Annotated in this window: 71 protein-coding genes and 5 tRNA genes (1 of these 76 only partly in view); 37 read left to right on the top strand and 39 right to left on the bottom strand. The window is 31.4% G+C overall.

Going from position 1 to position 55,587, the window contains the following annotated elements; all coding sequences use genetic code 11:
- The 4 genes in view from Q0941_RS02115 to Q0941_RS02100 are tightly spaced (at most 26 nt apart) and all read right to left on the bottom strand, a layout consistent with a single transcriptional unit that may run on beyond the window.
- Positions 1-29 carry the 5' end (the start) of a gamma-glutamyl-gamma-aminobutyrate hydrolase family protein gene (locus Q0941_RS02115; RefSeq protein WP_299290886.1) on the bottom strand. It extends 610 nt beyond the left edge of the window, so 29 of the gene's 639 nt are visible here — the first part of the coding sequence; it begins with the start codon at positions 27-29; the stop codon falls past the left edge of the window.
- A gap of 26 nt (positions 30-55) precedes the next feature.
- A complete protein-coding gene (locus Q0941_RS02110; RefSeq protein WP_299290885.1) occupies positions 56-2,464 on the bottom strand; it encodes a PEP/pyruvate-binding domain-containing protein in 2,409 nt (802 codons plus the stop codon).
- Between the two features lies 1 nt (position 2,465).
- Positions 2,466-3,566, bottom strand: coding sequence for a GNAT family N-acetyltransferase (locus Q0941_RS02105; RefSeq protein WP_299290884.1), 1,101 nt, complete (start codon positions 3,564-3,566; stop codon positions 2,466-2,468).
- A 15-nt stretch (positions 3,567-3,581) separates the two neighbouring features.
- Positions 3,582-4,616, bottom strand: coding sequence for an N-acetylneuraminate synthase family protein (locus tag Q0941_RS02100; protein WP_299290883.1), 1,035 nt, complete (start codon positions 4,614-4,616; stop codon positions 3,582-3,584).
- 30 nt (positions 4,617-4,646) lie between these two features.
- On the opposite strand from Q0941_RS02100, the gene Q0941_RS02095 reads away from it, so the two are divergent.
- The 5 genes from Q0941_RS02095 to Q0941_RS02075 all read left to right on the top strand — a co-directional run bounded on the left by Q0941_RS02095 (position 4,647) and on the right by Q0941_RS02075 (position 9,097).
- Entirely contained in the window at positions 4,647-5,399 is a 753-nt protein-coding gene (locus Q0941_RS02095) for a WbqC family protein (protein WP_299290882.1), read from the top strand.
- Positions 5,386-6,195 carry a glycosyltransferase family protein gene (locus Q0941_RS02090; protein ID WP_299290881.1) on the top strand — a complete coding sequence of 270 codons (810 nt, stop codon included), beginning with the start codon at positions 5,386-5,388 and terminating at the stop codon, positions 6,193-6,195. Before Q0941_RS02095 ends, Q0941_RS02090 begins: the two co-directional genes overlap by 14 nt.
- A gap of 9 nt (positions 6,196-6,204) precedes the next feature.
- Positions 6,205-7,194: a glycosyltransferase gene (locus Q0941_RS02085; RefSeq protein ID WP_299290880.1), complete on the top strand. Its 990-nt coding sequence runs from the start codon at positions 6,205-6,207 to the stop codon at positions 7,192-7,194.
- Between the two features lie 37 nt (positions 7,195-7,231).
- On the top strand, positions 7,232-7,963 hold the full coding sequence (locus tag Q0941_RS02080) for a PIG-L deacetylase family protein (RefSeq protein ID WP_299290879.1): 732 nt from the start codon (positions 7,232-7,234) through the stop codon (positions 7,961-7,963).
- 75 nt (positions 7,964-8,038) lie between these two features.
- Positions 8,039-9,097 (top strand): radical SAM/SPASM domain-containing protein, encoded by a 1,059-nt coding sequence (locus Q0941_RS02075; RefSeq protein WP_299290877.1) that lies wholly within the window; start codon positions 8,039-8,041, stop codon positions 9,095-9,097.
- Here the strand turns inward: Q0941_RS02075 and Q0941_RS02070 are convergent, their stop codons facing one another.
- Together Q0941_RS02070 and Q0941_RS02065 are read right to left on the bottom strand one after the other, a co-directional pair.
- On the bottom strand, positions 9,098-9,280 hold the full coding sequence (locus Q0941_RS02070) for a hypothetical protein (protein WP_299290875.1): 183 nt from the start codon (positions 9,278-9,280) through the stop codon (positions 9,098-9,100).
- Between the two features lie 48 nt (positions 9,281-9,328).
- Entirely contained in the window at positions 9,329-10,408 is a 1,080-nt protein-coding gene (locus Q0941_RS02065) for a polysaccharide pyruvyl transferase family protein (RefSeq protein ID WP_299290873.1), read from the bottom strand.
- Between the two features lie 121 nt (positions 10,409-10,529).
- On the opposite strand from Q0941_RS02065, the gene Q0941_RS02060 reads away from it, so the two are divergent.
- Positions 10,530-11,453 carry a methyltransferase domain-containing protein gene (locus Q0941_RS02060; RefSeq protein WP_299290871.1) on the top strand — a complete coding sequence of 308 codons (924 nt, stop codon included), beginning with the start codon at positions 10,530-10,532 and terminating at the stop codon, positions 11,451-11,453.
- Here Q0941_RS02060 and Q0941_RS02055 read toward each other — a convergent pair.
- Complete coding sequence (locus tag Q0941_RS02055; protein WP_299290869.1) at positions 11,450-13,291, bottom strand: hypothetical protein; 1,842 nt, start codon at positions 13,289-13,291, stop codon at positions 11,450-11,452. The two genes, Q0941_RS02060 and Q0941_RS02055, sit on opposite strands and share 4 nt — an antisense overlap.
- A 97-nt stretch (positions 13,292-13,388) precedes the next feature.
- On the opposite strand from Q0941_RS02055, the gene Q0941_RS02050 reads away from it, so the two are divergent.
- On the top strand, positions 13,389-14,198 hold the full coding sequence (locus Q0941_RS02050; protein ID WP_299290867.1) for a GDP-mannose dehydrogenase: 810 nt from the start codon (positions 13,389-13,391) through the stop codon (positions 14,196-14,198).
- Here the strand turns inward: Q0941_RS02050 and Q0941_RS02045 are convergent.
- On the bottom strand, positions 14,195-15,211 hold the full coding sequence (locus Q0941_RS02045) for an SIS domain-containing protein (RefSeq protein WP_299290865.1): 1,017 nt from the start codon (positions 15,209-15,211) through the stop codon (positions 14,195-14,197). The genes Q0941_RS02050 and Q0941_RS02045 overlap by 4 nt on opposite strands.
- A gap of 86 nt (positions 15,212-15,297) precedes the next feature.
- On the opposite strand from Q0941_RS02045, the gene mtnA reads away from it, so the two are divergent.
- Both mtnA and Q0941_RS02035 read left to right on the top strand, forming a co-directional pair.
- Positions 15,298-16,359 carry an S-methyl-5-thioribose-1-phosphate isomerase gene (gene mtnA, locus Q0941_RS02040; protein ID WP_299290863.1) on the top strand — a complete coding sequence of 354 codons (1,062 nt, stop codon included), beginning with the start codon at positions 15,298-15,300 and terminating at the stop codon, positions 16,357-16,359.
- A 36-nt stretch (positions 16,360-16,395) separates the two neighbouring features.
- A complete protein-coding gene (locus tag Q0941_RS02035; protein ID WP_299290862.1) occupies positions 16,396-17,034 on the top strand; it encodes a PqqD family peptide modification chaperone in 639 nt (212 codons plus the stop codon).
- On the opposite strand, the gene Q0941_RS02030 is transcribed toward Q0941_RS02035, so the two are convergent.
- Genes Q0941_RS02030 through Q0941_RS02020 form a run of 3 tightly spaced genes read right to left on the bottom strand, consistent with a single transcriptional unit; the run spans position 17,035 to position 18,388 of the window.
- Positions 17,035-17,433 carry a hypothetical protein gene (locus Q0941_RS02030; RefSeq protein ID WP_299290860.1) on the bottom strand — a complete coding sequence of 133 codons (399 nt, stop codon included), beginning with the start codon at positions 17,431-17,433 and terminating at the stop codon, positions 17,035-17,037.
- Positions 17,434-17,476: 43 nt separating this feature from the next.
- The gene (locus Q0941_RS02025; protein ID WP_299290858.1) at positions 17,477-18,124 is read right to left on the bottom strand and encodes an SDR family NAD(P)-dependent oxidoreductase; all 648 of its coding nucleotides are present in this window, start codon (positions 18,122-18,124) and stop codon (positions 17,477-17,479) included.
- Positions 18,125-18,148: 24 nt separating this feature from the next.
- Positions 18,149-18,388 (bottom strand): hypothetical protein, encoded by a 240-nt coding sequence (locus Q0941_RS02020; RefSeq protein WP_299290856.1) that lies wholly within the window; start codon positions 18,386-18,388, stop codon positions 18,149-18,151.
- A gap of 119 nt (positions 18,389-18,507) precedes the next feature.
- Between Q0941_RS02020 and Q0941_RS02015 the strand changes: the two genes are divergently transcribed.
- Positions 18,508-19,101, top strand: coding sequence for a hypothetical protein (locus Q0941_RS02015; protein WP_299290854.1), 594 nt, complete (start codon positions 18,508-18,510; stop codon positions 19,099-19,101).
- On the opposite strand, the gene Q0941_RS02010 is transcribed toward Q0941_RS02015, so the two are convergent.
- Positions 19,065-19,556 (bottom strand): hypothetical protein, encoded by a 492-nt coding sequence (locus tag Q0941_RS02010; protein ID WP_299290852.1) that lies wholly within the window; start codon positions 19,554-19,556, stop codon positions 19,065-19,067. The two genes, Q0941_RS02015 and Q0941_RS02010, sit on opposite strands and share 37 nt — an antisense overlap.
- Positions 19,557-19,598: 42 nt before the next feature.
- Positions 19,599-19,673, bottom strand: a tRNA-Arg gene (locus tag Q0941_RS02005).
- A gap of 44 nt (positions 19,674-19,717) precedes the next feature.
- Here Q0941_RS02005 and Q0941_RS02000 point away from each other — a divergent pair.
- Positions 19,718-20,893: an aminotransferase class I/II-fold pyridoxal phosphate-dependent enzyme gene (locus tag Q0941_RS02000; RefSeq protein WP_299290850.1), complete on the top strand. Its 1,176-nt coding sequence runs from the start codon at positions 19,718-19,720 to the stop codon at positions 20,891-20,893.
- Here the strand turns inward: Q0941_RS02000 and Q0941_RS01995 are convergent.
- From Q0941_RS01995 to npdG, 3 genes are read right to left on the bottom strand one after another with little or no spacing between them, the layout of a single operon-like run.
- The gene (locus Q0941_RS01995) at positions 20,887-21,288 is read right to left on the bottom strand and encodes a pyridoxamine 5'-phosphate oxidase family protein (RefSeq protein WP_299290848.1); all 402 of its coding nucleotides are present in this window, start codon (positions 21,286-21,288) and stop codon (positions 20,887-20,889) included. The two genes, Q0941_RS02000 and Q0941_RS01995, sit on opposite strands and share 7 nt — an antisense overlap.
- Entirely contained in the window at positions 21,272-21,505 is a 234-nt protein-coding gene (locus Q0941_RS01990) for a hypothetical protein (RefSeq protein WP_299290846.1), read from the bottom strand. The genes Q0941_RS01995 and Q0941_RS01990 overlap by 17 nt, the downstream gene beginning before the upstream one ends.
- Positions 21,506-21,524: 19 nt before the next feature.
- On the bottom strand, positions 21,525-22,196 hold the full coding sequence (gene npdG / locus Q0941_RS01985) for an NADPH-dependent F420 reductase (RefSeq protein WP_299290844.1): 672 nt from the start codon (positions 22,194-22,196) through the stop codon (positions 21,525-21,527).
- A gap of 50 nt (positions 22,197-22,246) precedes the next feature.
- Between npdG and Q0941_RS01980 the strand changes: the two genes are divergently transcribed.
- From Q0941_RS01980 to Q0941_RS01955, 6 genes are read left to right on the top strand one after another with little or no spacing between them, the layout of a single operon-like run.
- On the top strand, positions 22,247-22,870 hold the full coding sequence (locus tag Q0941_RS01980; protein WP_299290842.1) for a histidine phosphatase family protein: 624 nt from the start codon (positions 22,247-22,249) through the stop codon (positions 22,868-22,870).
- Between the two features lie 55 nt (positions 22,871-22,925).
- Entirely contained in the window at positions 22,926-23,186 is a 261-nt protein-coding gene (locus Q0941_RS01975) for a heme transporter CcmC (protein ID WP_299290840.1), read from the top strand.
- A gap of 2 nt (positions 23,187-23,188) precedes the next feature.
- Positions 23,189-23,620, top strand: a complete 432-nt coding sequence (locus tag Q0941_RS01970) for a cupredoxin domain-containing protein (protein ID WP_299290838.1) — start codon at positions 23,189-23,191, stop codon at positions 23,618-23,620.
- Between the two features lie 49 nt (positions 23,621-23,669).
- Entirely contained in the window at positions 23,670-25,196 is a 1,527-nt protein-coding gene (locus Q0941_RS01965) for a cbb3-type cytochrome c oxidase subunit I (RefSeq protein WP_299290836.1), read from the top strand.
- A 13-nt stretch (positions 25,197-25,209) separates the two neighbouring features.
- Positions 25,210-26,166: a plastocyanin/azurin family copper-binding protein gene (locus Q0941_RS01960; RefSeq protein ID WP_299290834.1), complete on the top strand. Its 957-nt coding sequence runs from the start codon at positions 25,210-25,212 to the stop codon at positions 26,164-26,166.
- A gap of 7 nt (positions 26,167-26,173) precedes the next feature.
- The gene (locus Q0941_RS01955; RefSeq protein ID WP_299290832.1) at positions 26,174-26,617 is read left to right on the top strand and encodes a COX15/CtaA family protein; all 444 of its coding nucleotides are present in this window, start codon (positions 26,174-26,176) and stop codon (positions 26,615-26,617) included.
- Here the strand turns inward: Q0941_RS01955 and Q0941_RS01950 are convergent.
- On the bottom strand, positions 26,607-27,125 hold the full coding sequence (locus Q0941_RS01950; RefSeq protein WP_299290830.1) for a hypothetical protein: 519 nt from the start codon (positions 27,123-27,125) through the stop codon (positions 26,607-26,609). The genes Q0941_RS01955 and Q0941_RS01950 overlap by 11 nt on opposite strands.
- Before the next feature lie 97 nt (positions 27,126-27,222).
- On the opposite strand from Q0941_RS01950, the gene Q0941_RS01945 reads away from it, so the two are divergent.
- Both Q0941_RS01945 and Q0941_RS01940 read left to right on the top strand, forming a co-directional pair.
- Positions 27,223-27,825: an SRPBCC family protein gene (locus tag Q0941_RS01945; protein WP_299290828.1), complete on the top strand. Its 603-nt coding sequence runs from the start codon at positions 27,223-27,225 to the stop codon at positions 27,823-27,825.
- Between the two features lie 59 nt (positions 27,826-27,884).
- Positions 27,885-27,958: transfer RNA gene (locus tag Q0941_RS01940), tRNA-Lys, on the top strand.
- A gap of 470 nt (positions 27,959-28,428) precedes the next feature.
- Here the strand turns inward: Q0941_RS01940 and Q0941_RS01935 are convergent.
- The 3 genes from Q0941_RS01935 to Q0941_RS01925 all read right to left on the bottom strand — a co-directional run bounded on the left by Q0941_RS01935 (position 28,429) and on the right by Q0941_RS01925 (position 29,347).
- Complete coding sequence (locus tag Q0941_RS01935) at positions 28,429-28,572, bottom strand: hypothetical protein (RefSeq protein ID WP_299290826.1); 144 nt, start codon at positions 28,570-28,572, stop codon at positions 28,429-28,431.
- 114 nt (positions 28,573-28,686) lie between these two features.
- Complete coding sequence (locus Q0941_RS01930; RefSeq protein WP_299290825.1) at positions 28,687-28,917, bottom strand: hypothetical protein; 231 nt, start codon at positions 28,915-28,917, stop codon at positions 28,687-28,689.
- 46 nt (positions 28,918-28,963) lie between these two features.
- On the bottom strand, positions 28,964-29,347 hold the full coding sequence (locus Q0941_RS01925; protein ID WP_299290823.1) for a response regulator: 384 nt from the start codon (positions 29,345-29,347) through the stop codon (positions 28,964-28,966).
- A gap of 165 nt (positions 29,348-29,512) precedes the next feature.
- On the opposite strand from Q0941_RS01925, the gene Q0941_RS01920 reads away from it, so the two are divergent.
- A complete protein-coding gene (locus Q0941_RS01920) occupies positions 29,513-31,270 on the top strand; it encodes a sensor histidine kinase (protein WP_367277458.1) in 1,758 nt (585 codons plus the stop codon).
- On the opposite strand, the gene Q0941_RS01915 is transcribed toward Q0941_RS01920, so the two are convergent.
- Entirely contained in the window at positions 31,267-31,821 is a 555-nt protein-coding gene (locus tag Q0941_RS01915) for a class I SAM-dependent methyltransferase (protein WP_299290821.1), read from the bottom strand. The two genes, Q0941_RS01920 and Q0941_RS01915, sit on opposite strands and share 4 nt — an antisense overlap.
- Before the next feature lie 236 nt (positions 31,822-32,057).
- On the bottom strand, positions 32,058-32,972 hold the full coding sequence (locus tag Q0941_RS01910; RefSeq protein WP_299290819.1) for a branched-chain amino acid transaminase: 915 nt from the start codon (positions 32,970-32,972) through the stop codon (positions 32,058-32,060).
- A gap of 85 nt (positions 32,973-33,057) precedes the next feature.
- On the opposite strand from Q0941_RS01910, the gene Q0941_RS01905 reads away from it, so the two are divergent.
- The gene (locus Q0941_RS01905) at positions 33,058-33,264 is read left to right on the top strand and encodes a hypothetical protein (RefSeq protein ID WP_299290817.1); all 207 of its coding nucleotides are present in this window, start codon (positions 33,058-33,060) and stop codon (positions 33,262-33,264) included.
- Between the two features lie 148 nt (positions 33,265-33,412).
- Here Q0941_RS01905 and Q0941_RS01900 read toward each other — a convergent pair whose 3' ends face one another.
- On the bottom strand, positions 33,413-34,828 hold the full coding sequence (locus Q0941_RS01900) for an aspartate kinase (RefSeq protein WP_299290815.1): 1,416 nt from the start codon (positions 34,826-34,828) through the stop codon (positions 33,413-33,415).
- 44 nt (positions 34,829-34,872) lie between these two features.
- Positions 34,873-35,889: a glycosyltransferase gene (locus Q0941_RS01895; protein WP_299290813.1), complete on the bottom strand. Its 1,017-nt coding sequence runs from the start codon at positions 35,887-35,889 to the stop codon at positions 34,873-34,875.
- A gap of 79 nt (positions 35,890-35,968) precedes the next feature.
- On the opposite strand from Q0941_RS01895, the gene Q0941_RS01890 reads away from it, so the two are divergent.
- Positions 35,969-36,043: transfer RNA gene (locus tag Q0941_RS01890), tRNA-Val, on the top strand.
- A gap of 26 nt (positions 36,044-36,069) precedes the next feature.
- Here the strand turns inward: Q0941_RS01890 and Q0941_RS01885 are convergent.
- A complete protein-coding gene (locus Q0941_RS01885) occupies positions 36,070-36,534 on the bottom strand; it encodes a hypothetical protein (protein ID WP_299290811.1) in 465 nt (154 codons plus the stop codon).
- Positions 36,535-36,902: 368 nt separating this feature from the next.
- Between Q0941_RS01885 and Q0941_RS01880 the strand changes: the two genes are divergently transcribed.
- Positions 36,903-37,604 carry a hypothetical protein gene (locus Q0941_RS01880; RefSeq protein ID WP_299290809.1) on the top strand — a complete coding sequence of 234 codons (702 nt, stop codon included), beginning with the start codon at positions 36,903-36,905 and terminating at the stop codon, positions 37,602-37,604.
- 36 nt (positions 37,605-37,640) lie between these two features.
- Positions 37,641-37,886 carry a hypothetical protein gene (locus Q0941_RS01875; protein ID WP_299290807.1) on the top strand — a complete coding sequence of 82 codons (246 nt, stop codon included), beginning with the start codon at positions 37,641-37,643 and terminating at the stop codon, positions 37,884-37,886.
- 11 nt (positions 37,887-37,897) lie between these two features.
- Here Q0941_RS01875 and Q0941_RS01870 read toward each other — a convergent pair whose 3' ends face one another.
- On the bottom strand, positions 37,898-38,389 hold the full coding sequence (locus tag Q0941_RS01870) for a hypothetical protein (RefSeq protein ID WP_299290806.1): 492 nt from the start codon (positions 38,387-38,389) through the stop codon (positions 37,898-37,900).
- An 80-nt stretch (positions 38,390-38,469) separates the two neighbouring features.
- On the opposite strand from Q0941_RS01870, the gene Q0941_RS01865 reads away from it, so the two are divergent.
- Both Q0941_RS01865 and Q0941_RS01860 read left to right on the top strand, forming a co-directional pair.
- On the top strand, positions 38,470-38,721 hold the full coding sequence (locus Q0941_RS01865) for a hypothetical protein (RefSeq protein WP_299290804.1): 252 nt from the start codon (positions 38,470-38,472) through the stop codon (positions 38,719-38,721).
- A gap of 36 nt (positions 38,722-38,757) precedes the next feature.
- Positions 38,758-39,204, top strand: a complete 447-nt coding sequence (locus Q0941_RS01860) for a hypothetical protein (RefSeq protein WP_299290802.1) — start codon at positions 38,758-38,760, stop codon at positions 39,202-39,204.
- Here Q0941_RS01860 and Q0941_RS01855 read toward each other — a convergent pair.
- Positions 39,201-40,082: a radical SAM protein gene (locus Q0941_RS01855; RefSeq protein WP_367277457.1), complete on the bottom strand. Its 882-nt coding sequence runs from the start codon at positions 40,080-40,082 to the stop codon at positions 39,201-39,203. The two genes, Q0941_RS01860 and Q0941_RS01855, sit on opposite strands and share 4 nt — an antisense overlap.
- A gap of 99 nt (positions 40,083-40,181) precedes the next feature.
- Here Q0941_RS01855 and Q0941_RS01850 point away from each other — a divergent pair, with 99 nt between their 5' ends.
- From Q0941_RS01850 to Q0941_RS01825, 6 genes are all read left to right on the top strand, one after another.
- Positions 40,182-40,484 (top strand): winged helix-turn-helix domain-containing protein, encoded by a 303-nt coding sequence (locus Q0941_RS01850; protein WP_299290800.1) that lies wholly within the window; start codon positions 40,182-40,184, stop codon positions 40,482-40,484.
- A 25-nt stretch (positions 40,485-40,509) separates the two neighbouring features.
- Positions 40,510-40,794, top strand: a complete 285-nt coding sequence (locus Q0941_RS01845; RefSeq protein ID WP_299290798.1) for a hypothetical protein — start codon at positions 40,510-40,512, stop codon at positions 40,792-40,794.
- 35 nt (positions 40,795-40,829) lie between these two features.
- Entirely contained in the window at positions 40,830-41,273 is a 444-nt protein-coding gene (locus tag Q0941_RS01840; protein WP_299290796.1) for a hypothetical protein, read from the top strand.
- A complete protein-coding gene (locus tag Q0941_RS01835; protein ID WP_299290794.1) occupies positions 41,263-41,619 on the top strand; it encodes a reverse transcriptase-like protein in 357 nt (118 codons plus the stop codon). The genes Q0941_RS01840 and Q0941_RS01835 overlap by 11 nt, the downstream gene beginning before the upstream one ends.
- Before the next feature lie 62 nt (positions 41,620-41,681).
- Positions 41,682-43,778 carry a 4-hydroxybutyrate--CoA ligase gene (locus tag Q0941_RS01830; protein WP_299290792.1) on the top strand — a complete coding sequence of 699 codons (2,097 nt, stop codon included), beginning with the start codon at positions 41,682-41,684 and terminating at the stop codon, positions 43,776-43,778.
- Between the two features lie 73 nt (positions 43,779-43,851).
- The gene (locus Q0941_RS01825) at positions 43,852-45,378 is read left to right on the top strand and encodes a 4-hydroxyphenylacetate 3-hydroxylase family protein (protein WP_299290791.1); all 1,527 of its coding nucleotides are present in this window, start codon (positions 43,852-43,854) and stop codon (positions 45,376-45,378) included.
- A gap of 6 nt (positions 45,379-45,384) precedes the next feature.
- Here the strand turns inward: Q0941_RS01825 and Q0941_RS01820 are convergent, their stop codons facing one another.
- From Q0941_RS01820 to Q0941_RS01810, 3 genes are all read right to left on the bottom strand, one after another.
- On the bottom strand, positions 45,385-45,762 hold the full coding sequence (locus tag Q0941_RS01820; RefSeq protein ID WP_299290789.1) for a response regulator: 378 nt from the start codon (positions 45,760-45,762) through the stop codon (positions 45,385-45,387).
- A 316-nt stretch (positions 45,763-46,078) separates the two neighbouring features.
- Positions 46,079-46,819 (bottom strand): signal peptidase I, encoded by a 741-nt coding sequence (locus tag Q0941_RS01815; RefSeq protein ID WP_299290787.1) that lies wholly within the window; start codon positions 46,817-46,819, stop codon positions 46,079-46,081.
- A gap of 36 nt (positions 46,820-46,855) precedes the next feature.
- On the bottom strand, positions 46,856-47,602 hold the full coding sequence (locus Q0941_RS01810; protein ID WP_299290785.1) for a zinc-ribbon domain-containing protein: 747 nt from the start codon (positions 47,600-47,602) through the stop codon (positions 46,856-46,858).
- Between the two features lie 114 nt (positions 47,603-47,716).
- Here Q0941_RS01810 and trxA point away from each other — a divergent pair, with 114 nt between their 5' ends.
- Both trxA and Q0941_RS01800 read left to right on the top strand, forming a co-directional pair.
- Positions 47,717-48,043: a thioredoxin gene (trxA, locus tag Q0941_RS01805; protein WP_299290783.1), complete on the top strand. Its 327-nt coding sequence runs from the start codon at positions 47,717-47,719 to the stop codon at positions 48,041-48,043.
- Between the two features lie 66 nt (positions 48,044-48,109).
- Entirely contained in the window at positions 48,110-48,649 is a 540-nt protein-coding gene (locus Q0941_RS01800; RefSeq protein WP_299290781.1) for a zinc-ribbon domain-containing protein, read from the top strand.
- Positions 48,650-48,675: 26 nt separating this feature from the next.
- On the opposite strand, the gene Q0941_RS01795 is transcribed toward Q0941_RS01800, so the two are convergent.
- Complete coding sequence (locus Q0941_RS01795; protein WP_299290778.1) at positions 48,676-49,035, bottom strand: zinc ribbon domain-containing protein; 360 nt, start codon at positions 49,033-49,035, stop codon at positions 48,676-48,678.
- Between the two features lie 100 nt (positions 49,036-49,135).
- Between Q0941_RS01795 and Q0941_RS01790 the strand changes: the two genes are divergently transcribed.
- Complete coding sequence (locus Q0941_RS01790; protein ID WP_299290776.1) at positions 49,136-49,765, top strand: hypothetical protein; 630 nt, start codon at positions 49,136-49,138, stop codon at positions 49,763-49,765.
- 173 nt (positions 49,766-49,938) lie between these two features.
- Here the strand turns inward: Q0941_RS01790 and Q0941_RS01785 are convergent.
- Positions 49,939-50,010 (bottom strand) — tRNA-Ala (locus Q0941_RS01785).
- 73 nt (positions 50,011-50,083) lie between these two features.
- Between Q0941_RS01785 and Q0941_RS01780 the strand changes: the two genes are divergently transcribed.
- Both Q0941_RS01780 and Q0941_RS01775 read left to right on the top strand, forming a co-directional pair.
- A complete protein-coding gene (locus tag Q0941_RS01780) occupies positions 50,084-51,484 on the top strand; it encodes an amidohydrolase family protein (protein WP_299290774.1) in 1,401 nt (466 codons plus the stop codon).
- Between the two features lie 41 nt (positions 51,485-51,525).
- The gene (locus tag Q0941_RS01775; protein ID WP_299290772.1) at positions 51,526-51,735 is read left to right on the top strand and encodes a hypothetical protein; all 210 of its coding nucleotides are present in this window, start codon (positions 51,526-51,528) and stop codon (positions 51,733-51,735) included.
- 16 nt (positions 51,736-51,751) lie between these two features.
- Here the strand turns inward: Q0941_RS01775 and rpiA are convergent, their stop codons facing one another.
- The 7 genes from rpiA to Q0941_RS01740 form a co-directional block, all read right to left on the bottom strand.
- The gene (gene rpiA / locus Q0941_RS01770; RefSeq protein ID WP_299290770.1) at positions 51,752-52,426 is read right to left on the bottom strand and encodes a ribose-5-phosphate isomerase RpiA; all 675 of its coding nucleotides are present in this window, start codon (positions 52,424-52,426) and stop codon (positions 51,752-51,754) included.
- Complete coding sequence (locus Q0941_RS01765) at positions 52,427-53,401, bottom strand: hypothetical protein (protein ID WP_299290768.1); 975 nt, start codon at positions 53,399-53,401, stop codon at positions 52,427-52,429.
- The gene (locus Q0941_RS01760; RefSeq protein ID WP_299290766.1) at positions 53,402-53,569 is read right to left on the bottom strand and encodes a 50S ribosomal protein L37e; all 168 of its coding nucleotides are present in this window, start codon (positions 53,567-53,569) and stop codon (positions 53,402-53,404) included.
- Between the two features lie 9 nt (positions 53,570-53,578).
- Complete coding sequence (locus Q0941_RS01755) at positions 53,579-53,815, bottom strand: LSm family protein (protein ID WP_299290764.1); 237 nt, start codon at positions 53,813-53,815, stop codon at positions 53,579-53,581.
- A 56-nt stretch (positions 53,816-53,871) separates the two neighbouring features.
- Entirely contained in the window at positions 53,872-54,594 is a 723-nt protein-coding gene (locus Q0941_RS01750) for a creatininase family protein (protein WP_299290762.1), read from the bottom strand.
- 5 nt (positions 54,595-54,599) lie between these two features.
- The gene (locus tag Q0941_RS01745) at positions 54,600-55,442 is read right to left on the bottom strand and encodes a formyltetrahydrofolate deformylase (RefSeq protein WP_367277459.1); all 843 of its coding nucleotides are present in this window, start codon (positions 55,440-55,442) and stop codon (positions 54,600-54,602) included.
- 52 nt (positions 55,443-55,494) lie between these two features.
- Positions 55,495-55,582 (bottom strand) — tRNA-Leu (locus tag Q0941_RS01740).
- Between the last annotated feature and the right edge of the window lie 5 nt (positions 55,583-55,587).

Genomic DNA, 55,587 nt, shown 5'->3' with positions numbered 1-55,587 from the left:
ACAATTCTAGAAGAAATACCTATTTTCATTATTTTATTTTCCACATTTTCATAATTCATTTTATGTATCCCAAAGACTTCAAGGCTTTTCTGATTTCAACAGATTCATCATTAGTGTTATGCTCTAAGATAGATATTAAATTATTTTTACAGTCTAGATGAATTTTTGATGCTGATTTAATTTGCTCAAATAATAGCTCTCCACATCCAATTGCTGCTGGTAATGCAATTTCCGCACAGCGAATTGACATATGTGATGCAACTCCTCCATATTTAGTAATTAATCCTGATGGGTTTTTTGTAAAAATCCAATCGTATCCAGGGTCTGCATTTTCTATTAAAATTATTTTATTTTTTAAATCTGAAATATTGTTTAGATCTTTTAGATCAATAATTTTAGATGTAATCTGGTTTTGTGTAATGAAATTTGGTTTTACTGTATACTGAGTAATTATTCCAAAATCTTTTTCGGATACTATTATTGGTGGGAGTAATATGCTTTCATTTTTAGTTTTTATTTTCACTTGTTTCAAAATTTCTTTTTTCCAGATCATTTGCAAATCTGATTTTTTCAATTTTTTGTATGTATTTTTTATCCTTAGAATGTCCAGTTCTTTTAAATCATCTCTTGAAAATCCTAATTCGTTTCCTGCTTTGTTGATTAATTCTAATGCATCTGAAAGGTTCTTGGTAAATTCAAATTTTAATTCTTCTCTACCTTGAATCGCTTTTTCAATAAATCTGAGAAACTCATTACTATCTAACAAAATTTTATGTTTTTTTAAAATATTATTAATTTTTAAATTTGATTTTTTTAATGATTTTTTATTCTTAATATTAAATTCAAAATCTTGTAAAAATCTATCATCATGATCATATCTTAATGCAGATATATCATAAGTTCCAGGCCTTAGATGACCATATTCTTCTAAAAATTGAGATTTTGTAATTTTTTTCATAGATAATTTTTGATAATCTTCTCTGAATCTGGATAATGGTGTATTTATTGAATTCATCACATCATCAATAATTTCTGATTTAACAATGCCTTCCCTTGATAAGCTGTTTAACATTGCAGATGCGATAAATGATATTCTAGCCATTGATGAAAAAGGAATAATTCCATATTTTTTACAATCTTCTAATAAAATAAACGCATTATCCAATAATTTCTTGTAATTAGATTTTTTGTTAATTTGTGCATTAATTTTTTTTCTATTAATTGTCATATGCAATAATGATTTTTCTGAATCTTTCAATATTTTATTAAAATTTTTAATAATGTCATTGGTAAAATCCAGTAGATTTTTTTTAATCAGAACTGTTTCATTTTGTGAAAATCCCGCTTTTTTTAATTCTTTCAATCTTTCATTTAGAGAAAAATCATAACATGAAAACACTATATCAAATTCTATTTTATCGTGTAAATGAGGATTTTTCTCTAATTTTTTTAAATAAAAATTTATTAATTTTTCTGAAATCTTTTTTTGAAAATTGATTGGAGTTAATGAATAGAAACTTTTGTTGACATCTACATATGGTTTGTTTCCAAATTTTACCATCAAATTTTTTTCATGTTTTTTATATCCAATTTTTTCTCTTCCTTTACTCCACGAATCATTCATTATCAGGTAATCATACAGTGAGTAATCTAGCAAATTAGGATCATTTCCAATAATTTCAGCTGGATTCCAGTCACTCATATCTGAAAAAATTTTTTTACCAAAACATTGTTTTTGTTTCAAAAATTTTTTTTTATTGAAATCTATTAGTTTTTCAACTTGTATATAGTTTATTTTTATTTTATTTTCTTCTAATGATGTAATGGGTCTTACTTGAAATATTATTATTTCCTGTTTTTTATTTATTCCAAATTCTACATCTAAATAATCTATTTTGAAAATTTTTTCTATCTCTATTATTGCTAAAATAAGTTTTTTCCATTTTTTTGGAATGTTTTCTCTCTCAATTTTTTTAAAAATCTTTACTGTATTATTGGCTATTCCTTTAGTAACTCCATCTGTTTTGTTTCCATCTTCAAAATTAATCACATAATATGGTGATGCATTATTGTGATCTCTAGTCAAAACAACTCCACTGGTAATAATTTCTGTGCTTTGAGTTTGAACAAAAATTTGGTTTCTTAGATTTTCATTATTTTTATTTTCATAAGATGCAATTACCTTATCAATTGCTTTTTGAATAGATGTTGAAGAATTTGAATTTACATTAAGAACACTATCATAATTCCCCGCTTTAGATTCTTCAAATGAATCCTCTCCAGCCGCAGAACTACGAACAATAATTTTTGCTTTAAATTTATTTTTTATATCTGAGATTATTTTTGATTTATTTTCTTTCCAATCATTTACTGTAAAATCATAAATTTTTTCAATTTTTGATTTTTTTATGTGATTTTCTAGAAATTTTAAAGTCTCTACTTTTGATAAAAATTTGTATTCCAATTTATTTTATCTCATTTTTAGTTACATTATTTTTTGAAATTTTTTTGAATGAAGTTTTAGGATTTTTTAATACTGAAGAAATTTTCATTTTATGATCACTTACTATTTTTGTACACCAAAAATATTTTAATTTTTCACCGCCCCATTTTGATTTGTAAAAATCTATTTGTTTTTCTTTATCATTTTTTGGATTTGGATTTACTCCTGCAACATCAAATGTATTTAGTTCATTTTCTATGCCCCATTTAATTATGTTCCAAGTAAGAAAACTTCCTGCTTCTAAGTCTTTTTTTACAGAATTAACTACACTATGTTGAATAATATTGTCATTGAAAATTAAACAATAAACACCTCCTACTGAAATCCCGTTATTTTTTGCTATGAATAATTTTCCATATCCATTTTCATTAAGATTTTTCCATCTTGCATCTACAAATTTTTTATTAATATCTGATTTTCGTCCTTCTCTTTCCCTTGCCTCAGCTTTTAATTTTGAAAACTCCATTGATGATGAAACATTTTCTGATATTTCAAATTCTAATCCTATTTTTTCTGATTTCCTTACATCGTATCTAGTTTTTTTATTTAATGAATTGTAAAAAATTTCATTTGAAGTTTTAAGATTGCTAACATATGTTGCCCAATTTTCAATTTTATACCCCAGTTTTTCAAATAACTTGATTGAAATATTTTGATTCATTGGTGACGTAGAACCTCGAATTATTGTTACTTTGTTTTCTATAGCAATTTCATCAATTTTTTTTAAAATTTCATGAATTATTTCATTCTGATTACTTTTATCATGAATTATAGGACCATAAAACCAACTAAGTGTTGTACGCAACTTCATTTTTGAAGCAATAATTTTTGTTATTGCGTTTGAATCATCCCAAAATAGATTTTTATGAATTAATACGCATAATTGACCTACAATTTCCTCTCCTGAATTTTTTACAACTATGAAAATCGGAATCGAATCATAAACTTCTTCATAAATTTTTGCCCATTCAGCAATTTGATAAACAGTAGATTCTTGACTTTTTTCTAATAATGTATTCCATTTCTTGTTTGAATCATCAAAAATTTCTGCTTTGAATGACATAATTCAATAATGTTATTACTCCAACATTTCAAATTTTAGAGGTTCTTCAGCAGGAATGTCAACTTTGGCGGTTTTTCCAATTATTTGCTCAATTAAACTAGGTTTCAGTCCGGTTCCTGGCCTTCTAATATCTATTAATTCTCTAGTAATTTTTTGTCCTGATTTGATCTCTTTTAAAGTCACTATGCTTACTCTATTCGTTTGTAAATTTTTCTTTTCTGACTCAGTTGGAAGTTTAGTACCCGAACCTTTTGCTTTTTCTATTAATCTAATAGATTGAATTAATTCAAAATATTGTTCTTTGTCAAGAGCAACAATGTCATCTGGTGAGGGTGAATTTAGAGAACTGTTAAAGTGTTTTTCAATAATATTTGCTCCAATACTTGCAGCTCCTAATGCAATCGTTGATCCAATATTATGATCTGAAAGACCTACTGGAATATCAAATTCTTTTTTCAAAGAAATAATTGCATTAAGATTTGTTTCTTCAGGCTTTGTAGGATAGTCTGAAACGCAATGTAATAATGCTAACTTTTCATTTCCAGTAGAAATTATCGCATCAACCGATTCACGAACTTCATCCAAATTACACATTCCAGTTGACAAAATTATTGGCTTATCTAATTTTGCAACTTCTTTGAGTAACGGCACATGGCATGCTAAATCTGAACCTATTTTAAAAATTGGTAATTTCATTTCTTTCATAATTTCTAAATCTTTAATGTGACTAGGAGCAGAAAAAATTGTTATTCCAATTTTATTTGCATAATTAACAACTTCAAATTGTAATTCTTTAGATAATTCAAATTGTTTAAAAACATCATATTGTGAAACATGACCAGTAGCCTCCATGTTAAAAAAATTATTTTTTGTAGTAATAGTTTCAGCCTCTAATGTTTGAAACTTTACAGAATCTAATCCAATTTCTTTAGCAGAATCAATTAATCGTTTTGCTTCTGTAAAATTTGTAAACAAACCCCCAATCTCAGCAATTGTATAGCATGGAAATCCATCTCCTATTTTTTTTCCATTTAAAATTAATGGCTTCACTGTATAAAAAAAATGGTATCATGTAAATAAATGAAATGCATTCCATCAAAGTTTAATATTGTTGAAAAAAATTGTCATACATTATTGAAAGTTGTTATTCATCAACCAAACTATTTCCCATATTCTGGTTTTTTTCATAAGTTGACGTTAGGTGACTCACTTGTTTTAATGGATAATACTCAATATGATAAGAAATTTACGAATAGAAATAGAATTATTGTTCCAAATGACTGGATTTGGCTATCTGTACCAATTAAAAAGGAACACAAATTTTCACCTAACAAAACAGTTGAAATAAATAATGAAATTGATTGGAAAAAAAATCATTTTACCAAAATCCAAAAATCATATTCAAATTCTAAATTTTTCAATTTGTATAAAGATTATTTGAAAAATCTGTATGAGAAAGAATGGAACTTTTTATTTGAATTGAACTATGAAACAATAACAAAAGTAATGGAATGGCTGGGAATTAAATTAAAAATCTATAAAGAATCCGATTTGAATATTAATGGAAAATCTACTGAACGTCTAGTCAATATTTGCAAATCTATTGGAGCTGATACATATATCTCAGGAATTGGCGGAAAAGAATACATGAATGAAAAATTATTCAATAGTAACAACATTAATTTGGAATATCAAAATTTTACTCATCCAATATATGAACAACATTTTTCAGATTCATTTATTCCCAATCTTTCTATTCTGGATCTTCTATTCAATCATGGACTAAAAAGCCTTGAAATACTAAAAAATTCTCAGAATAATGTTGAAAACTAAAATTACTCCAATAATTCAAGCACGAATGAATTCTCAACGTTTTCCTGGAAAAGCACTCAAAAAAATTGGTAAAAATTCAATGCTATTTCATGTTATTGAACAAACCAAAAATTCAAAATATGTAGATGATGTTATTGTTGCAACAACCCATGCAAAAAATGATAAACAAATAATAGATTTCTGTAAAAAAAATAATATTCAATATTTCTTAGGTTCAAACACAAATGTTCTTGATAGATATTTTAAATGTGCAAGTAAATTTTCATTAGATCCTGTAGTGAGAATAAGTTCTGATTGCCCATTTTTGGATCCTACAGTTATTGACAAGGTCATCAGGAAATATTTGAAAAATTCGTTCGATTATGTTTCAAATAATTTTGAATCTACCATTTCTGGAAATATTAACTCTCTTTGTAATTTTCCTCAAGGTATGGTAGTTGAAATTTCAAGTTACAAAGCATTAAAACGTGCCTGGAAAGAGGCAAAAAAACCATCAGACTTAGAACATGTTTTTCCTTATATTCAATTCAACCCGCAAAAATTTAAGATTTCTAATATTAAAAATAAAAAAAATCTTTCTCATATTAGATGTACTGTAGATCTTCCTCAAGATCTTAAATTCATTAAAAAAATCTGGAAGGAATTTCCAAAAAATAGAAAAATTGTTACAATTAATGATATTGTATCAATAATTGATCTGAATCCTTCATTAATTAAAATTAATAATCATACATCATTTGATGAAGGATATAAAAAATCACTTCTTAAAGATAATAAATTAAATAATAACAAATGAAGATAGAATATGAAATCTTACAATTTTATTTTTGTTGTTGATGGAAATAATAAAATTGGATTAGGCCATGTTTATAGATCTACAAATTTAGCTGATCAACTTATAAAAAATAAGCATAAAGTTCATTTTCTTACTACTGAAAAAATTTCAAAGACTATAATTAGTAGAAAACACAAATGTACTCTTCTTTCAAAAATAAATAATTTAAAATCTATTTCAATTCTTAAATCGTTTAATCCCGACTTAATAATAATTGATAAATTAAATGAAAAAAAAATTAATCTAAAATTTTTTAAAAAATTTGCAAAAGTTGCGTCTATTGATTATGTAGGAAAAAACTATGAACTTATTGATTATGGAATTAACTATCTTTATCCAAGTAGTAAAGTGAAAAATTCATTTTCAGGATTTGAATATGTAATTTTGAATAAAAAATTCACTAGTAAAATTAAAATTAAAAAAAATGTTACCTCAATCCTTGTTCTTCAAGGGGGATCTGATACATACTGTTTTATTCCAAAAATTCTTTCTGCCCTAAATAACTTGGATAATAAATTTAAAATTTCTATAGTACTTGGAGCATCTTTTCAATGTTGGTCAAAATTGAACAAAATTCTATCTGAATCTAACAAAAATATCAAAATTTTGAAAGATATATCTAATATGCCTGTAATAATGAAAAAACACGATCTGGCTATAACTGCTGGAGGAAATACGCTGATGGAATTAGCATATCTTGGAATTCCTTCAATTATTGTTTGTGGTGAGAAATTTGAAAACGAAACCGCCAAACTTATGGAAAAAAAACATTTTGGAAAAAATCTTGGTTTTGGAAATGATGTAAGTTTAAAACAAATTGAAAAATCTGTTCGTGATTTAATGCTGAATTATGATCTAAGACTAAAAATGAATTATTTTGGAAAAAGAGTAGTTGATGGAAAAGGTTCAAAACGTATAGTGACTCTTTTGGAAAATTTTTGTAGACAAAAATCATTATAACAATTATTAACTGAATTTCTATAGTGAAAAATCAATTATGAATATTCTTGTGGTTTGTGCACATCCAGATGATGAAACAATAGGAATGGGTGGTACTTTGAAAAAACTTTCAAAACATCATAATATCAAAGTATTATTTTTATCTGAAGGCATAACTGCTAGAAGAAAATCTGGATATGTTAGTACTCCTCAATATGATATTTCTCATGATGAAATGAAAAAAATGGAAAAAGAAATTCAAACTAGAAAAAAACATGCAAAATCTGCTTTAAAACTTTTAGGAATTAACAAAATTCGTTTTCTTGATTTACCAAATCAAGAATTGGATCAAATTCCCTTATTGAAAATTATTAAAGAAATAGAAAAAGAGATTGAAGAAAATAAAATAACAACAATATTTACTCATCACTACAATGATCTTAATTTAGATCATAGAATTGCTTATGAAGCCACAATTACAGCAGCACGACCAATTCCTGGTTCAAAAATTTCTTCAATCTTCTCATTTGAAATTCCTGCAGCTACTGATTGGAGAAAACCTTATGAGTTTAAACCAAATCTCTATGTAGAAATTACTTCTGAATTAAAATATAAAATTAAAGCACTTGCAGCATATCATTATGAAATTCGAAAATCTCCCCATCCACGTTCTAAAGATATGACTGAAGCTGTAGCAAAGCGTTGGGGAAGTCTTTCAGGCTATAAGGCTGCAGAAGTTTTTGAGATCGTACATTCAAGAACAAGTAAATTTGAGACTTTAACTTTCTAGAATTGAAATGTTTAAGACTTTTTTTCAACTTTTAAACAGAGAATATTAAATATTAATGGAGTAAGATGAAGCAATATGAAAATTAACAAAGGACAATTTAGATTATCAAGTAGAACACAGAATTTTAAATTTGAATTACATAGGGGTCAAGGGCATCTCTTTAGTTACATAAAAAATAGAGTCAAATGGCATCTTTACCCTAGGTTTCATCATGTTCCTAAATTTCCGTCTCATGTAGATGTAGAATTATCAAGCTTGTGCAATCTAAGTTGTCCTATGTGTTATACTACAACAGATGAGTTCAAAAAGAAAATTAACAGAAAACACATGGATTTTGATCTATTTAAAAAAATCATTGATGAATGTTCAGAATATAATTTATTTTCAATAAGACTTAGTTTACGTGGCGAAGCATTTCTTAATGAAAATATCTATGAAATGATTGAATATGCAAAAGATAAAGGCATTAAAGAAGTCTCTACCCTAACTCATGGTGGTTTTTTAGATGAAAAAGGTTTTCAAAAACTTATTGATTTAGATCTTGATTGGTTAACAATTTCATTTGATGGAATTGGAGAAACTTATGACAAAATTCGCTATCCCTTAAAATTTGATGATGCTGTTTCAAAAATTAAAAAATATTCTGAGATAAAACAAAAACGTGGAGTTGTCAAACCTGTAATTAAAGTTCAAACTGTATGGCCAGCTATTTCAAAAAACCCAGAAGATTTTTACAACACATTTAACTCAATTACTGATCAAGTTGCATCAAATCCTCTAATTGATTATCTAGGAAATGATACTGACATTGAATACGAAAATAACTTCACTTGTCCTCAATTATGGGAGAGACTTGTAATTGGTGCAGATGGTACTGTAATGATGTGTTCTAATGATGAATTTGAAGAATACAAATTAGATAACGTGAATGAAGATTCAATTTTCAATATATGGCATGGTAAAAAATTAACTGATGCCAGAAAAATTCATTTAAAACATACAGGAATGACTGATCTTTCTCCATGTAAAAAATGCTATTTACCAAGAAAAACAAAAAGAGATACAACAGATGTTGATGGACGATTAATTGGGATTGATAATTATGTTAATCGTTCTCAAACAGTTGGAAAATAATTATTGTTTACTATCTTTATTTTCTATTACTGAAATTGCAAATTCTATTGCCCATTTAGCTCCTTCGTAATATTGAAAGAGATCATCCATTTTTCTGACTTCATATTTCTTTGAAAAAGATTCACAGTCTCTTTTTTTACTATTTAGTTTTTCAAGAATTTTTTCTAAATCATCATCTTCCATAAACTATCAAACATATTCTGATTAATAACATTATTTTATGAATTTTAATTAAGGAATCGATTCAATCCAAGGTTTCATTACTTGCTGAAATGTTTGATCAAACATTTTTGGGATACCAACATATCTCCTAAAATATGATTGGTTCTCCTCTTCTAAGAAATTTTTAACCTTTTTAGGAATCTGCATATCTGCAGCCATTATTCGTTCTCTACCCTTATGTGTAGCAAAATGAATTTTCTTCTTTAATCCTTCCATTATTTTGAATGCATCAAATCCTCCAATCCCTACTGTATAACTGAACCCAGTACCTCTACCATCTTCATGAAGTAGAACTGAAGGGTTTCGATTTCTTAAAAAGAAAATATGTGCATGTAATCTATAGCCCACATGTAAATCACATTCTTTATAAAATTCAATTTTTTCTAAATCCTTTGATACGTCTCGTACTTCAAATCCTATTTGTTGTCCATATTTTCCAACTTCATCGTCTTCTAAATTCAATCCACTATGCATTGCACAAATTTTTGTAGCATTTGGATAAAGTTTTTCTAACATCTTCATTGTTTCCATAGCCTGTTTATTGAACCATGGTGCATGTGGTGTTGTAAATACAATTTTTTTGATTTCTCTTTTTCGATTCATTTCTTTTCCCATCATGTCAAAATCATACCATGCAATATCTCCACCCATTACAACATTAGAAATATTATGATTTTTCAAAACTTGACATGTAAAATAGTCTCTACAAAGAACTGTTTCCACCTGATTTGCAATATATTGCAAAAATTTTCTTGTTTTTGGAGAATATTCAAGTGTTTTAACGGTATTATAATCACCAGGAAAGCCTTTCCATCCTGCACCTAAAGGAAAAATAGGTACTTTGATCTGCTTCAAATCTTTCACTAATCTATAAGTTTCAGGATACATGCCTGGATCTCTTATTGCAAAATGAGGAATAATCATCGCATCACACTCATTAATCTCTTTCAAATTATCTTGAAGATCTTTTTGCATAGGAAATTCAATAATTTCAACATCTCCTTTAATTTCTTTAATGATTCGTTTAGCTGATTTAGAAATTAAGTAATCCCCAACATTCGTACTAGTTGGAATTGTAATTGCATACATTATATTTCATGAAATTAGTGTAGTACATAATCTTATTGTGGGATTTTGTCTACAAATTGTTAAACTTTAATTTTGTAAACATGCCACTAGATTATTAAACTTCTTAGTATCAGGATTAGCATTGGATACAAATGGCCAAATCTTAAAAAATTTCTTAAATCTATATTGGCTAAGACCTGAAACTGCAATTTGGAGAACACTTGATGCTATTCAAATGAAAAATATTGCTTTTCAAAAACCCCTTCTTGATGCAGGATGTGGTGATGGAAGTTTTAGTTTTACTCTTTTCTCAGGTGAAACTTCTAAATCATTTGATGTTTATTCTACAATTTCAAGTACTAAGGATTTTTTTTCTGGAAAAGATATTCATAATCAGAATTCATTTGTAAAACCGAAAATTACTAAAAAATCATCTCTAAAAATTAATGTTGGAATGGATTGGAAATCAAATTTACTTGATAAAGCAAAATCTTATGGCTTGTATAATAAATTAATAAAACATGATATGAATAAAAAATTTCCTTTTGAAGAAAATTCATTTAATTCAGTTTTTAGTAATGTTTTGTATTGGCTAAAAGATCCTATTTTTTCTCTATCTGAAATAAATAGAATTTTAAAAAATAATGGACAAGTTATAATTTTTGTTCCAGATAAAAAATTTCAAAATTTTTTAATTTTTAATCATTTTCTAAAAACCAAATCCAAATGGGCTAAAATCTTAGATAGAGGCATTCATGATAATATTAAACACTGTTACACAAATCAGGAATGGAAGAAGATTTTTTCTACTTCTGGATTTGAGATTTCACATCATTCAACACATCTATCCAAAAATTTAATTAAATTTTGGAGTATTGGATTACGCCCATATAGTCCATTTTTAATAGAAATGGCAAATAAATTAGATAATCTGGAAAGGAAGAGGATTAAGAATAGGTTAATCAATGAATTATATCCTCTATTTCGCTCTTACATTGATTTTGAACTAAGCAGCCCTTCAAAAAACAATTGTTTTCATATGTATGTTCTAAAGCCTAAAAGTTAATTGTCAAATAAGATCTTTTCAAAATCAACTTTCTTATTTTCATTAAAATAATTTTCTACAAATTTTTTTCTTTTTTCTGAATCATCTGTTCTCCAAATTTCATCTTTTTTTAATGAATTTATTGCATCATCAATTTTTTCAATACTAACAAGTTTAACTATTTCTGAATTGATTAATTCTTCATATGTTTCATTAAATTTTGATTGAATTTTATCATTAATCACATCTATCATAATTATAGGTTTTTCAAATAATGCAGCTTCTGTACTTACAGTTGATATTGGTAAGATAGCAACAAGATCACACAAAACAAAATCTTCAACTAATGTGTGTTTACTTAAAAGGAAATTGTTTGTAGGATACATCTTTCTTAATTCTTCTAGGTTAAAGTCGTCACCAGGGTGTGTTCTAATTAAAAACTGAATATCATCTCTATTTTTAAATTTTTCAAAAATTTCATCCAATAATATTTTATCAGGATTATTTTTGAAATATAGAAATCTAAATGATAATGGAATTAAAACAGTTTTTTTATTTTGTATAGAATATTTTTCTTGTAATTCTTCTTTTTTCAAATTATGTTTAATTTCGTCTAAATTATAGTATGCTGGATTTCCTATTTCTATAACTTTGTCTTTCGGATATGTTCCAATCTCCGTTAATAATTTTTTGTAATAATTCCCAAATACTAATGTTATATCTGGTATAATATTTCCAAGTTTATTTTTTTCATTGAAAATCTCTCTAAAAATATAATCTCCACTATCTGAAGGAATTAATCCATGTTGAATTCCTACTGTCTTAATTCCAAGTTTTTTTGCACTTAATTCAAATGCTTTTGCATAAGGTCCAGTTTCATATACCTGAATAATCATTTTTGGCTTGATTTCTTTAAGAAAATCTTCAATTTCCAAGAGTAAATTAGTGTATGTAGGTAGGTTTGGCTCAAAAAAGATTTCATCCACAAATTCTTCTAAAAATTCCCAAAATGAAATTTCTTTATACTTAAAAACATCATTTAATCTATTTTCTTTGAATTTTTTATATTGATTTTTTATTCTATCTAAGTTTTCTTTTGATTTTTTTACATTCTTTTGTTTTAATAAAATCTCAATGGGAATCCAATGATTTTCAGTTTCTAATCTTTCTTTCAAAATTTCAGTATTTCCTCTGAATGTATAATCTAAATCAATACACAAAATAGGAAATCTTTTTTTTAAAAAATCTACAAGAGGCTGTATGAAAAATTCTTCATTTTCTGCTTCCTGTTTTTGTATATTATATCTACTTCGTCTATAAATTCCAGGAGATGTAAAAATTATTGAATTTTTTTTAAATTGAGTATTTTTTTGGAATTTGTTATAAATTGATATTCTATTTTCAATTTTTTTATTTGTGATATTTTTATAACCTTGTTTTTTTACGAAATTTTTTGAAGTACTTATTAATTTCTCTTTAAAATTGTTTGAAAATACTTCATATTGGATTTCTTTAAATTTACAAAAATTTTCAATTATTTTTTTATTTTTTAATTTTGAATCAATTTTTACATTAGTGATATCATAACTATCAAAAAATAAAAATAATCTTTCAATTAAGATTGTTGATTCCTTAAATTTTGAGTGAATAATTGGTGATATAAACCACCAATATGAAATTTCATCTACTGCAAACCATTCTAAGATTGTTTTGTCACCAACTATGGTTGATGGAATTTTGAGAAATTCTTTCCCATGTTTGTAATGAGCAAACTTTGCAAGATCATCCAAATCAAGCAAAATTTTTTCATTATTTTGAACCATATGTTCTATGTGTTCATAGATCTCTAATTGTACCAAATCTTACCTACTTTCAAATTAATCTATTTAAAACAATTTTTGTAGATAAATTAATTTCAGATTGATTAATTTATGACTATTTTTTTACTGAGTACAATTGAATCAAAAAGATATTGTAGCTGGATTAGGCGAAATTGGAAATCCCATTCTCAAGTTACTATCTAAAAATTCGATATCAATTGGCTTTGATATTGATAAAAAATTAATGAACATTAAAAAATTTGAGAAATACGCAAATGCTCAAACCAAATTCCTTCATATTTGTATCCCATTTGGCAAAAATTTTGAAAAAAACGTTCTTAATTTAGTTGATCAATTTTCTCCTTTGATAGTTGTAATTCATAGTACAATTTCTCCATATACTACTTCAAAACTTCAAGAAAAACTAACTGTTCCAGTAATCTATAGCGCAACAAGAGGAATCCATCAAAGAATGTTATCTGATTTAAAAAAATATACAAAATTTTATGCAATTGAAAAATCTGCCCCAAAATCTTCTTGGGCATCTAATGAGTATAGAAAATTACTGAAACTTTCAAATGTAAAATCAAGAAAAGTATCTTCCCCAATTACGTTAGAATTGGCAAAAATTGTTTGTGATACATCATATTATGGTTGGCTGATAAATTATGCTCAAATTAGCAATATGATTGCAAATGAACATAAAGTTGATTATGATGAGATGTGGTCATTTTCAGATGAAATTCACAAATTTTTGGGTAATAGACCAAAAATGTATCCCGGCTACATTGGAGGTCATTGTGTTATTCCAAATCTTGATTTAATTCATCATCAAACATTAGATCTTATTAAACAATTAAATCAAAATTATCTTAAAAAAACCCCTAAAGCAAAATCAATCAATAAAAAATATACAAAATCAAAAAAACAATCTTATGATGTTTAAGATTTTAATTTTTGTTTAACAAAATCAATTGGTTCCACAGGTGATGGATCAATTTCTAATGAAATTGCTTTGTAAATTGAAGTATAATCTAAGAAATAAATCAAATTAATTAATTTTGAAAAAATACCACCTTTTATCGAATCAATTTCTTTAAATTCAATATTTTTTTCATGAAAGAATTCCTTTAAAATATTCCATCTTTCTTTTGTTTTAGAATGATCATCTGCACCTTTGATTAAAATGGGTTGAATTTCAGATTTTTTGCTCCATGCAACAATTCCGTTATGACAAGCTTCGATCACATCTTCAGTGATTGCATGCATTTTTGCATTTTCTTGTAATGAATTTTTAAATCTGATTGCTGCAGCTTCAAGTCCCCATGGATAATAAATTAATGGAATTTTTGTAATCCATTGTGATAAATCTAATGCCGGATTTTCATTAACTAAATTTTCTGAAAAAATTTTCTCTTTTTGTTTTTCTAAAATATTAATAGAATTTTTGATGTCTATTTTATCAATTGGTAAAACTGATTCAAATACTTGCATCATTGAATAAAGGAAGGTAGGAAATGAAGCACGAGGAGAATGTATCATAGAAATTTTTCTATGATTTATTTGATTCTGATCACAATATTGCTGAATTTTTCCTCCATCGGAAAATGCGATAATTTTTGCTTGAAGTGAATTTGAATCATTTAAAATTCTTAATGTTTCTTCAGTATTTCCTGATACACTTGTAGTAACTACAATCGTGTCAGAATTTACAGTTTTAGGTAATTGATAGCCTTTTACTACATCAACATGAATATCTGTTTTTGATAAAATAGATGCAAAAATATCTCCAATGGCTCCAGAACCCCCCATTCCAGCAAAAACAATGTGTGAAACATTGTCAAAATCTACTTGTTCAAGTTGTTTTTCATATTGATTTCTGGCGATATTTGGCCATTCATCATATACTCTGTACATTTTATTAGAATCAAATTTTTCTAACTGATTAATTGTTAACAAGTAACAAAGTGTAATTCTACAAAAATAAATATTTGATGTCTATTTTTGAGATTGATTTAAAATATACTTTATTTTGTTAATTTTTAATGAGTCAAATTTCTAATGACATGAAGTCTTTACGTACAGTTGAATGGAAAAATAATAAGGTAATAATGATTGATCAAACAAAGTTACCAAATGAACTTACATTTGTTGAATATGATGATTTTAATCAAGTAGCTATTGCAATTAAAACTCTAGTGGTTAGAGGTGCACCTGCAATAGGTGTTTCTGGTGCATTTGGAATGGCACTTGCTGTATTACAGAGTGAAGCTAAAAACAAGGACGATCTCATTAATGATTTGAAGAAAGCAAAGGAGATTTTATTTGCAACAAGACCTACAGCTGTTAATCTTGGATGGGGTTTAGAAAAAATTATGACAATCGCACAAACTGGAAATTCGATAGATGAGATAAAAGAACTTGTTATTTCTACTGCCAAACAAATGGCAGAAGAAGATATTGAAATTAATAAAACCATGGGTAAAAATGGTTCTGTTTTATTTGATGATAATGATACAATTATGACACATTGTAATGCCGGAGCTTTAGCTACTGTTGCTTATGGAACTGCATTAGGGGTTATTAGAGCTACCAAAGAAAGTGGAAAAAATGTAAAAGTTATTGCTACAGAAACTAGACCAATTCAACAGGGTTCAAGGTTAACCGCATTTGAATTAAAACATGATGGATTTGATGTTAGTTTAATTCCTGATACAGCAGTTGGATATTCTATGGCTAACGGTCTAGTTAACAAAGTTGTTGTGGGTGCTGATAGAATTGTAAAAACTGGTCATGTTTTTAATAAAATTGGAACATATCAAGTTGCTACTATGGCAAAACAACATGGCATTCCATTTTATGTTGCAGCTCCTTTATCGACAATTGATTTGGAAAGTAAAGCTGAAGATGTTATTATCGAGATGAGAAAAGGAACTGAAGTAACTGGTGTAGGCGATACTAAAACAGCTCCAGATAATATCAATGTCATAAATCCTGCATTTGACATGACTCCTCCTGAACTAATTGCAGGAATAATTACCGAAAAAGGAGTAGCACAGCCTCCATTTGAAGAATCCATAGAAAAATTATTTGAAGCTAATAAATAGAAAGTTTTTATTGTTTTTCAAACTGCTTCAAACAATATGAGTACAGTAACTTCTCAATCAGTAGAAGATTCATTAAAACAATGTATGGATCCAGAAGTCCCACTCAATATTGTTGAAATGGGATTGATCTATGGTATTGATGTTGCTGAAAATAATGATGTAAATATTAAAATGACTATGACTACCCAAGGATGTCCTTTACATGAAACCCTTGTTTCAGATGCTACACGATTTGTTAAAAAAGTACCTGGAGTAAATAATGTCAACATCGAAATTGTTTGGGATCCTCCTTGGTCAATGGATAAAATGTCTGAAGAGGCTAAGATAAAAATCAAAAATATGGGTGCTGGTATGAATACTCCTGCTCCAATAAATTATGAAACCGCTTTACCTCAGGGTGTTGGAAAATTGGTTCAACAAGAAGATGGCTCTATGGTTTTAGCAAATGAACATGAACAGGGTTTTATGGTTAATCAAGCTATTGTTGATTTCTGGAAATCATGTAATGGTCAAAGAAAAGTTACAGAACTTGTGGAAATCTTTGCACAACAAACAGGACTACAAAGAAACCAAGTTGAAAAAGAAGTTATGCAATTATTACAACAGCTTCGTGATGGAGGTTTAATCGCCATTGCTGGTCAGCCTGATACTCCGAATGTGGAATTTAAAAAATAATTAATCTAGTCCTTGTTTAGGTCTACCAACTTTTTTCTTAGTCTTTGGTCTACCAACTTTACGTTCTTTTCTAATTGACTTTGTTTTTTCTTTAAAGTCCATTCCTTTTTCAAATAATTCCCATATGAGAATCTTTACTAATTTGGAAATTTTTTGTTCAAGATTTGCTTGATATTCAGGACTTTTTAGAATTTCACCCAAATTTTTTCCACCCACTTTGATATCTTTTTCTTCAAGTGCATCAGCAATCAATTCTTTACCTAAAGTTAATCCAACGTAAAATTTTACTCCTGAACGAATAATTTCGTTATAACTTAATCCATATTGTTCTTTAATTCTCTCAATTTCCTCAAATTCATCATCAGGAAATCTAGCTCTTAATGTATTCCAATCTGTCATATTTTCTGTGATTTTTATTAATTAATAACTTCTTAGGTAATTACTAAAATACATAATTTGAATTTGCACCATCAAAGTTTATTGTAACTCCTGAAAGATACTTAATCTTATTTTCTACAATGGATTTTACAAAATTTCCTATTTCTTTTGGTTCACCCAACCTTTTCATTGGTAATGTTTTCATAAATTCCTCTACATTGTCTATCAATTCTTTTGTTCTATCTGTATTAATTGGACCAGGTGCTATGTTGATACAGCTAATTTGATTTTGAGCATATTCCTTACTTAACACCTTGAAAATTTCTGAAAATGCAGTTCTATATGCTGATGAAATAATTAATTTAGCATTTGGTTCTTTGATAACACTTGAACTAATCAAGAAAATATATCCTCCATCGTTAATTTTGATATTTTGCAATATAGTACAAAATCCCAAAAATAATTGATTATGATATTTCATCCAGTCTTCTTCAGTAATTTCTGAAAATTGTTTAGGAGCTGGACCACCTGTATTTAAGACAAGAATATCTGTTTGATTATAATCCTTCACAAAATTTCTAACACTATCTAAGTTTGAAGTGTCAATTTCATTCTTTGATGTTGCAACCACATCTACATCAATTGAATCAAGTGCTTCAGATATGGCTCTTCCAATTCCTCTTGAACCCCCTAAAACAATTGCTTTTGACATACAGTATCAATAATTTTTGGATAATTAAATTTCTTTAATTTCAGTAATTGTTCCTTGAACAGAATCCATCTTTACTATTGCTCGTTTTTCTAGCCATCCCAATGCCACATACCAATCACCTGCATCATCATCATATTTTGTTTCCAAAGTCTTTGTTTCTTCAGGTTTGATATTGTATTCTTTAGCAATTCCGGATACAGCAAGAGCTATTGCATCTTTTTCTTTTTCTAGCCTTCTCTTCATTAACCCTATTCCAGGACTCATAATCTTTCTTCTATTCTTCATGTAATATAGTTAATTAATAAAATTAGGCTTGGAGTGTATTTTTCCAAATTGATATACTTACAATATTTCAAATATTCCTTATTCAAAGTGCAATCACAATGAAATTGATTCAAAGAATTTCAAAATCAACTTTAACAAAACCTAACACACTGCTATCATTTGTCTCAATTTTGGCAGTTATTGGTCCTATCATTGTGGTTTCTGCCGGATTTTGGGATGCTATTTCTCATCTTCAAAATGAGCCAGAGTTCTTTTGGAGTACTCCTCACATTGTAGTCTATACAGGAGTAACAATTTCTTCAATTGGCGCAGTTTTAGGAGGTATTCTACTTTACAAAAAATCTGTTTCTGGATTTCTAAAAACTGGAATCCAACTTGTAATAATTGGATCTATTATCCAAATTATTTCTGGATTTGGTGATTCTTTGTCTCATGATCTTTTTGGAATTGACGGACTAGTCTCTTGGTCTCATCAACCTCTTGAATTGGGACTTGTATTGGCATCACTTGGTGCTGTTTTCATTATTAAAAATAGAGAGCATACAAAACTTCGATTTATACTACCATTCTCAATAATTGCATTTTTATTTTTTACAATTTGGTTGGCATTTAATCTAGTTTTGATAATTGGTCATACTATCCAATGTATTCCTGTTTATGAAATATTTTCATCAGGCTGCGCCATATTGTAATTTCTTAGTTTAAAGTAAGACATTATTATCAAAGTAATAGAACCTACTAGAATCAAAATTCCTGCTGGAATCATTTCTTTAGAATTTGTATCACCTAATTCAAGTTGAATGTAAACTGAATTTTTTGAAATATTTGTAATTTTTATTGTATGTATGCCATTTGTATTATAATCAAAATATCCTACAGATAATTTTGTTTGAATTTTCTTTTCTTCAAGAATATTCTCATTTGGATCTAATGTTTGAACAAAAATCTCTTCACCATCAAATTCAGGCATGAATACTCTGTAAAATCCAATATCACTTCCTATAAAACTAGATTTAATCTCAAATGACGTACTTTGTTTAAGACTTACTTCATCATGAACTCTTTCATTATTTTCAAAAATTACTGCAATCCAAATACTTCCTGAAACTACTAAAATTAATCCTATTTTGAATAATGATAGTTTCACTTCATCAACAATGAAAAACACTTGATTAATAAGATAATCTAAAGGGCTCGGAGGGCTTCGATCCCTCGACCTGGCGGTTCGAAGCCGCCCGCACTATCCAGGCTGTGCAACGAGTCCAAAAAAGTAAGACTTTAACGGGCCTAAATATCTGTCTAGATACTTTGAAGGTATCAAAAAAAGTAGCAGGAGTAGAGTATGCCATTAGGGATATTGTTCTTGCAGCACGTAAAGTCCAAGAAAAAGGAATGCAAGTAGATTATCTTAACATAGGTGATCCTGTACAATTTGGTTTTCAACCACCAAATAATGTCAAACAAGCATTAATTGATGCAATCAACAAAGGTGAAAATTACTATTCAACTTCTGAAGGTTTACTAGAACTAAGACAAGAAATTGCTAAAAAAGAAAATGCAAAAGGCTTGTCCATTTCTGCTGATGAAATTCTAGTGACAAATGGTGTATCTGAAGGCTTGGACATGGTCATATCTTCTATTGTTGAAGAAGGTGATGAAGTTCTGTTACCTGGTCCTTATTATCCTCCTTATGCATCCTATGTTCGACTCCATGGAGGAATTCCTGTAGAATTTGGAGTTGATTTGAATAATTCAACACCAGACATTGATGATATAAAATCCAAAATTACTCCAAAAACAGTTGCAATTTGTTTAATCAGTCCAAACAATCCTACTGGTGTTGTCTTTAATGAAAAATCACTCAAAGAACTAGTAAACATTGCAAATCAACATAATCTGTACATAATCTGTGATGAAATCTATGATCAAATTATCTTTGATGAAAAATTTGTAGGAATTGGCAAAGTTGCAGGTGATTCTCCAGTTATAGTTCTAAACGGATTTTCTAAAGTCCATCTAATGTCAGGATGGAGAATTGGATATATTGCATTTAATCAATCACCAAAATTACTGGCAATTCAGGAAAATCTGCCCAAATTAGCTAGAGTTAGAATTGCAACCAGTCTTCCAGTTCAACATGCTGCATTAGAATCTCTTCGTGGTCCACAAGACTATGTTCAGGGTTTTGTTTCTGAAATTAAAAAGAGAAGAGATCTTGTAGTTAAACGACTTAATGAAATGCCTGGAATCTCATGTCCAAATCCTAAAGGAGCATTTTACGCATTTCCAAAAATTGAAGACAACAAGTTTGGCTCTGACAAAGAATTTGTTACAAAACTATTGGAATCAAAAGGTGTTTTGACTGTTCATGGTTCAGGATTTGGCGAACAATATGGAAGTGGGCATTTTAGATTAGTTTATCTTCCAAGTTTAGAAATTTTAGATTCTGCAATGAACAAAATTGAAGATTTTGTTAGTCAATAACTCCACAATGTCAACTTTTCAGGAATAATTTCAATTATACAATCAGTATCTTCAAGCAATTCTCTTGCAGATTTTTTATTCAAAGTTGTAAAATATCTTAAAAGAATTTTTTTTGCAATCCGTTTCATTTTAGATTCTTCTAAAATCAAATTGGCTTTACCTTGACCCATAACACCATAGATATTTGGTGCATTAACTCCTGTATCAATACAAAATGAAATTTTTTTATTTTTTTTGATATTTTTTGCTTTTTGTGTTCTAGTGTTTGTTCCAATATAGAATTTCTTTGCACTGTACAAATACCAAACAGGAACAATATGTGGAGAATTATTTTTTCCTAATGTAGCTAAACGCAAAATTTTTTGTGATTTTAAAAATTCATCTTTTTTGGTCATGCTTTCTAAATCCTAATGCTACCATAAAAACTCCAAATCCAATCATTGCAACTGAAACTTTTTCATTTGTTATTTCTCCATTTACCATAAAATCTATGACAAATTCAATACCCCAAATTAGTAACTGCTGAATGAGAACTATTCCTCCCATCACACAAAACATTATGCCTATGGCAGTAAACCAATTTTTGCCTCGTCTATAATATTCGTGGCTCATAATAGTCAGAATTTCCGACTTAGATAATTTTTATTCCAGGATTTTTTATCTTGTTTTGAATCATTGCATTTAGAAGCAATGGTGTTGACATTTCTGCAAGATATGAAAGCTCAATTGGACCCAAGTAAATTGAACGGAGTCCTTTGATTTCATCAATTAGTGTATTAACTGAATTTACAGCTTCCTTGTCATCTCCACAAACAAAAATGTCATAATCTAATTCCAATGTTGGGTTGACAAGTTTTTTCTCTGAAATTACGTGAAATGCTGAAACTAGTTTTGATTTATCTTTCATGTGATTTGAAACAAGTTTGTATGAAAATGGTTTATTGTCTTTAATTGATACACATTCAAAACCAACATCTGTTTTTGTCATTGGAACAATTGGTGAGACAACAACACAACTATCTTTTATTTCTGAAAGAATTCCTGAACACACAGTATCAATATTTTCATATGGAATTGATAAAATCAAAATATCACTTTCTTTTGCAACTGAAACATTATCGTTTCCCGAAATTGTTCCTTTAATTTCTCCAAATGCTTCTTTTGCAAGATTTGTATACTCAGAAGCAGATTCAGCTGCTCTTGCAGCATCTCTAGAGCCAACTATTACATCATGATTTTGTGACCATCTTAGAGCAAATCCTTTGCCCATTCCACCTGTTCCACCAATAATTCCAACTTTCATAATATACCTCTGATAATGTTATTATTATCTCTATTTGAAATTTGAGCAATATGGGACAAATAATTTTCCTTAGACATGGTCAGGCAAAAAATAACACTGAACGTATTCTTGCAGGAAGAACTGAAGGTGTTCCATTAACAGATACTGGTGTAAAACAGGCAGAACATACTGCTGAATTACTTGAACACATGAATATTTCTGCAATTTATTCAAGTCCTATTCAGAGAGCAAAACATACTGCAGAAATTGTTGGAAAACATAATTCTATTGATGTATCTATTGATGAAAGATTAATTGAACTTGATATGGGAAAATTTACTGGAATGGCTTATGATGAAATTTTTAACAGTCATGGTAATGTCTTTATGAAATTCTATAATGGAGAATTAGAAATTGCTCATAATGGTGTTGAGACTTTCTCTCAAGTAAAATCTCGTGTTCTAGGAATTGTTGATCATGTTCTTGAAAAACATCCTGATGAAAACGTGGTTCTTGTAACTCATATGGATCCTATCAAAGCAATGCTATCTACAATTGTAGAACTCTCTCCGACAAATCTCTTTGAACTAATTATTGCAAATGCATCTCTCAATATCTTTAGAGAAAAAGATCGAAAATTTTCCATTTCCGGACTTAATGTAATGCACCCTTCAAGATTCGATCAGGGTTGGTAACTAGTAATCTTGAAAACCCTTAAATAGAAATCAAAGGTCACGACAGTCAATCGCTATGAAGTGGATGGTCGGATTATTCTTAGTAATGGCAGTTTTAGTTATAATTCCTGCTTTAGAATCAGCCTTTGCTGCTGGAGATGAACCAGGAGAATATCTTGATCGTAGAGTGATTATTTGGAACTTATTCTTTAGAATGATGACTGTTGCATTTACAGTAGGTGCAGTAGTATCTGGAACAATTATTTGGTTAGTTTGGAGATTTAGAGAATCTCATCCAAAAGCAAAACCAACACCATATGAGGGTACGGACTGGTAGAAATGGGTGGACACTCTAATTGGCCTGAATGGATTTACGTTGGAATCGTAATTGCATTAATGACTTGGGTAGGTGCAGAAGCATGGGAAGCAGAAAGACTTGTTGAGCACGTTCCTGAAGATGCCAAAGTAATCAAAGTAACTGGACAACAGTGGTTCTGGACTTTTGAACATGAAGATGGTACAAAAGAAATAGGTGAGCTACATGTTGAAAAGGGTAAAGCTTACAAATTTGAAGTGATGGCAACAGATGTTAACCATTCATTCAATATTCACGATTATGTAGTTTTGATAGATGCTATTCCTGGTAGAGTCAATACCGTTTGGTTTGCACCAGATAAAGTAGGAGAACACGATATCCAATGCAGAGAATACTGTGGATTAATTCATTATAACATGAGAGGAAAATTAATTGTGGAGGAACCATCATCTTGACAACGCTTTTATCACAAATTCCAAATGTACTAAATGGAGAGATTAACTAATGGTTCTAGAATTACAAAAACCACGTCCAATTTGGCAAATTATGTTCTCAACACATCACACTGATGTTGGATTACTTTATCTCATTTCATCATTAGGATTCTTATTCTTAGGTGGTGCTTTGGCACTTGCAATTAGAGCAGAACTCTTCTTGCCTGGAGCTCAAATAATTGCTGATGCAATGACATTCAACAGAATCTTTACTGTTCACGGAACAACGTTGATCTTCTTGTTTATCATTCCATTTGCATCTGCCGTTGGTAACTACTATGTTCCAATTATGGTCAGATACAAGGATATGGCTTATCCAAAACTTAATGCAATTGCATTTTGGATGATTCCTCCATCTGGAGCACTAATCTGGTTAGGATTTGCAGACTTTACTTGGTATGCAACTCCACCGTACTCAATTATCAGTGCACCCGGTCCTGCTGCTGACATGTGGATATTTGGATTAAAGATTCTAGGTATATCGTCAGTTCTGGGAGCGATAAACTTTGTAGTTACAATTCTAAAATGTAAACATCCGGATATGTCCATTGGTCAAGTCCCATTACTTGCATGGTCATTCTTGTCTTCATCATTGATTATTCTTGTTGCAATTCCAACATTTGCAGCTGCACTTTTGATGTTACTTACTGATAGACTTGGTGTAAGTGGATTCTTTAATCCTGCAATGGGAGGAGATCCAATTGCATATGCACACTTGTTCTGGTTTACTTTCCATCCAGAAGTCTATGTCTTGGTAATTCCTGCAATTGGTATGATGTATGAAATAATTCCAAGGTTCTCTAGAAAACCAATCTTTAGTTACAATTCTGGTGTCTTTGCATTTGTTCTATTATCTATTGTCGGTTTCTCATCATGGGCACACCACATGTATGCAACCGGAATGTCATTTACAGAAAAAACTGTTTTCATGGTAGGTACTCTGGCTGCTGTTCCAGCATCTGCAATGCACGTATTCAACTTTGTTGCAACAATGTGGAATGGTAGAATTAGATTCTCAACACCAATGATGTGGGCCGTTGGAGGAATTGCATTATTCTTCTCTGCAGGTGCAGGTGGTGTCGTTAACAGTGCAATGCCATTAGACTTTACAACACACGATACTTACTGGGTAGTTGGTCACTTCCATCTCTTTGTGATGGGAACAATTGCATTTGGTTCCATTGGTTACTTGTACTACATGTTCCCATACGTAACAGGTAGAATGTACAATGAGACAATGGGTAAGATTCACTTTATCTTATCATTCATAGGAACAATACTGGTATTCTTCACACAACACGTACTTGGTTTGTACGGAATGCCAAGAAGAATTTTCGATTATCCACCAATCCCAGAATGGATTGCTATGAACCAAATTGCATCAGTAGGTGCAATGGTAATTGGTGTCAGCATGGCCATCTTCTTGTATAACATGATTTACAGTTCTGGCAAAGGAAAACTTGCAGACACAGACGATCCATTCGGTCTTGGAGGCAAGTACTACTATCCATTTGAGGCAAAGAACCCATCACACTAGGAGAAAATGAAAAATGAGTCACGATAATCAAGAATTTTACAGAACTACTCCAGGCAGAACTGGAAAAATGATGGCAATCATGTTAGGTATCTGTATTGTTGGCGGTGCAATCTTCTTTGGACTATGGGACTACTGGATTTCAGAACCAGCCCCAGTTGTAGCAATGATGGCAGGAGATTCTGGACCAACTGAAATAGCAGTCCATACTGGTGCAACAATCACATCTGATCTTTCATTTATCGAATCTTCAGACTTTATCACTTTGGCATTTAATGCATTGCCAGGTGAGCCTGACAATAATCCAACTATCAACATGGAAGTTGGTGACAAAGTAATCTTTAATGTAGTAAATGATGGAGTATCATTCCACGCATTTGGTGTAACTAAAGACACTGAAGGCTTTGGTGGACTCATTCCAGGTTCAGAAGTTGCATCACCAGCAAAGCCACTAAAAGCTGGTGAAAGCGGAACTTCAGAATTTATCGCAGGTGAAGAAGGTGTATACTATTACATCTGTACAGTTCCAGGTCACAGAGAACAAGGAATGGTTGGAAAAATCATTGTAGGTGATGTTGCTGTTGAAGAAGAAGTTATGGAAGCAGCACCTGAACCAATGAAAGAAGCAGAACCAATGGAAGAAAAAGAACCAGTTTCAACTGAACCAGTTGCATATGAAGGCTCAATTTCACTCCCAGAAGGCTCTGGAGTTCCTGGATGCCAAGAAACCAATGAATGCTATATTCCATATCACGTAACTGCATCTGCAGGAACCGAAATTGTTTGGACAAATGATGATACAGCAGCTCATACAGTTACAAGTGGAAATCCTCAAGATGGCCCTGATGGACTATTTGACAGTAGTATACTTGCTGGTGGACTTACATTTTCTGTAACACTAGATGAGCCAGGAGAATACCCATACTATTGCATTGTTCATCCTTGGATGCTCGGTAACATCACAATAGAATAGAAAAATTTTGGCAATCCAATATCTTGCTCTAGCAACTATGATAGTGTTGTATTCGTTAATGTTCTTAGGTGGATATATTTCAGCAGCAGGACTTGGTTTAACATGTCCTGAATGGCCATTATGTCCAAACGGAATTATGCCATCTGAAGAATATTTGATTGAATGGATTCACAGATTGGCAGCAGCAACTACTGGTGCACTAGTAATAGCTACAATGGTTGCAGCTCTAATCAACAAAAATTCTGAAACCAAAATCAAAGTTACGAGTTCTCTTGCAACTGTTTTTGTAATTACTCAAATTACATTGGGCGCATTAGTAATCGATACAAAACTTCATGCAGTTTTAGTTGCAATTCATTTGGGAATTGGAATTTTATTATTCTCTATGGTATTACTCACAACTCTATTTGCATTTAGAATGGTACGAAATTCACTTACCGCTAAGATCTAGATTTTTTTAACATCTTTGGGATGTAAATGTAACCCATTACTCCGGTAAATACAAGTGCACCAACGGTAATTGCAATAATGAAGATATATCCAAATGGACTCTGAGTTCCCATGTTAAACTTGTATGCAATTACATCTCCTGAATGATTCATGTCATACAAGTAAATCTCTACAATATGATTCCCTTGCGTTCTCCAAACATAATCAAAGTCCCAGTGTCCACCTTCAATGGAAGTTGGAGGAACTGTATCTACTTGTTTGCCATTAAAGAAAAATTTTATTGCCATTGTGAATCTGTCTACTTCCTCAAAATCACTATCTGTGACTTTGACTAAAAATTGTGATGGCTCATCTATCTGCGGAAATTCTGGTGCAGTAGCCACTTGAACTCTATATCCAGAATGAAACTTTTCAGCAGAATTGAACATAGAGTGAGCATACGAATCATCGAAGATCGGCAAAATCATCAATAAAGCAAAGATCAGAAAAATTGATCGCTTCTTGGACATTATGGATTATTATGGATATCAGACGAATATATTGTAATTTAATTTCGTTGGGAAATCTTCAAAACCTTTAAATCCTTATTGGCAAGAAACTCAATCGTTGACCCTCGTTACAAAATCAATCGATATCAAAACACCTGTAGAGAATGTTTTTACCTACTTTGCAAGACCAGAACACGTTTCTGACCAGATTAAATCTGATGCAGTAGGCATGACAGTCGTTCCTATGGATATCAAGGAAGGAATGGGTGTAGGTACAACCTTTAGAATTATCGGTGACTTTAGCGGCAAACGTCTAGAGTGGGATTGTGAGACAATCGAGTTTGTCAGAAATGAGAAAATTTCTGCAAAACAAATCGAAGGTCCATTCAAGAAATGGCAAATTACCAATGAGTTCAAAGCCCTAGGTAACAACCTCACAAGAGTAACCATGTCAGTAGATTATGAAATGCCATTTGGTCCATTAGGAGCCATCATGGATAAAGCAAAATTTGCAAAGTCTGCTGAAAAAGGAATGGAAACTGCACTTTACAACGTTAGAGGTTTACTTGAAGGAAATGGTTCAATTCCGGTTTACATCACCTTAGATGCATACCAAAAACTTCTAGCCGAAAAGAAAAAGATGAACGATGTTCCAGTTTCAACTGCACTTACAGCAATCTTAGAAAAGTACAATGAAATTGAAGCAAAAGCTCAAAACTAAATTTTCATTTATTTTCAAATCTCAAGATTAATAACAACTTCATGCATATCTATTTTGGTGGGTCTATGGCGCAGCCAGGTAGCGCACAGGACTCTTAATCCTGCTGTCGTGGGTTCGAATCCCTCTAGACCCGCTGTTTAAAATTTTAATAAATTTTTCAAACTGTATTTTTTATTGTTGTATTTTGGTTACTGTGACGATTCAATTCATCCAGCCAACCTTTGACATCATCTACAATGTATGTCTTGATAAGTTCTGAGTGAATATCACACAAATTATCATTTGAATTACATTCTGGACATTTGATTATTTCTTGAATTGATTCTAGTGTTTTAAAATGACTATACGAATTAACATTAAAAGAATTCTTCAATGTTATTCCTATAATTGGGAAATATTAATCCACATGTAATTTTGAATAGATACATCTAGTATCCAAAAATTCCCAAAATTGGGACTTCTTAATATATTAATATATCATACTCATACTTTGTATGAACATTAGTTTGGCTACTAGAATAAAATGTCCTTATTGTGATAAAAAACTCTTTGGTGAGGGTAATCTTAAACGGCACATTAGGACTATACACAAAAAATCCTGATTTACTCTAAGCCTTTCTGAAGTACTTCATTTACGATTCTTGAAAAACTTACAGATGATGCTGATTCTTTAACTTTTTTGGCTTGCATATTTCGTAATTTTTTTGCAATATCACTATTCAGCATTATTGTGATTCTTTCAGCCATGCTATTTTGAGCACAAAGACATTATTTTGTTTATGTAAAATTGATAAATTTACAAAAACGTCAACGAAAATAGAATATTTCCATTTGTGGGAATTTGCACTAGGATATACCTGATCAAACCATTTCTGATAATTTTTTGATATGGGATGTATCATTTTTTGCTGCTAAATTTAGAGCATCTTGCATCTCATTTTTGTATTCTTCAACATCCTCTTGATTTTCTGTAATTATTTTGCACTCTTTTAGACTAGGTAGTTTTTTGAAATTTTTGTACTGCTCATATGTAACATAGCATGTATACTGGTGCTCTTCGTTTGCAAAACTGTATAGGATCTTAAATGGCATATTCTCACTAAATCATCAGAGTTAATGAATTTTTTGTAAGCTTTAGTTACAATTCTTTTTCAATTTTGTTTTTTCCATATTTTTCAGCCAAAACTAGAAGGTCATCTATACCAACAGGCTTTGAGATAACTTTAATCAAGCCCATCTTGATTACTTCTTGATTTTTTGGCTCAAATTCTGAAAATCCAGTTACAATCACAACATTTGCATCTTTATCGATTTTTTTGATTTTTTTAAATGCTTCATATCCGTTTAAGATTGGCATGTCCCCATCCATAATTACAAGAGATGGTTTAGATTCCATAAAATTTTCTACTCCTTCTTTTCCGTTTCTCGCAGTAATCACTTCAAATTGATGTAATTCTAAAATTTCTTTATAGATTACAAGCAAATCCTCATCATCTTCTACAATTAAGATACTATTGCCCATGCCAAGGGTAATATTGTCATACTTTCCTATTAAAGATCCGTCAGTATAATTTGTTACACATTTGATAATAACTATGATTTTTTTTACTCTTTTTTAGAGTAAAATTGGTTTTTAGAAGTATATCATACATTTTAAAAATAAATTTAATGAAAAGGTGTTCTCAATATGATGAAAAATAAACATGAAACAGATTCTAAAAAAATCTTAATTCCTTTAATTTTATCCCTTGTGGGATTTACAGCTTTATACCAGTTACGTCCTTTCCTCAGTGATTTTGAATTTTCATATGTATCTTTTCCAGCATATACCATTGTTCCTGCAGTATTGGTAGGTTTTGCATCTTTTATTACAATAAAACTTTACAGAAGAAATCATTTTCAAGTAAAAGCATTTTTGATGTTTACATTAGGAACTGTATGTTGGTTTGTTGCAGAACAAATCTGGCAAGCTTATGATTATTTTTGGGATGGAGAACCATTTCCTTCCGAAGCTGATATTTTCTATATCGCTTCATATCCACTCTTTACAGCATTTTTGTTTCTTTCATTAAAACCAATTTTATCATCTGTTAGTAGAAATGTTTGGCTATTTGCAATTGGTTTATCAGTTTCATTTCTTGTTCCATCAGTTGCAGCAGCTTATGATGATATTTATGGTGAATCATCGTTTGCAGTATCCATTGCCTTAGCGTATCCAATAATGGCATCAGTTCAACTGATTCCTGCAATTGTAGGAGTTCTTTTCCTTGCTAAAAAAGGTGCAAACTTTTCATGGATGTTGCTATTGTTTGGATTTATTGTATATGCTATAGCTGACACATTCTTCTTACTTGCTCAAATCGATGGATCTTACTATGATGGCCATCCTGTTGATGTGATGTACATCTACACTTTTCTTTTATGCATTTTTGCCATCCAAAGTAGATTAACCTCATTAAAACACGATCCAAATGAAGAAAAAACTTTCTTCTTTACAGAACACGTAAAATTTGAAACAATTAGTAAATTTGGAATTCCTCTAACTGTTGCCATTGTTTGTATGGTAATCTTAATCTCATTGATTGATGCTGTAATGCTTCAAACTGGAGAGGAGCTTTCCATTGAGAGCCTCATGTTGGGAATTGTTGGAATGTTGGCAGTTTTTGGAGTTATAGTAATCACTATCAACAAAAATCTCTCTAGACTAGTCCAAATGAGAACAAAAGAATTGACTGAACAACGTGACAATCTTGAAAATCTTGTAGAAGAAAAAACCGAAGAACTCCTAAAATCTGAAAGATTATCTGCAATAGGTGAATTATCTGGAAGATTGGCCCATGATTTGAGAAATCCCCTATCTGTTATCAAAATGTCAGTTGATTTGTTAAAACAAAGTAATGCTCAATCAAAATCCCCTGATGAATCATTTGAGAAAAGAGTAGGTTTGATTGAAAAGAGTGTTGAGAGGATTTCACATCAAGTTGATGACGTGTTAGGGTACGTACGAATTTCACCTTTAAAAATTTCCGCTGTAAATGTATATGATTTAATTCAAAACTCTGTAGAAAAAATTAACATTCCTGATGATATTCAAATGAATATTCCTAAAAATGAAATTAAACTTGATTGTGATCCGCTAAAATTAGATCCTGTTTTCATTAATCTTATAGTAAACGCAATTCAAGCCATGCCCGAAGGTGGGGAAATTAAAATAATAGTTTCCGAATCACATGATTCTGTAATCTTAGATTTTGTTGATTCTGGAATTGGAATACCAGAAAAAGATCTTGACAAAGTTTTTGAACCTCTCTTTACAACAAAACAAAAAGGAACTGGTTTAGGATTAGCAAGCTGCAAAAATATTGTAGAACAACATGAGGGTACAATCTCTGTTTCAAATGAACCTACAACATTTAGAATTATTTTACCAAAAAATCTGGGTTAAAGTTTTCTAAGTAATGTAAATCTAGATTTATCTGGGTCTATCTCTTCATGCATGTCAACGTTACTTACCATTCTTATTTTGTAATCCATCCATCTTTTTAGCATATTACGATTTTTATGGTGATCATCAATCTGTTTTTCAGATTGCTCAAATTTTTCACAATTCATAATGTATTTTTTTGCAACTCTGAACATTTCAGAAATTCCTTTTTGTAATGTTTCATCATCAAGATAATTTAGTAATTGATGGGTAAATACAAAATCAATTGATGAATCTTCAAATGGCAAATCTGTTATAGTGCCTTTCTTAAAATCTCCTTGAGGAAGTTTTTCTTTTGCAATCTTTAATGCATTTTCATTAAGATCAATTCCATTAATCTCAAACGTATCTGGAAATAATCGTAAATCTATTCCTGTCCCACATCCAATTTCTAACACACTAGTTGTCCTTAGAGAAATTGCTAAATCTCGTGTAAATTTTGAAAATTCTTCGTTGTATCTGGCTTCATTTTCTTCAGTATACTTGTTCCAAAAATCTTCATCATAAGCCATGAATTTTTTAAAATTAGAGCTTTATTTGTACTAATTATTGCATTGACATTTACATGGAATTAATTTAGTGTCAAATGTGCAGTCATGAGGTCCATCTGATTTACCTTGTGTGGGAATTTCTTTCATACAATCTTCGCAGCGTCCTTTTCTACAAAACCAACATATCTCAGGCGTATCTCCTGTTGTGCATGAATCCATAATTATCTATTGAGTTTGTTGGTAAAAAACTTCATGAATTAGATAAATGTCAACCATGGAAGGAATCTTTCATCCTTACCCATTACTGCATCAGAAAATGATTTTTGTAATGCTTTTGTTATATTTCCCATCTTTCCATTTCCTATCTTGACTTTGTCAATTTGGCTTACTGATTTGACCTCAGCAGCAGTTCCCGTCATAAAGATTTCATCGGCTGCATAGAGATCGTCTCTATCCAAATCTCTTTCAATCACAAATCCTCCATTTTCTTCAATAATCTGTATTACGCTGTCTCTGGTGATCCCTTCTAATCCTCCGGCAGATAATGGTGGTGTTTGTATAATGTCATCTTTTACAATGAAAATATTTTCAGCACTGCCTTCTGCAATTTTTCCATGTGAATTTAACATAATTGCTTCATCATATCCATTTTCTAATGCTTCCATTCTTGCCAATGCTGCATTTGCATAGTTTGATGCAGCTTTGGCTTGCATTGGTTGTGATCGTGAATCAATTTTTATCCAACTTGAAACTTTACATTTTGCTCCAGAGAATTTTCCAGCTTTTGATTCTCCCATCTTCCATTCCCAACATGATATAGAAACATCAACTTTGTTTTGTGTAGGTGTTAATCCCATTGTTCCATATCCGTAATATGCCAATGGTCTGATATAGCACTCTTTGTGACCGCTAGCTTTTACAGTTTTGATAATACCTTCGGTAACTTGTTTTTTATTAAATTGCATTTTCATTGAATATAGCTTTGCTGATTTGTAAAATCTATCAACATGTTCTGGAAGTCTAAAAATTGCTGAACCATTTGGAGTATTGTAGCATCTGATTCCTTCAAAGATTGATGTTGAATAATGTAATGCATGAGTCAGAACATGAACCTTGGCGTCTTTGAAAGGTACCAATTTCCCATTCATCCAAATTTTTCCTACTTCCTTCATAGGAGAGAGAAAAAAACATGCTAATTTAAAGAATTATCTTTTTTCCAATTAGAAACTACATATCTGAGAAATCTCAATATTCTTTATGGAGTGGACTTTGGGCTTTGTAGCAATTGCTTTACTGGTTATAGGCTTAGTTGGGCAGGCCTTTGAGATGAGAAAGATTCGTCAAACTACATACAAAGATGAGGAATTAGGCTCAGCAAATATTTTCATGAATAAAAAAAATTTCAAATGGTATGCTATACTAGGTGTAGGAATTGTAATCTGGTATGCTGCCGAGCGTATGTGATCAGATCTATATAGATCAGCTCTAAATAGTAGAAATTACTAATTATATTATCGCGTGTTTTGGGTAACGCCGGACTAAATCTAGATAACGGTCCAAGAACAAACCCATGATGGCGCTACTGGTGTAAACCCGTAACGCCACTCTTACACTAAATAAAATTAATTTTAGAAATCTCTTGGTGTATTGCCATTATTGCTTTTCTAATGTTGTCTTCTGCATCTTCTACAACAATGATTATTCGTGAAGTTTCTTCTTGAGCATCCATGTTTAGAATGTTTAATCCAGATTCACCAATCTTTGCACTTGTTCTTGATGCAACTTGCTGTACTCTCCACATTTCATCGCCAATCAAAGTTATAACACCTCTGTTGTAAGTGATGGTAGCTAGAGAATCAAAACCCAGGAAATATTTTTCATTTCTTTTGACATAATCTCCGTCAAGAAATAGTATTCTTGAAAATTCAATTCCGTCTTTAGTAAATGGTGATAGAATTACGAATTCGCTGTATCTTTTGTCTTTTTCAAGTGATGTTAATAATTTCTGAACCAAACTTGTTTCAATTCTTAGAATTGCACAATTCTCTTTGCCAGTAACAATTTTGATTGGATGTCCCTTTTGTTCATCTAAAACTCTTTTAATTATTGTAATCTTTTCAGGATTTTTCATATTTGTTACAGTGATGGGCATGTCTACACCATTTTCTAGAATCTCTTTAATTGCAATTGGATCTAAAATTTTCATTCCAAACATTCCAGCTAATCTTGCTTCATTATATGATAATTGATGTACTTCTGCTAATCCGTCATCGACAATTTTAGGATCTGCTGAAACTACTGCACTATCTTTTTCAAAGTCTATACTTGTATCATATTTTTTATGAAATAAAATTCCAAGATCGGCAGCTGTTCTATCAGAACCCCCTCTTTCATAGGTAGTAGTTACATTATCTACTGTTTTTCCAATAAATCCCCCAATTGCGACAACCTCATTTTCTTCAACTAGCTGAGCAGTTTTTTCCATTTTACCCCTGGATTCAGAAGGAAGAAAATTTGTGGATTCTATGTTGTTATCTGTGATAATTGGCCAATTCTCGTATTCTACTGCATCAGATTTGATTCCATTACTGCGTAAAATGTAATTCATTACATGTGACATTAGAATTTCACCTGAGAATGCTAGGGCCCTAGATCTTACTTCATCTGCAAACTCTTTTTTTGAATATGCCTCATCAAGGGCTTTTTTGGCTTTTTCCAAGTGTGAATTTATTGAATTTTTACAACTTTCCTTGTTTTCTTCATTGACTAATTCTAAAATTTTATCATAAGTTGCTTTTACTCCATCTAAAGTTGGTAAAGTTCCATTTTCAGAGTTTCTTCCTTGCTCTAGTATCACATCAGTTAGAGACCTTTTCTTTCCATCAACCATAGTCAATGGAGCTGAAAAGACAGCAAGTACTTTGGAATCTTTCTTCATATCTCCAATCCTTTGAATTATTTGAGGAATAGATACTCCATCAGGTCCAATTGCACTTCCTCCAAATTTTGCAACTACAAGATTAGTCATGGTACTTTTTCAAATCGAATTGGCCATCTATTAAGCTTTGAATATTATTTGATAATTTTCTGAATAATCTCTGCTGCTTTTTTTGCTCCTTCTGTATTTACTTGATTTCTCTTCTCTTCAAGTTTTGATGAAATTATTTTTTCTAGTCTGAAAACATCTTGAAATTCATATCCTTCATCTCTGGCATTGTCTTCTTGCTCAAAATGTCCTTTGATAGGAATGAATATGCCTGGTGTTCCATATGCCTTGGCCTCATCAATAGTTGATTTTCCTGCAAGTGAAATTACTAAATCTGCAGCATAAATTAATTCATGCAGGTTTTCAACAAAACCAAAATTTCTAACATTTTCAAATTTTTTACTAACTGAAGGACCTGAAACTAGAATAATTTCTAAATCTTGATCTATTTTTGAAATTGCATCTATTGCTTTTTGAATCAAAAATAATCCCGCGTCAGTTCCTCCAATTGAGATGACAATTGTTTTTTTCTTAAATTCAAATTTGTCACGTAATTCTTCTCTTGTATGTTGTGTCTCTCTTACAATTGGTCCTACTTTTTTGATATTTTCATAATCATCGCCATTTTCAGGTAAAATCACTACATCACATTTTTTGATAATTTCATTCATGGATTTATTCATCTTTTTTTCAATAAATGATGCTAGCCCTTTAGTAAAATGAGTCTCTAAAATATCAGTAACTAAAATTGTTGGTATTTTTTTTTCTTGTGCAACTGTTAATGATGCAAAATCTTCATCACTAACTACAAGATTTGAATTTGATTTTTGTAAAATAGATTCTGAAATATTTTTACAATCTTTGTAATATTTGTAATAATTCCATAACCATTTTGCTGGGTTTTTTAGTGAACCATTTTCTACAATGAATGAAGGTGGATTGTAAACATCATCCACTTGCCAGTTAATTTTTTTTAGAATTTTTGCAGCTCCACTACCTGTAACAAAATTTGCTTGTAGGTCTTGCAGATTATTTGTAATGGCAATATCCCTTGTTACATGTCCTAACCCAATTGGACTGGAAAAAAAATCAAATCTAGTCATATTTTTGTAAATTCCTAATCAAATTTTTAGATTCTCCTATGTCTCAAAGTTTAAATGGTTTTCAACAACGAAGGTCACTGGGCCCATAGTCCAGGTCGGTTATGACGTCGCCCTTACACGGCGAAGATCCAGGGTTCAAATCCCTGTGGGCCCATTTTTAGAACTAAAAAATGATTATTCCTAATCTTTCTTGTACAATTTTGTAAGATAGACTCCAATATTGACTGCCACGACAAATATTGTGGCTGCAATTACATGAGCAGTTACTGATGCCAAATACGCCTCTTGACCAATCTCCAAAAAATAATAATGAAAACCCCATCTTGATGTAAAAAACAAAACTTCAGCTATTCCTACAGAAGTTACCATTTTGACTAAATCTTTTTTTAGTTTCTTCTTATCTATCGAACCAGATTCTGTAAGATATTTTTGCTTATTGTCTTTGTAATATAATATTGTAAAAACAAGATAGTAAATCCCATAACTTAGAAGAATTGTTAGTGTGGCATTTACATAACCTTCTTGATCTTTTATTGCTTGAGCAAATATTGCTGAAACGATCATTGCAGAAATGATTGAGACAATTAGATTGCGATTAAGCGTAAGGTAATCTCTGTATTTTTTAACATACTCCTTTAGCATCATTTGAAAATCTACTTGGAATTAATTTTAAAATATTTTATAGATATCCCTTACTTCACGATTAGTAAAATAGGGATTGGGCCAAAGTTGCCCAATCCTTGGACGGTGGTAAACTATAGCAAATGACTCTATCTAGGATTACCAAATATTCTTGAGTCATTTTACATAAAAGAGAATAGTAGAAATTCTCAGTATGATCTAAATACTATTTTTTCAAATTACATTCAATTGGAACTGTCACCAAATAACTAATCGTTGTTGGTCTTAAGATCCAATTATTTTTGATACCTTAATCTCTCAAGCCTACCTAGTGACAAACATGATGAATTCATAGAGATGCTTATATCCAATAGAATTTTGATTTTTAATACTTGAATAAAATTCTGGACAAAAAAATTACAATTCCACTTCTTGCTATTTTAAGCATCTTTACTATTAGTATTCTAACATTTTCACCAAATATTGTTAGCGCATATGATGATCAGTTTGAAATTCCGGAAATTTCTGGAACAATCATAGTCTCTGATGAATCTGAAAATTATTCCCAAGATGCAAAAATCGCTCTTAGTGTTGCAATGTCTGTAGGTGAAAATTCAGTTGAAAATGGAAAAGCAATGTGGGGTAAACTAGATGTAATTCAAGGATTTCTTGTTTACAAAATTGGAATTCTAGCAAATGATGATGTTTTTCATAAAGTGATAGTAGACGCTGGAAATGGAGTTGCTCTCTATGTTTCTGATGGAATCACAAAAGACAACTGGAAGCATTCTAAACAAAAAGATTCTCAATCAGATAAAAAATGGAAAGATCATTATGCAAACTTAACTCCTGAAGAAAGAGAGCTGAAAAAACAACAATGGAGTGAAGTAAAAGATGCATTTTTTGCATTATCTATTGATGAAAGAGCAAAAATGATTATGCATTTTATGTCTATGAAGGTACAATGGGAATCACTATCTGAAGAAGAAAAAGATGCAAAAAAACAAGAAATGAAATCAATGATGGAAGAATTACTACCATTATCTGTTGAAGAAAAAACTCAGAAATTACGTGAATATGTTAATTCACTTTAATCATCTGATACTCAACAAATTTTGTGAGTGTTTATTTTGAATAATCTGATAATTGTAGCAGTAGTTATGACTATTGGAATTATAGTTGGAGTCATGGGATCATACAACTATCAGGATGTTGCACATGTACGTGATCAAAGAAATCTTCAATTAACATTAGAAGATTGTAAAACACTATTCAATGAAGGCTTAGAGCGTGATAATTGTTTTGAGAAATCATATGATGCATTTGGAACTGAAGAACAAAAGCAACAATGGAAATTGGGATACACAAATCCATAATTATTGCAAAACTAACCTATCTTACAACAACTTTTACTCTGAAGCCCTCTTGCAATCCACCAAATTGAAAAAACCAAAACTCCAACTGAGATGAATTTCAATTCTAATCCTTGCATTGGGAATAATGATAGTCCTCCAATAGCACCTAAAATTACAGCCAAAGGAGCAGTACATGCAGGACATCCAGGAGTAAATGCGGCAAATGCTCCTCCTAATACTGCAGATGAATTTGATTTTACTGAATTCATCATCTTCATTCTTTTCATCTTAAAAGCCATCATTGCAAAATTGATTCCAGCCAATGCTGAAATAACTATAGTCAAACCAATTGACGTAATTATGTAAGATGGAGCAAGGTCAATTGCTGCATCAAAATGTGTAGGGAGCATAGACATTGTTAGGTAGTAATAGATTATTCCTAAACCAGTTCCACTAAGAATTGCAATAGATGCATATCTTCTAATTGTTAACACATTGGAGATTAACTGTAGTTTGCTTACCAAGTAGAATTATTTCTGTTTCATCATATTTTAACTATTTTTGATTCAACAAAGATTATTACCCATAAAATCATCAAAAAATCATGCCTGAGTTTACTTCCGAAGAAAAAACAATTCTTGTTCAATATGGGATAAAAAAATATGAAAATGAAGAAACTGTTTTTGAAAAACTAAAAACAATTCTTTCAGAAAAAGATATTCAAAGAAATATTGATACTCTTTTGGGGACTCAACGTGTAAGACGCATTGGACCTGAAATTCTTCAAAATAATGAAAGCCATACAGAACTTCCAGAACTACCTGAAAATCTTAAACCAATAATTGATAATCTATAACCTAAATTTTTATAATTCCAAAAATCACTGATTTGTGTGAATAAAGTAATTTTTCTCTCTAGCATTATTGCTATGAGTATTCTTTTTACATTAACATCTGATTACACTTTTGCTCATCCTCATTCAGGCCAAATTATGGTAAATGAACACTCACATGATTCCCAATCTGAAATAGTTCCTCTTAGTGGAATGATTGGCCTAGAAAAAACTACACTGTACTTTCATACCCCTGAAAATAATTCACTTCCATGGGGATTTGTTGAAGGAAAAATTGCAAATCATGTAGAAGGATTTCCTGTAGTAATTCAAATTTTCAAAGATGGAGATGCAGTACATTTTGCTCAGACCAGTGTTGATCAAAATGGTAACTATGAATACAAATTTCGAGTAATGTATTCTCAAAATTCAGAGACAATCAATATCTTTGATGGTGATTATACAGTAAAAATCTTCAAAGTTGTATATCTTAATGACTTTATCTAGAATCCACGTAACCCTTGTGGACGCATAATTTCTGGATGCTGTTTCATCCAATCAATCTTCTCTAACATTGCCTGTTTGTCATGTGGAAATGTTCCCTTTATTGTGTAAGCATTTGAACCGTGGTTTGCCCTAAATACAATCTCCTCTTTTGTATTGATTTGTTCAATCAAGTCATGAAGCTCTTCTAGTGATTCATCATCATTAATTCTGATAAATGGCTCTTTGAATTTATCTAAGAATTCTTGTTTGATTCCATTTTCTAAATACAATGTTAATGCACCAACATAGTTTGGCGAGCATGCACTAATTACTTCAGCAGTACCTCTGATATGCTCTTTAGAATAGGTTCTTCCTCCTAAACCTAAGATTACCATGCATGACATTACATATCCTGCAGCCTTTGCTTTATTGACTGACTTGATGATTGTTTTTCCAATAGCTCCTTTGGTTACTTTTTTCAAAACAATGTCTGAACCACTTTCAATTCCAAGATAAAACATATCTAATCCTGCTTCATTCATTCTTTTCAATTCATCATCTGTTTTTTTCAAAATATTCATTGGCATTGCATAGCATGAAATTCTTTCAATATTTTGAAATTTTTCTCTAATGTATTTTACAATTTTTATCATAAATTCTGTGTCAAGGTTTAATGCATCACCATCTGCAAGAAAAACTCTTTTTGTGTCAGGCAAATAATTTGCCATCATGTCAATTTCACCTTTAATTTCTTCCCAAGATCTTTCAGAATATTCTTTTGATCTGTACATGTCACAAAACGAACATTCGTTAAACGAACATCCTAAAGTTACTTGAAAAATTAGTGAACGAGCTTCTGAAGGTGGTCTGTATAGTGGAGCATCATAATTTAGCATCAATTTCTAATCACTATTTTTGGCTGATTATGTTTTTTATACTTTCTACTTTGTTTGAACCAGAATCTCTTTTAGTGGTAAAAGAGCAGAAATTTCAATACTATGGCAAATGATCCTGATGCAAAAAGACTACTTTGGTTTGTCTTTGCAGGTTCTAGAGGCGGATTAAATCGTTTGAAAATTATTTCCAAGGTTCGTGAAAATCCATTTAACATTAATCAATTAGCAAAAGAGTTGAGCCTTGATTACAAGGCTATTCAGCACCATATTCGTGTGCTTGAAAAAAATAATCTGATTACCAGCGTGGGAGAAAAGTATGGTGTAACCTACTTTATCTCAACATATCTTGAAGTCAATATGGAGTCATTTGAAGAAATTGAGAGAAAATTGGATAAAAGTAAATAAAAGCTCAGGGGGTGTTTGTCACTAAATGGAGCCTACTTCTCTAGTTCTCTCAATTGTATCTATAGCAAATATGGGTATTCTGGGAATTCTGGTTTGCATTTTTGCAAATATGTTTCGCAAAACTAAGGCACAACTTCCCTTAGGAATGATAGTTGTTGCAGGAATGTTATTTTTACATAATGTAATTGGTGCAATTGGATATTTCTCACATGACATGATATTCTCACACAGTATTTTCCCATACATGCTTGGAGTAGGAATAGCTGAATTAGCCGGATTGATAATTTTTCTAAAAATTACTCTTGATTAATCTTAGTTTAATTGTAACAGCCTAGTGGAACAATAGTGTTACAAGAATATCTAAAGTTAAACAAGAATATCTTAATTGCTTTTGCAGCTTCAATTATAATTTCAGCAATCATTGCACAAATTTTATCTGATCAAGCTGATTATCTCAACACAACTTACACAACAATTGCAGATTATGTGATTTACTTTTCAGTATTTAGTGGAATGTTCTATCTAGATAATAGAAAAAAATATCGAACAGCTGATGGAAAAACAGATTCAACTAAACTTAAACATGATTTAAAAAAATTAATTACTTCACTTGGAATTGCTGAAGTAGTCTACACAATTGTTAGATGGGCTTTGCAATACTATCTTCTTACAATAGACTATGATCCATACTTGGCATCAATTATATCGCAAGGTATATCCACCATAGTCTATATGATAGTAGTAAATTTGAGCGTAAAACTAACGAGGTTGTATAAAGATGGGTCTTAGTATTTTTGTTGATGGCTCGGGAGGAACAAATGGTGGATATGGATTTTTTGTTAAAGAAACAGGGGAATCATTTTATGAAAAAAAACCAGAGATTACCAATAATCAGGCTGAATATATGGCAATAATCTCTGCTCTAAAAAAATTCGTAGATGCAGATGATGAAATTATAATTTTCAGTGATTCAAAAAATACAGTAAACCAACTAAATCATGAATTTGCCATTAATAATGAACAACTACGAAATCTTGCAAGAGAAGCATGGGCAATAATTGGTAAATTTTCAAATCTAACTATTACTTGGGTTCCAAGAAAAGAGAATCTAGCAGGTAAAATGCTTGGAAGCTAAAGTAGAGATCAGAATTTTCTATGAATAACTTTATTATACAAAATCCTTAGATCCAACATATCATGTCAGAATCAGCTATCTTATCTCCAAAATCTATTGCAGTAATTGGAGCTTCTGACAAAAGAGGAAGTGTTGGTGCAACAATCACATCTAATATTATGAATGGTTTCAAAGGTACAGTATTCCCAATTAGTCCTACAAGAGAAAAGGTCTTTTACAAAAAGGCATACAAGAGTGTCTTAGATGTCCCAAAACCAATTGATCTTGCAGTTATTGTCATCAAAAACACATTGGTTGCACCAGTTTTAGAAGAATGTGGAAAAAAGAAAATCAAAGGCGTCATTATCATCACTGCAGGTTTCAAAGAAGTTGATGAAGAAGGTGCAAAAAGAGAACAACAAGTAAAAGATATTGCTAAAAAATATGGAATTCACGTTATTGGTCCTAATTGTTTGGGTGTGATGAATCTTGATCCTAAAACAATGATGAACTCAACATTTCTCAAAGTTACTCCAAAATCTGGAAAGATTGCTCTTGTTTCCCAAAGCGGAGCAATTTGTGCTGCTCTTGTTGAGGATGCTAGCGCACAAGGAATTGGTTTTTCAGCAGTAGTTAGTCTTGGAAACAAAGCTGCAATGAGTGAAGTTGATGTCTTGAAAATTCTTGCAAAACACAAGCAAACCGAAGTTATTGTAATGTATCTTGAGGACATGGGAGATGGTCAAGAGTTCCTAAAAGTTTGTAAAAATATCACTAAAAAACTCAAAAAACCTGTTTTGGTTCTCAAATCAGGTAGAAGTCCAGAAGGTGCAAAGGCAGCAATGTCTCACACTGGTGCTCTTATGGGTTCAGATGAAATCTATGATGCATTGCTAAAACAATCTGGTGCAATTCGTGTTGATACTATGGAAGAGCTCTTTGATTATGCTACTGCATTTTCTAAACAACCATTACCATCCAAAGGTGAATTGGTTATAGTTTCTAATGCAGGAGGACCTGCAATCATCTCAACTGATGCATGCTCTAAAATGAAAATAAAAATGGCAAACATTACTAGCATTAGAAAGAAAATTGATGAAGTAATCCCACCTTGGGGAAGCTCAAGAAATCCTGTTGATATTGTTGGTGATGCTGATTTCAATAGATTCCATAATGTTTTGGATAGAGTTCTTAAACATCCTAAAGTTGGTTCAGTAATCACAATGTGTACTCCATCTGGAACACTAGATTACGATAAATTAGCAGAAGTGGTTGTTGAAATGTCTAAAAAATACAAGAAAACAATGCTTGCAAGTTTAATGGGTCTTGATGAAGGTATTACTAATAGAGAAATTCTTGCTAAAGGAAATGTTCCATACTATACTTATGCAGAAGGTGCAATCAGAACTCTTGCTGCAATGATTAGATTCTCAAATTGGGTAAAATCCCCAACTGGAAAGATAACTAAATTCAAAGTAAACAAAGCTAAAGCACAAAAAATCTTTGATAAAGTAAAAAGTGAAAAACGACCAAACCTACTAGAAGAAGAAGGTCAAGAAGTTCTAAAGGCATACGGTTTACCTCTTCCAAAAAGTACACTTGCAACTTCTGAAGCAGAAGCAGTTAAAGCTGCAAAAAAGATTGGATATCCAGTTGTAATGAAAATTGCATCTCCTCAGATTATTCACAAATCTGATGCTGGTGGAGTTAAAGTAAATCTAACAAATGATGCTGAAGTAAAAGCAGCTTTCAAGACAATTATTAAAAATGCAAAAAGTTACAACAAGAAAGCCGAAATCAAAGGTGTTCTAATTGTTGAAATGGTCAAAGGTGGAAAAGAACTAATCATTGGTTCAAAATTGGAACCTGGATTTGGTCCTGTTATTATGTTGGGAATGGGAGGAATTTACGTTGAAGTTCTCAAAGATGTCACATTCAAACTAGCACCTGTTACAGATAATGAAGCAGATGATATGATTGCATCAATCAAAACTCAAAAGCTTTTGCAAGGTGTTAGAGGTGAGAAACCATCAGATATCACAAAATTGTCTGAATGCATTCAAAGATTATCTCAACTGGTTACTGACTTTAAAGAGATCAAAGAATTAGACATGAACCCTGTTTTGGTAATGGAAAAGGGCAAGGGTTGCAGAATTCTTGATGTACGAATTGGTCTATGATCGCAATTTGTACCTAAATTCTACCTGTAACTAATTTAGAATATTTATACAACATACAGATGAATAATGTTACATGGCTAATGTCTTGAAGACAATTAGAACAGGGGACGATTATATTGAAAGTCTTAGAGGTCGCGATCTCAAAGTCTATCTATTTGGTGAATTAGTTAAAGAGCCTGTTGATCATCCAATGATCAGACCATCAATTAATGCAGTAGCAGAAACTTATGATTTAGCAGTTAGAGAAGAAGCTCTTGCTTCTGCAGATTCTTCGATTACCGGTCTTAAAGTAAATCGATTTTTGCATATTGCAGAAAGTGCAGAAGATTTGGTTTTACAAAATAAAATGCAAAGAAAATTAGGACAAAACACTGGAACATGTTTCCAGCGTTGTGTTGGTATGGATGCAATGAATGCTTTGCATTCAACAACTTTTGAAATTGATGAAAAACATGGTACTGATTATCATAAAAGATTTTTAGAATTTGTAAAAATGGTTCAGAAAGAAAATCTCGTAATTGGAGGTGCAATGACTGATCCAAAAGGAGATCGAGGTAAAGGTCCTGCAGAACAAGAAGACCCTGATCTATTTACAAGAGTTGTAGAAACTGATGAAAAAGGAGTTTATGTTTCAGGTGCTAAAGCTCATCAGACTGGATGTATTAACTCACACTGGATTATTTTGATGCCAACCATTAGATTAACTGAAAATGATAAGGATTGGGCAATTGTTGGAGCAATTCCAGCAGATGCTAAAGGAGTGACCTACATCTATGGTAGACAGTCATGTGATACAAGAAGTATGGAGGAAGGTGACATTGATGCTGGAAATGCAAAATATGGTGGACAAGAGGCATTGATAATTTTAGATAAAGTGTTTATTCCATGGGAGAAAATCTTCATGCACGGTGAATACGAGTTTGCATCTATGTTAGTAGAACGATTCACTTGTTATCATAGACGTAGTTACGTATGCAAAACAGGTCTAGGTGATGTACTCATAGGTGCAGCAGCAACAATTGCTGATTACAATGGTGTACCAAAGGTTTCCCATATCAAAGACAAAATTATTGAGATGACTCATCTTAATGAAACAATTTTTGCCGCAGGGATTGCATCATCTCATCAAGGTCAACCTATGAAATCTGGTGTATATCTTAATGATGACATGTTAGCACAAGTTTGTAAACATAATGTAACAAGATTCCCATATGAAATTAGTAGACTTGCTCAAGATATTGCAGGAGGTTTAGTTGTTACATTACCATCTGAAAAAGACTTTAGACATCCTGAAGCAGGTCCACTTTTGAAAAAATACCTTGCAGGAAGAAAAGGTGCAGATGTTGAAAATAGAATGAGAATTCTTAGATTAATTGAAAACATGACATTGGGTAGAAATGCTGTAGGTTATCTTACAGAATCAATGCATGGAGCAGGTTCACCACAAGCACAAAGAATCCAAATTCAAAGACAAATGCAAGTTGGATACAAAAAGAATCTTGCAAAGAATTTGGCAGGAATTACTAATGATATTGAAGAGCCTGTGGAATCATCTGACTACTTTAAACGAGTATTCAAAACAAAAGATTCTGTTCTGTAATTTCACTTAGACAAATTTGTTGAAAAGAATTTTTTCTGAATTTTGAATTTTCTTAATAATTTCGATAATACTTTCTATTTCAAATGGTTTTTGAATTATTGTAACTGCTCCAAGTTCTTGTAGTCTAATTTCTATATCTGATCCTTGCTCTCCAGTAATCATAATGATATTTGCATTTTCATTGATTTTTTTTATTTCTTCTAATGCCTCAAATCCATTTTTGTTTGGCATGTTCACATCTAATAGTACTATGTTTGGGATTAGTTCCTTGTAAAGCATTATTGCATCATTTCCATCATGACCAGTCCCTACTACATCAAACCCCTTGTAGGTAAGTAATTCCTCAAGAGTACTGACTATCATCTCATTGTCATCTACAATCAAAACGGAATTATCTTTCAGAGTCTTTTACCTCTATACCCGTGTTGAAAATACTAGAAAATTCCCAAACTAACATGTGCCATACCCACAATTCAATCATGCTTGGCAATCAAATTGAGTAGCTTGTTATGCGTATAACTAACAGTTTTTTAAAAAGCGATCATTTTTCCACTTAGATAAGTGATACTACTAATGACAATGATAATTTCTCAGGATCCTTTTTTAGGAAAAATGACGTACTAATAACACCAAGCAAACAGGACGATCTTTGTCTTCGTTGAAGCATATGTGAACCTGTTTGCCTGAAGATTAGCAGAAATTATTCTTTCTTTTCTTCTTCGTTGTCTTTTTCTGGTTCATTATCAGGCATGTCTTCCTGATCTTTTGATTCTACAGATTTTTCAATTTCTTCTAATACATCAGAATTTTCTTTAACTTCTGAATATTCAGAGTCCATCTCCATTTCATTCAAATCAGATAGTTCTTCTTTTGCTTCTTCTGAAGGCTCATCTAGAGTCTCAGTTTCTGTTTTTGGCGAAAATGGAACATTTGCCTCTTCTTTCTTCCTTTTGGCCATCTGTTTTGCTACCATGATTCCAATTACAACTGCAATAATCACATAATTGATTGGAGGCTTCAATAACTGAGTAACATATCCAACTTGTGGAAGTGTATATGCCACTTTTCCAATATATTCTTCAGCAGTTATTGGAAAGTCAGTTCCTGGAATTGAAGCAGGATTAGCATCTCCTTTTGTTCTTAATGTCCTTGGGTCATCATCTAAAATTGACGCTACTCTATGTACAATAACCCGATTATGATCCGATGGTCTGTTAAATACAATAATGTCGCCTACCTCAATTTCTTCAAACGGTTCATGACCTTGAACAATTAACACATCATAAACTTCCAAAACAGGAATCATACTTCCACTTGCAACTACATAAAATGGATTTTGTGTTCCAAATGCAACTTGCAATCCAATCCAAATAACTAGAACTCCAATCCCTACAATTACAATATCTTTGATAACTCCTTTTGAGATGGACTTTTTTGCCAAAATTTTCGCCTTTGTATCCTTGATTAAATTAGATTATTAGAGCTTAGTTCCGCATTCTTCACAGAACTTTGAGCCTTCTTTATTAACAAAGCCACAACTTGGACATTTTCCAGGCTCACTTGATTCAATAGTTTCATTTGGATTTCCTAATAGAACGACTTCTCCTACTTTCTTAATACTGGACCAAGGAATACTTCCTTCTGTTCCATCATTTTGTGTTATTACTAATACCATTGATTGATTAGAATCAATTCCAACTTGTTTTGCAATTCCAATTTTGTTTGCATTTTCATCATAAACTGGTCTGCCTTCAATAGAACTAACTGATGTTGCAGAACTTGGTTGTGTTGTTGTCTCTTGAGGTGTTTCAGGAATTGGTTCTGGTTGAGGTGTTGATTCAACTTCAGTAGAAACTTGAACAGATGGTTCTAATGGTTTTGCATCTCCTACCTCACCTGCTTCATCTTGTTTTTTGAATTCTCTATATTCTGCAATTGTTCCATTACATGATTCACAAATGTATTGTCCTTTTTCAGCTAAAACTAAATTTTCCGCAACTTCTTCATTTGGGTTTTCAAATTCAATTTTAGGAGAACCTTCAAATTCTTTTTCACATGTATTGCAAAAATGTTTACTAATATTTTCAGAATCTAATCTGCCAATTGGTGCTAAAAATAGATCAGGACCGCCCAAATTTCCTTTCATTTGTTGTTCATCGGAAACTTTGGCCATCACATAGCCTCCAGAACCTCTTAGTTTTTTTATTCTAAGTTCTGTGCTCATATCTGGGATTTACCAAAACGTCATTTAAGTATATATCAAATTTTAATCTCCAACAAAAAATATGGTGTAATTCTGGTGAACGTTTTTAGGTACCGTGAGTAAATTATCAATAGAATGGCAGTTACACATGTTTCAGATGCAAAATCTTGGGAAACCGATGTCATAAGTTCTGACGTTCCTGTTTTTGTAGACTTTTGGGCCGAATGGTGTGGTCCATGTAGAATGGTGGGTCCAGTTGTAGAAGAACTGGCAGCTGACTATGATGGCAAAGTAAAATTTGTCAAGGTTAATGTTGATGAAGCCAATGAATTGGCATCAAAATACAATGTATTTAGTATCCCAACCTTAATCCTCCTAAACAAAGGTGAGATTGTCAGCCAACAAGTTGGTGCTGCTTCTAAAGAATCATACAAAAATATGATTGATAGAGCACTTGCTTAAACACAATCACGTTTTTCTTCTTTTTTGATCCTAAAGTAATTAATATTCCAAAAATTGAATCAGATTATGTCATTTGGAGAAGTAGATACACTAAACATGCTATTTGATAAACTTCAAAGTTTATTTGATGAATCTCAGGGATACTATGAATCATTTTTAGATACTAACAACATGTACAAGCAAGGTAAATTAAGTGACAAAGAATTTTTCCAAAAATTAGGTGATTACACTGTTGCATATTCTGCATTAGAATTTCTAGCTATCAAAGTAATTTTTGAAATGAGAAAATCATTAGGTTCTGGTTCAGGAAATACACAATCTCCTGGATTGATGCCGGGAATGGGCCAACCAGGAATGATGGCAGGAGGTATGCCAGGTGGAATGCCACCTAGAGCTGGAACTGCAGATAATCCTGTTGGTGGAGGTCCTCCGGGAATTGTTTCAGCACAAGAAGCTTTTGGTGAAGTAGGAACACTTCCATCACCTGATCCTGCATTGATGCCACGACAAAGTGCACCCCAACAAAGTGGAAATGTTTGTTCTTCTTGTGGTGCTGCTCTAAGACCTAATGCAAAGTTTTGCACAAAGTGTGGGGCTAAAGTATAAAATCAGAATTAAAAAATATTTTTTATTTATTCTTGTGTTGCTCCACATTCAGGACAGAATTTTGCTGTAGCAGATAAACTAGTTCCACATTCTGAACAAAACTTTCCATCTGATTGTGTTTCATTGTAAGCATTTCCAACATTTGCAGAACTTCTTACTGCACCTGATGGCTCGTATTTGTCATCATCAATTAATACCGGTTCAAAATCCTGTTCTGTCAAAAATGTCATCATTCTAGGAATTCCTTTACCATCATTATTTGGATCTGGAACTGAATCTCCTAACCAAAATGCAAATCTCATTAAAGTTAATTCAGGAGTTGAGAATGCTAAAGTATGTTTTGACATGTATTCTTGTGCAGCCTTTTTCCCATCAAATACTTCCATGAAATTGATAATTTTTGTTTATGTATAATAGTTTCTGGAGGGATCTAGTATCAGAAATTTTTTATCTGAATACATGTCTATGAACCTTGGTTAAGGATTCATGGGAAAAAGTGACTTCAAGGAGAAGTTGGTAGTTATAGGATTTTTTGTAGGCATTTTCTTGCCTGTCAGAATGTTATTTGTAGAATATGTTTCAGATCATTGGTTGGGTAGTTTAGGTTTGATTTCAGGTTTAGGTTTCTTATTTTTGATTTTGGTCAAAAAACAAAAACTAGGAACAATTGGCAAAATTTTTGAAAAAAATACTCAAAAAATGGTTTTTGGAAAAACAGCCAAACTTGTAATTGGATTATCTCTAATCTCTTTGTTGTATTTTGGAAGTTCCATGATGTTTATTGATAGAGGTGATTCATTATACTCCGAAGATAAAACTTTGTTTCATGATGCAATAATCAAAGACAATAATCTTGATTCTGTAACTCCAAACAATTTACAAAATATTCAAGTTGTTTATGATTCTCAAAATAGATTAGTGTCTACATTTGATTATGCATTTTCAATTACTTATGCAATAATGAATGATGTTTCAGGTGGTTGGTTAGAGCATCTTTATTTTGTATTATTTGTTGAACAGATTGAGATATTGGGCTTTTTTGTATTTTATCGATTGATTCACAAGAAATCTACTGCAAAAATGTCGAGATTTCAAATTCTACAAACACCTAACTAAGTATTATTGTGCCTTAACTGCTTCATGAGAATCTATGTACCAATTAGACCATCTAGAAATCGAATGCTTGATGATGAGGTTGAAGATGAGTTTAACAAAGAATTCGATGATGAATTTGAAGATTGGTAAAATTAATGATTGTAATTCTTAATCTATTTCTAAAGACATCAAAGTGGACCGGGAGGGAATCGAACCCTCGACATCCTCGTTGCGAACGAGGCATTATACCCCTAAACCACCGGCCCGTAAATTATTTCTTGAATTGAGTTTTTATTCATTTTCTCAACGATTAATAGTTATAACGTACGGAAATTTTCAATGACAGTAGATACTGTAATTGTTGATTCTCATGTAATTCTACCATCTGGAATGATTGACAAAAATATTGTAATTGATGAAGGAAAAATTGTTGGACTAACAACTGATGTTCCTTCTTGTGATAATAAAATTAATGGCAATGGTCTAGTTTCAGTTCCTGGAGCTATTGATCCTCATGTACACTATGGTGTATATTCTTCAATTAACGAAGCTGCAAAAACTGAATCCCATGCTGCTGCAATAGGTGGAGTTACAACCATGATCAGAATGCTTCGATTGGGAGATCCTTTTTCAAGTTCTTTACAAGAGCAATTGGATGCATCTGCAGAAAATCATTATATTGATTACACAATTCATGCATCTGTTTTTAATCCTCAACAAATCAGCGAGATGGATTTTTGTGTAAAAAAAAGAATTACATCATTTAAAATTTACATGAATCTTGCAGGAGAAGTTGGCCATGTTTACATGGATATTCCTCCAAATTCTAGTGGTCTTGTAACTGCTCAAGTTGATGTTAATGACGAAATTGTTGAGCAAATTGTAAAAACTGCAGCATCTCTAGGTTGTCCTGTATGTGTTCATGCAGAAGACTATGAGTCAGTTGGAAATGCAATCAAAACTGCCCAAGAAAAACATCAGGATGGTCTTTCTGTATGGTCTGAAAGCCGCTCTCCTGAATATGAAGCAAAAGCAATCAAAACTGTATCTAAATTTGCAAGAGATTATGATTGCGTAATCTACTTTGTTCATATTGGCTCTAAACGTGCACTGGAGCAAATTGAAGAAGAAAAAAAACTTGGAACAAAAATTTTTGTAGAAACATGTCCACATTACTTGACATTATCATATGAACAGGAAGAAGGATACTTGGCAAAAGTTATGCCGCCTATTAGAACAACAAATGATAACAAAGCACTTTGGGATGCACTGTCATCAAACCGTATTGATACAATAGGAACTGATCATGTTGCAAATCAACTTAAATTGAAACTTGCTGGTGAGGATGTTTGGGATGCACTAGCAGGGTTCCCTGGAATTGGAACTCTTTTGCCTATAATGTTGAGTGATGGTGTTAATCAAAATAGGATCACACTTGAACAGTTTGTTAAATTGACTAGTCAAAATTCAGCTAAAATTTTTGGCATGTATCCTAAAAAAGGTACTCTGGAAAAATCATCAGATGCAGATGTAACAATGATAGATTTGAAAAAAGAGAAAAAAGTTTCTTCAGAACTGTTTGGTGGCAATTCAGACTATTGTGTTTATGAAGGCAAAACTCTCAAAGGATGGCCTGTCAAAACTTTTGTTAGAGGTGAATTAGTTGCTGACAATTTTGAAGTCGTTGGAAAACTTGGTCACGGCAAACTAGTTGAGAGATTTCCAAACACTATCTGTTAAATTATTGTTAATTTCTTATAGTGAAAGATTTTTTCATAATTATGGATATTGCATCAAAAAAACTACCTCTTGCTTTAATTGGTATTTTGTTAGTAATTTTGGTAGTTCAAATAGTCAATAACAGTTCAATTGAAAAATTCATTGATCCTTCTACATGTGAAATTTGGATAAAGAGTTCAGAACCTACAGGACGTCAATACTTGGATGAATTTGATCAAAAATGTCTAGATTTGAAGAGTCTAAATCCTTAATCAGGCACAAATTTACCTAAAGAATATCAAATTTTCCGCCAGTTTTTGCTTTGTAAATGATATCTGGCTTTCTCAAAAATATTCCTGATTCTAAAACTCCTGGAATCAGTTTTATTTTTTGTGATAATGTTTTTGGATTTTTAATTGTACCAAAATCACAATCAAGAATTATGTTTCCATTTTCTGTAAAGAATGGATATCCTCTTTCTAATGTTCTGATTTGAGCAATTCCTTCTAATTTTGTAATGTTTTTTGTAACAGAAGTTCTTGCAAGTGGGTGAATTTCTACTGGAACAGTTCTTGAAAAATTTTTAACAAACTTTGTTTTGTCAGCCATTACAACAACTTTTTTTGCTAAACTAAAAAGAATATTTTCTCGAAGTAATGCTCCACCACCACCTTTGATTACAAATTTGTTTGAATCAATTTGATCTGCTCCGTCAAATACTACATCAATATGATCAACTTGATCAGCTTCAACTAAAGTAATTCCTACTTCTTCTGCTGTTAATTTAATTTGTAAGGATGTTGGAATTCCTACAATGTGTAAATCTTTTACTTCAATTAATTTTGATAATGATTTTACTAATGCAGTTGCAGCTCTTCCACTACCTAACCCAATTACTGAATTATCTTTAACATGTTTTAACGCATCATTTGATAATGCTTTGATAGCATCATCGTAGGACAATTACTCTACCTCAGCTTGATCAAGCTTTGATAGAACTTTCATGATGTCACCTTTGATTTTATCTAGATCATCTCCATCTTCATCAAAATCATCATCAAGTGTTGTGGTCTTTGGTTTTTCTTCTTGTTTTGGTTCTGGAAGTGCTTTATGTTCAGTAATTTTTGCTACTTCTTTAGTGATATCTGGTTTAGTCTCAATTTTTGCTTGAGGTTTTGGAGTTACAGATTCAATAATTTCAATTTTATCTTCAACTTTTGGTTTTGGCTGTGGAATCTCTGCTACGATTTTTTCTTTAGGAGTAACTTCAGGTTGGTAAACTCTAGGTTGTGGCATTGGTTTTGATACCTTTCTTGTTTCTTCTTTTTCTATTAATGGGAATTTTGGTTCTGTTCTTGAAACATTTGTGAGTGTAGTTAATTCAAATGATTGTCTTGACTTTGTTGGTGGAATTACTACTGGTTCTGCTTTTGATTGCTTTGGTTTTTCAAAGTTAAAAGTACTTTTGAAAGGATCTTTTACTTTTGATTTTTCTTGTTGTTTTGTTTGTGATTGCTTGGGTTCTTCAACTTTAGCTGAAACCATCTTTGATGACAATTCGTACAATCTGTCATCAAGCTTTGATAATTTTTGATCCATCAATGTTATCAGACCATCTCCTACAGGACCTAGATCAGGATGTTTACTAGCTTGATCTAATTTTTCTAATTTAGCTAGAACAATTCCTAATTGATGTTGATATTTTAGCAAGAGTTTATCTTTTTGAATTTTTGAAAATTCTGTATCATCTTGATACAATCTAGATATTGTTTTAGTAAGAATATCTTTTTCTATGTTTAAAGAATTGATTTGACTTTTGATATGTGAGCTTGCACCAAGACTTAGTAATTGATTTTTGTCTCTTGGCATCTTCTTTACAGCTGCAGCAGTTGCTACACCAGCTAACGAACTAAGAATAATGGGAGCGATTTCTAACATCTATGTGTACCATTTAATCCAGGAATATTTTCTCATTTTGGCCGCTGGGAAACCACAACTTGCACATACGCCATGGCGTTTGTGGAGTGAGTTCTTACCACATCTTCTACATCTGATGTGAACTTTCTTTTTTGTAAAACCACCCATAGAAGTTGTACCCTTTACCATCTAGATCACCTAATTTTGTGCCGGTGGAGGAGATATCATAACTACATTGTCTCCTCTCACAACGATGGAACCGAGGCCTTTTGCGTCGCCTTCAGCAGGAATTTCCTCTGAAGAATCGAGTAGCAGATTCATGTGTTGGTCAAAACCTAAAAGATTACCTCTAATTGTTTTGCCACCTTTGAGTTTTATCAATACGATTTGATTGATACTCTCATCCAGTACTTTTACTGCCATATCAACGGACATTATACCACTTATTGGCTTTGATATTGAGGGATTATATTAAAATTTCATTGGTAAAACTATGAGCTATGCCCAGTGAGGCAAGTTTGACACTTTTTTCCAAGATTTTTGACGATTTCAGCTAAAATTTCATGTCCGTCCTTTTTTGTCGCTTTTGTTGGATCTCCCCAAATTCCGTTTTTTGTGACTTTGGGAAATGATTCATTTGCAAGTTTTCCTAATTTTTTAATTTCTTGTTTTGACATGCCATCTGTAATCAATCCTTTTTCAGCTTTTTTCATTTTGATATTTTTTGAAATAGCTAACATCAAAGATGTTTCAACAAATCCTGCATGATCAAATTCTCTTTCAGTAAAATGCCAATATGAAAATGAAAATACCTTGAGTTTATTTTTGGTGAGTTTTTTTAATTTAATATCGATATTTTTTAGGGGTTTTAGGTTTCCATGGTGACCATTAATGATGAAAACTGTTTTAATTTTATTTTCTAATAGTGATACACAGAGATCACTTACTACAGAACGTAAAGTTGATTCTCTAATACTGAGATTGAAAAATGGTGCATGCTCAAATGAAACCCCATAAGTAATTGTGGGAAGTAATTGAAATCCATTTTTTTCTGCAATTTTCTTTGAGACTTCTGTAACTATGTCTGAATCAGTAGATATTGGTAAATGTGGACCATGCTGCTCAATAGATCCTATTGGAATAATTGCAACTTGACTCTTATTTTTAATAGATTTTCTTAATTCAGGATCAAATTTAGCCTTGATTTCTGTCATTTAATTCACTTAGATTTAATGTGAACTTTTCTCCAACGAACTTCTAATTTGTTTTCTAAATGCATCTTCATTGCTTTAAGAAGTGTATCTGCTTCAAGTTTCTGTCCTTTAGATTTTATTTTTTCAAGTGTATCGTTTGGATCTACCTTAAAAGAATCCTGGAAAATAATTGGTCCTTGATCTAAGTTTTCTGTTACATAATGAGATGTAACTCCAACAATCTTTGTTCCTCTTTCAAATGCTTGTGCATAAGCTAATGCACCTGGAAATGCTGGAAGTAATGAGGGATGAATATTGATAATTCTATTTGGATATCTCCATACAAAATTTGGTGTTAGAATTCTCATGTATCTAGCTAGTGCAATTAAATCTACATTGTATTTTTTACAAATTTCAATTAGTTGATCCTCTGCTTTTTGTTGATTTTTTTCTTCAATTGCAACAAATGGAATTTTTGCTTTTTTAGCAATTACTTCAAGTGTTCTTTCTGTTCCTACAATTACAGAAAGTTTTCCTTTCAATGATTTTACATTCTTTAGTATAGTTTCAAGACATAATGGTTCCTTTGTAACAAAAACTGCAATATTTTTTTGTGAATTTGTTTCGTGATGTGTACTTACATCCATTTTCTCCTTTTTAGCTAATTTTTGGATCTCTGAATCAAAACTGTTTACATTGATTGATTTTGAAAATGAAACTTCTAGATACATACCAAAAAGACCTTTGACAACATTTTGATTTACTTTTTCAATGTTTCCTCCTTTAGAAAATGCAAAATTTGTAAAAGCAGCTACAATTCCTTCTCTATCTTTTCCTACTACAGTAATTCCTACAACTGTTTTTCTCATGACTTTGTTTTTTGGAGTTTTTCTCATTATTAATCATTCACAGAATTTATTGTGGTGCGGGAGGTGGGATTTGAACCCACGAACTCCTAAGAGATAGGGTCCTAAGCCCTACGCCTTTGACCAGGCTGGGCGACTCCCGCAACGG

It is taken from the genome of Candidatus Nitrosopumilus sp. (assembly GCF_028278985.1).
In the GTDB taxonomy this organism is placed as follows: Archaea; Thermoproteota; Nitrososphaeria; order Nitrososphaerales; family Nitrosopumilaceae; genus Nitrosopumilus.
This window is presented reverse-complemented; position numbering and strand designations above follow the sequence as displayed.

Excerpts from the sequence above, each read along its gene's own strand:
- Q0941_RS02105 (WP_299290884.1), bottom strand. The coding sequence starts at position 3,566 with ATGTCATTCAAAGCAGAAATTTTTGATGATTCAAACAAGAAATGGAAT.
- Q0941_RS02095 (WP_299290882.1), top strand. The coding sequence starts at position 4,647 with ATGAAATGCATTCCATCAAAGTTTAATATTGTTGAAAAAAATTGTCAT.
- Q0941_RS02090 (WP_299290881.1), top strand. The coding sequence starts at position 5,386 with ATGTTGAAAACTAAAATTACTCCAATAATTCAAGCACGAATGAATTCT.
- Q0941_RS02085 (WP_299290880.1), top strand. The coding sequence starts at position 6,205 with ATGAAATCTTACAATTTTATTTTTGTTGTTGATGGAAATAATAAAATT.
- Q0941_RS02080 (WP_299290879.1), top strand. The coding sequence starts at position 7,232 with ATGAATATTCTTGTGGTTTGTGCACATCCAGATGATGAAACAATAGGA.
- Q0941_RS02075 (WP_299290877.1), top strand. The coding sequence starts at position 8,039 with ATGAAAATTAACAAAGGACAATTTAGATTATCAAGTAGAACACAGAAT.
- Q0941_RS02070 (WP_299290875.1), bottom strand. The coding sequence starts at position 9,280 with ATGGAAGATGATGATTTAGAAAAAATTCTTGAAAAACTAAATAGTAAA.
- Q0941_RS02065 (WP_299290873.1), bottom strand. The coding sequence starts at position 10,408 with ATGTATGCAATTACAATTCCAACTAGTACGAATGTTGGGGATTACTTA.
- mtnA (WP_299290863.1), top strand. The coding sequence starts at position 15,298 with ATGAGTCAAATTTCTAATGACATGAAGTCTTTACGTACAGTTGAATGG.
- Q0941_RS02035 (WP_299290862.1), top strand. The coding sequence starts at position 16,396 with ATGAGTACAGTAACTTCTCAATCAGTAGAAGATTCATTAAAACAATGT.
- Q0941_RS02030 (WP_299290860.1), bottom strand. The coding sequence starts at position 17,433 with ATGACAGATTGGAATACATTAAGAGCTAGATTTCCTGATGATGAATTT.
- Q0941_RS02025 (WP_299290858.1), bottom strand. The coding sequence starts at position 18,124 with ATGTCAAAAGCAATTGTTTTAGGGGGTTCAAGAGGAATTGGAAGAGCC.
- Q0941_RS02020 (WP_299290856.1), bottom strand. The coding sequence starts at position 18,388 with ATGAGTCCTGGAATAGGGTTAATGAAGAGAAGGCTAGAAAAAGAAAAA.
- Q0941_RS02015 (WP_299290854.1), top strand. The coding sequence starts at position 18,508 with ATGAAATTGATTCAAAGAATTTCAAAATCAACTTTAACAAAACCTAAC.
- Q0941_RS01995 (WP_299290848.1), bottom strand. The coding sequence starts at position 21,288 with ATGACCAAAAAAGATGAATTTTTAAAATCACAAAAAATTTTGCGTTTA.
- Q0941_RS01990 (WP_299290846.1), bottom strand. The coding sequence starts at position 21,505 with ATGAGCCACGAATATTATAGACGAGGCAAAAATTGGTTTACTGCCATA.
- npdG (WP_299290844.1), bottom strand. The coding sequence starts at position 22,196 with ATGAAAGTTGGAATTATTGGTGGAACAGGTGGAATGGGCAAAGGATTT.
- Q0941_RS01980 (WP_299290842.1), top strand. The coding sequence starts at position 22,247 with ATGGGACAAATAATTTTCCTTAGACATGGTCAGGCAAAAAATAACACT.
- Q0941_RS01975 (WP_299290840.1), top strand. The coding sequence starts at position 22,926 with ATGAAGTGGATGGTCGGATTATTCTTAGTAATGGCAGTTTTAGTTATA.
- Q0941_RS01970 (WP_299290838.1), top strand. The coding sequence starts at position 23,189 with ATGGGTGGACACTCTAATTGGCCTGAATGGATTTACGTTGGAATCGTA.
- Q0941_RS01965 (WP_299290836.1), top strand. The coding sequence starts at position 23,670 with ATGGTTCTAGAATTACAAAAACCACGTCCAATTTGGCAAATTATGTTC.
- Q0941_RS01960 (WP_299290834.1), top strand. The coding sequence starts at position 25,210 with ATGAGTCACGATAATCAAGAATTTTACAGAACTACTCCAGGCAGAACT.
- Q0941_RS01950 (WP_299290830.1), bottom strand. The coding sequence starts at position 27,125 with ATGTCCAAGAAGCGATCAATTTTTCTGATCTTTGCTTTATTGATGATT.
- Q0941_RS01935 (WP_299290826.1), bottom strand. The coding sequence starts at position 28,572 with ATGGCTGAAAGAATCACAATAATGCTGAATAGTGATATTGCAAAAAAA.
- Q0941_RS01930 (WP_299290825.1), bottom strand. The coding sequence starts at position 28,917 with ATGCCATTTAAGATCCTATACAGTTTTGCAAACGAAGAGCACCAGTAT.
- Q0941_RS01925 (WP_299290823.1), bottom strand. The coding sequence starts at position 29,347 with ATGGGCAATAGTATCTTAATTGTAGAAGATGATGAGGATTTGCTTGTA.
- Q0941_RS01920 (WP_367277458.1), top strand. The coding sequence starts at position 29,513 with ATGATGAAAAATAAACATGAAACAGATTCTAAAAAAATCTTAATTCCT.
- Q0941_RS01915 (WP_299290821.1), bottom strand. The coding sequence starts at position 31,821 with ATGGCTTATGATGAAGATTTTTGGAACAAGTATACTGAAGAAAATGAA.
- Q0941_RS01910 (WP_299290819.1), bottom strand. The coding sequence starts at position 32,972 with ATGAAGGAAGTAGGAAAAATTTGGATGAATGGGAAATTGGTACCTTTC.
- Q0941_RS01905 (WP_299290817.1), top strand. The coding sequence starts at position 33,058 with ATGGAGTGGACTTTGGGCTTTGTAGCAATTGCTTTACTGGTTATAGGC.
- Q0941_RS01900 (WP_299290815.1), bottom strand. The coding sequence starts at position 34,828 with ATGACTAATCTTGTAGTTGCAAAATTTGGAGGAAGTGCAATTGGACCT.
- Q0941_RS01895 (WP_299290813.1), bottom strand. The coding sequence starts at position 35,889 with ATGACTAGATTTGATTTTTTTTCCAGTCCAATTGGGTTAGGACATGTA.
- Q0941_RS01885 (WP_299290811.1), bottom strand. The coding sequence starts at position 36,534 with ATGATGCTAAAGGAGTATGTTAAAAAATACAGAGATTACCTTACGCTT.
- Q0941_RS01865 (WP_299290804.1), top strand. The coding sequence starts at position 38,470 with ATGCCTGAGTTTACTTCCGAAGAAAAAACAATTCTTGTTCAATATGGG.
- Q0941_RS01850 (WP_299290800.1), top strand. The coding sequence starts at position 40,182 with ATGGCAAATGATCCTGATGCAAAAAGACTACTTTGGTTTGTCTTTGCA.
- Q0941_RS01845 (WP_299290798.1), top strand. The coding sequence starts at position 40,510 with ATGGAGCCTACTTCTCTAGTTCTCTCAATTGTATCTATAGCAAATATG.
- Q0941_RS01835 (WP_299290794.1), top strand. The coding sequence starts at position 41,263 with ATGGGTCTTAGTATTTTTGTTGATGGCTCGGGAGGAACAAATGGTGGA.
- Q0941_RS01830 (WP_299290792.1), top strand. The coding sequence starts at position 41,682 with ATGTCAGAATCAGCTATCTTATCTCCAAAATCTATTGCAGTAATTGGA.
- Q0941_RS01825 (WP_299290791.1), top strand. The coding sequence starts at position 43,852 with ATGGCTAATGTCTTGAAGACAATTAGAACAGGGGACGATTATATTGAA.
- Q0941_RS01810 (WP_299290785.1), bottom strand. The coding sequence starts at position 47,602 with ATGAGCACAGAACTTAGAATAAAAAAACTAAGAGGTTCTGGAGGCTAT.
- trxA (WP_299290783.1), top strand. The coding sequence starts at position 47,717 with ATGGCAGTTACACATGTTTCAGATGCAAAATCTTGGGAAACCGATGTC.
- Q0941_RS01800 (WP_299290781.1), top strand. The coding sequence starts at position 48,110 with ATGTCATTTGGAGAAGTAGATACACTAAACATGCTATTTGATAAACTT.
- Q0941_RS01795 (WP_299290778.1), bottom strand. The coding sequence starts at position 49,035 with ATGGAAGTATTTGATGGGAAAAAGGCTGCACAAGAATACATGTCAAAA.
- Q0941_RS01790 (WP_299290776.1), top strand. The coding sequence starts at position 49,136 with ATGGGAAAAAGTGACTTCAAGGAGAAGTTGGTAGTTATAGGATTTTTT.
- Q0941_RS01780 (WP_299290774.1), top strand. The coding sequence starts at position 50,084 with ATGACAGTAGATACTGTAATTGTTGATTCTCATGTAATTCTACCATCT.
- Q0941_RS01775 (WP_299290772.1), top strand. The coding sequence starts at position 51,526 with ATGGATATTGCATCAAAAAAACTACCTCTTGCTTTAATTGGTATTTTG.
- Q0941_RS01765 (WP_299290768.1), bottom strand. The coding sequence starts at position 53,401 with ATGTTAGAAATCGCTCCCATTATTCTTAGTTCGTTAGCTGGTGTAGCA.
- Q0941_RS01760 (WP_299290766.1), bottom strand. The coding sequence starts at position 53,569 with ATGGTAAAGGGTACAACTTCTATGGGTGGTTTTACAAAAAAGAAAGTT.
- Q0941_RS01755 (WP_299290764.1), bottom strand. The coding sequence starts at position 53,815 with ATGTCCGTTGATATGGCAGTAAAAGTACTGGATGAGAGTATCAATCAA.
- Q0941_RS01750 (WP_299290762.1), bottom strand. The coding sequence starts at position 54,594 with ATGACAGAAATCAAGGCTAAATTTGATCCTGAATTAAGAAAATCTATT.
- Q0941_RS01745 (WP_367277459.1), bottom strand. The coding sequence starts at position 55,442 with ATGAGAAAAACAGTTGTAGGAATTACTGTAGTAGGAAAAGATAGAGAA.